At 44.9% G+C, this 52,397-nt stretch carries 51 protein-coding genes; 24 read left to right on the top strand and 27 right to left on the bottom strand.

The genetic code is table 11. The features are described from left to right. From L4D09_RS20975 to flgB, 13 genes are all read right to left on the bottom strand, one after another. On the bottom strand, positions 1-572 hold a 572-nt coding region (locus tag L4D09_RS20975), incomplete at its 3' end, for a hypothetical protein (protein WP_428459483.1). 26 nt (positions 573-598) lie between these two features. Continuing rightward, positions 599-1,654 carry a hypothetical protein gene (locus tag L4D09_RS20970; protein WP_428459482.1) on the bottom strand — a complete coding sequence of 352 codons (1,056 nt, stop codon included), beginning with the start codon at positions 1,652-1,654 and terminating at the stop codon, positions 599-601. A 50-nt stretch (positions 1,655-1,704) separates the two neighbouring features. After that, entirely contained in the window at positions 1,705-2,610 is a 906-nt protein-coding gene (gene flgL, locus L4D09_RS20965; protein ID WP_428459481.1) for a flagellar hook-associated protein FlgL, read from the bottom strand. Positions 2,611-2,620: 10 nt separating this feature from the next. Next, on the bottom strand, positions 2,621-3,997 hold the full coding sequence (flgK, locus tag L4D09_RS20960; protein ID WP_428459480.1) for a flagellar hook-associated protein FlgK: 1,377 nt from the start codon (positions 3,995-3,997) through the stop codon (positions 2,621-2,623). Next, positions 3,994-4,551 (bottom strand): rod-binding protein, encoded by a 558-nt coding sequence (locus L4D09_RS20955; RefSeq protein WP_428459479.1) that lies wholly within the window; start codon positions 4,549-4,551, stop codon positions 3,994-3,996. Before L4D09_RS20955 ends, flgK begins: the two co-directional genes overlap by 4 nt. A gap of 9 nt (positions 4,552-4,560) precedes the next feature. Beyond that, on the bottom strand, positions 4,561-5,649 hold the full coding sequence (locus L4D09_RS20950; protein WP_428459484.1) for a flagellar basal body P-ring protein FlgI: 1,089 nt from the start codon (positions 5,647-5,649) through the stop codon (positions 4,561-4,563). 45 nt (positions 5,650-5,694) lie between these two features. After that, the gene (flgH, locus tag L4D09_RS20945; protein ID WP_428459478.1) at positions 5,695-6,378 is read right to left on the bottom strand and encodes a flagellar basal body L-ring protein FlgH; all 684 of its coding nucleotides are present in this window, start codon (positions 6,376-6,378) and stop codon (positions 5,695-5,697) included. Positions 6,379-6,396: 18 nt separating this feature from the next. After that, on the bottom strand, positions 6,397-7,182 hold the full coding sequence (gene flgG, locus L4D09_RS20940; protein ID WP_428459477.1) for a flagellar basal-body rod protein FlgG: 786 nt from the start codon (positions 7,180-7,182) through the stop codon (positions 6,397-6,399). A gap of 10 nt (positions 7,183-7,192) precedes the next feature. After that, positions 7,193-7,924 (bottom strand): flagellar basal body rod protein FlgF, encoded by a 732-nt coding sequence (locus L4D09_RS20935; RefSeq protein WP_428459476.1) that lies wholly within the window; start codon positions 7,922-7,924, stop codon positions 7,193-7,195. Between the two features lie 10 nt (positions 7,925-7,934). Next, positions 7,935-9,137, bottom strand: a complete 1,203-nt coding sequence (gene flgE / locus L4D09_RS20930) for a flagellar hook protein FlgE (RefSeq protein WP_428459475.1) — start codon at positions 9,135-9,137, stop codon at positions 7,935-7,937. A gap of 37 nt (positions 9,138-9,174) precedes the next feature. Next, complete coding sequence (locus L4D09_RS20925) at positions 9,175-9,894, bottom strand: flagellar hook capping FlgD N-terminal domain-containing protein (protein WP_428459474.1); 720 nt, start codon at positions 9,892-9,894, stop codon at positions 9,175-9,177. Positions 9,895-9,904: 10 nt separating this feature from the next. Then, complete coding sequence (flgC, locus tag L4D09_RS20920) at positions 9,905-10,327, bottom strand: flagellar basal body rod protein FlgC (protein ID WP_428459473.1); 423 nt, start codon at positions 10,325-10,327, stop codon at positions 9,905-9,907. Positions 10,328-10,334: 7 nt separating this feature from the next. Next, entirely contained in the window at positions 10,335-10,709 is a 375-nt protein-coding gene (gene flgB, locus L4D09_RS20915) for a flagellar basal body rod protein FlgB (protein ID WP_428459472.1), read from the bottom strand. Between the two features lie 239 nt (positions 10,710-10,948). Here flgB and flgA point away from each other — a divergent pair, with 239 nt between their 5' ends. The 3 genes from flgA to flgN all read left to right on the top strand — a co-directional run bounded on the left by flgA (position 10,949) and on the right by flgN (position 12,589). Further along, the gene (flgA, locus tag L4D09_RS20910) at positions 10,949-11,731 is read left to right on the top strand and encodes a flagellar basal body P-ring formation chaperone FlgA (protein WP_428459471.1); all 783 of its coding nucleotides are present in this window, start codon (positions 10,949-10,951) and stop codon (positions 11,729-11,731) included. A gap of 69 nt (positions 11,732-11,800) precedes the next feature. Beyond that, on the top strand, positions 11,801-12,118 hold the full coding sequence (gene flgM, locus L4D09_RS20905) for a flagellar biosynthesis anti-sigma factor FlgM (RefSeq protein WP_428459470.1): 318 nt from the start codon (positions 11,801-11,803) through the stop codon (positions 12,116-12,118). 30 nt (positions 12,119-12,148) lie between these two features. Continuing rightward, positions 12,149-12,589, top strand: a complete 441-nt coding sequence (gene flgN, locus L4D09_RS20900; protein WP_428459469.1) for a flagellar export chaperone FlgN — start codon at positions 12,149-12,151, stop codon at positions 12,587-12,589. 81 nt (positions 12,590-12,670) lie between these two features. On the opposite strand, the gene fliJ is transcribed toward flgN, so the two are convergent. The 8 genes from fliJ to L4D09_RS20860 are packed head-to-tail and all read right to left on the bottom strand — an operon-like array spanning position 12,671 to position 20,751. Beyond that, a complete protein-coding gene (gene fliJ, locus L4D09_RS20895; RefSeq protein WP_428459468.1) occupies positions 12,671-13,108 on the bottom strand; it encodes a flagellar export protein FliJ in 438 nt (145 codons plus the stop codon). Then, complete coding sequence (fliI, locus tag L4D09_RS20890) at positions 13,101-14,441, bottom strand: flagellar protein export ATPase FliI (RefSeq protein WP_428459467.1); 1,341 nt, start codon at positions 14,439-14,441, stop codon at positions 13,101-13,103. Before fliI ends, fliJ begins: the two co-directional genes overlap by 8 nt. Further along, entirely contained in the window at positions 14,438-15,397 is a 960-nt protein-coding gene (gene fliH / locus L4D09_RS20885) for a flagellar assembly protein FliH (RefSeq protein ID WP_428459466.1), read from the bottom strand. Before fliH ends, fliI begins: the two co-directional genes overlap by 4 nt. Before the next feature lie 2 nt (positions 15,398-15,399). Then, positions 15,400-16,431: a FliG C-terminal domain-containing protein gene (locus L4D09_RS20880; protein ID WP_428459465.1), complete on the bottom strand. Its 1,032-nt coding sequence runs from the start codon at positions 16,429-16,431 to the stop codon at positions 15,400-15,402. Continuing rightward, on the bottom strand, positions 16,421-18,178 hold the full coding sequence (gene fliF, locus L4D09_RS20875; protein ID WP_428459464.1) for a flagellar basal-body MS-ring/collar protein FliF: 1,758 nt from the start codon (positions 18,176-18,178) through the stop codon (positions 16,421-16,423). The genes L4D09_RS20880 and fliF overlap by 11 nt, the downstream gene beginning before the upstream one ends. Positions 18,179-18,188: 10 nt before the next feature. Next, entirely contained in the window at positions 18,189-18,521 is a 333-nt protein-coding gene (gene fliE, locus L4D09_RS20870; protein ID WP_428459463.1) for a flagellar hook-basal body complex protein FliE, read from the bottom strand. A gap of 11 nt (positions 18,522-18,532) precedes the next feature. Continuing rightward, entirely contained in the window at positions 18,533-19,888 is a 1,356-nt protein-coding gene (locus L4D09_RS20865; RefSeq protein WP_428459462.1) for a sigma-54-dependent transcriptional regulator, read from the bottom strand. After that, the gene (locus L4D09_RS20860; protein WP_428459461.1) at positions 19,885-20,751 is read right to left on the bottom strand and encodes a MotY family protein; all 867 of its coding nucleotides are present in this window, start codon (positions 20,749-20,751) and stop codon (positions 19,885-19,887) included. The genes L4D09_RS20865 and L4D09_RS20860 overlap by 4 nt, the downstream gene beginning before the upstream one ends. 589 nt (positions 20,752-21,340) lie before the next feature. On the opposite strand from L4D09_RS20860, the gene L4D09_RS20855 reads away from it, so the two are divergent. The 8 genes from L4D09_RS20855 to L4D09_RS20820 all read left to right on the top strand — a co-directional run bounded on the left by L4D09_RS20855 (position 21,341) and on the right by L4D09_RS20820 (position 29,928). Further along, positions 21,341-22,342: a FliM/FliN family flagellar motor switch protein gene (locus L4D09_RS20855; RefSeq protein ID WP_428459460.1), complete on the top strand. Its 1,002-nt coding sequence runs from the start codon at positions 21,341-21,343 to the stop codon at positions 22,340-22,342. 3 nt (positions 22,343-22,345) lie between these two features. Continuing rightward, entirely contained in the window at positions 22,346-22,729 is a 384-nt protein-coding gene (fliN, locus tag L4D09_RS20850) for a flagellar motor switch protein FliN (protein ID WP_428459459.1), read from the top strand. Then, positions 22,713-23,486 (top strand): flagellar type III secretion system pore protein FliP, encoded by a 774-nt coding sequence (gene fliP, locus L4D09_RS20845; protein ID WP_428459458.1) that lies wholly within the window; start codon positions 22,713-22,715, stop codon positions 23,484-23,486. The genes fliN and fliP overlap by 17 nt, the downstream gene beginning before the upstream one ends. Then, positions 23,486-23,755, top strand: a complete 270-nt coding sequence (gene fliQ, locus L4D09_RS20840; RefSeq protein ID WP_428459457.1) for a flagellar biosynthesis protein FliQ — start codon at positions 23,486-23,488, stop codon at positions 23,753-23,755. The genes fliP and fliQ overlap by 1 nt, the downstream gene beginning before the upstream one ends. Beyond that, on the top strand, positions 23,742-24,533 hold the full coding sequence (gene fliR / locus L4D09_RS20835; protein WP_428459456.1) for a flagellar biosynthetic protein FliR: 792 nt from the start codon (positions 23,742-23,744) through the stop codon (positions 24,531-24,533). The genes fliQ and fliR overlap by 14 nt, the downstream gene beginning before the upstream one ends. A gap of 1 nt (position 24,534) precedes the next feature. Beyond that, positions 24,535-25,668 (top strand): flagellar biosynthesis protein FlhB, encoded by a 1,134-nt coding sequence (flhB, locus tag L4D09_RS20830; protein ID WP_428459455.1) that lies wholly within the window; start codon positions 24,535-24,537, stop codon positions 25,666-25,668. Between the two features lie 72 nt (positions 25,669-25,740). Then, positions 25,741-27,834, top strand: a complete 2,094-nt coding sequence (flhA, locus tag L4D09_RS20825) for a flagellar biosynthesis protein FlhA (RefSeq protein ID WP_428459454.1) — start codon at positions 25,741-25,743, stop codon at positions 27,832-27,834. Positions 27,835-28,173: 339 nt separating this feature from the next. Further along, the gene (locus L4D09_RS20820; RefSeq protein WP_428459453.1) at positions 28,174-29,928 is read left to right on the top strand and encodes a formate--tetrahydrofolate ligase; all 1,755 of its coding nucleotides are present in this window, start codon (positions 28,174-28,176) and stop codon (positions 29,926-29,928) included. A 67-nt stretch (positions 29,929-29,995) separates the two neighbouring features. On the opposite strand, the gene L4D09_RS20815 is transcribed toward L4D09_RS20820, so the two are convergent. Both L4D09_RS20815 and L4D09_RS20810 read right to left on the bottom strand, forming a co-directional pair. Then, positions 29,996-31,249, bottom strand: a complete 1,254-nt coding sequence (locus L4D09_RS20815) for a NupC/NupG family nucleoside CNT transporter (protein ID WP_428459452.1) — start codon at positions 31,247-31,249, stop codon at positions 29,996-29,998. A 395-nt stretch (positions 31,250-31,644) separates the two neighbouring features. Beyond that, positions 31,645-32,289 carry an energy-coupling factor ABC transporter permease gene (locus L4D09_RS20810; RefSeq protein WP_428459451.1) on the bottom strand — a complete coding sequence of 215 codons (645 nt, stop codon included), beginning with the start codon at positions 32,287-32,289 and terminating at the stop codon, positions 31,645-31,647. A gap of 272 nt (positions 32,290-32,561) precedes the next feature. Here L4D09_RS20810 and L4D09_RS20805 point away from each other — a divergent pair, with 272 nt between their 5' ends. The 4 genes from L4D09_RS20805 (at position 32,562) to L4D09_RS20790 (ending at position 38,195) form a co-directional block, all read left to right on the top strand. Beyond that, on the top strand, positions 32,562-33,062 hold the full coding sequence (locus L4D09_RS20805; protein ID WP_428459450.1) for a YfbU family protein: 501 nt from the start codon (positions 32,562-32,564) through the stop codon (positions 33,060-33,062). A 234-nt stretch (positions 33,063-33,296) separates the two neighbouring features. Beyond that, a complete protein-coding gene (locus L4D09_RS20800; protein ID WP_428459449.1) occupies positions 33,297-34,562 on the top strand; it encodes an extracellular solute-binding protein in 1,266 nt (421 codons plus the stop codon). Further along, the gene (locus tag L4D09_RS20795; RefSeq protein ID WP_428459448.1) at positions 34,559-36,937 is read left to right on the top strand and encodes an ATP-binding protein; all 2,379 of its coding nucleotides are present in this window, start codon (positions 34,559-34,561) and stop codon (positions 36,935-36,937) included. The genes L4D09_RS20800 and L4D09_RS20795 overlap by 4 nt, the downstream gene beginning before the upstream one ends. Beyond that, complete coding sequence (locus L4D09_RS20790) at positions 36,924-38,195, top strand: sigma-54-dependent transcriptional regulator (protein WP_428459447.1); 1,272 nt, start codon at positions 36,924-36,926, stop codon at positions 38,193-38,195. Before L4D09_RS20795 ends, L4D09_RS20790 begins: the two co-directional genes overlap by 14 nt. 95 nt (positions 38,196-38,290) lie before the next feature. Here L4D09_RS20790 and L4D09_RS20785 read toward each other — a convergent pair whose 3' ends face one another. The 3 genes from L4D09_RS20785 to L4D09_RS20775 all read right to left on the bottom strand — a co-directional run bounded on the left by L4D09_RS20785 (position 38,291) and on the right by L4D09_RS20775 (position 40,447). Further along, positions 38,291-39,307: a porin gene (locus L4D09_RS20785; RefSeq protein ID WP_428459446.1), complete on the bottom strand. Its 1,017-nt coding sequence runs from the start codon at positions 39,305-39,307 to the stop codon at positions 38,291-38,293. A gap of 344 nt (positions 39,308-39,651) precedes the next feature. Beyond that, the gene (locus L4D09_RS20780) at positions 39,652-40,299 is read right to left on the bottom strand and encodes an oligogalacturonate-specific porin KdgM family protein (protein ID WP_428459445.1); all 648 of its coding nucleotides are present in this window, start codon (positions 40,297-40,299) and stop codon (positions 39,652-39,654) included. Positions 40,300-40,321: 22 nt separating this feature from the next. Beyond that, entirely contained in the window at positions 40,322-40,447 is a 126-nt protein-coding gene (locus L4D09_RS20775) for a hypothetical protein (RefSeq protein ID WP_428459444.1), read from the bottom strand. A 267-nt stretch (positions 40,448-40,714) separates the two neighbouring features. Here L4D09_RS20775 and rlmA point away from each other — a divergent pair, with 267 nt between their 5' ends. The 9 genes from rlmA to L4D09_RS20730 all read left to right on the top strand — a co-directional run bounded on the left by rlmA (position 40,715) and on the right by L4D09_RS20730 (position 51,774). After that, complete coding sequence (gene rlmA / locus L4D09_RS20770; protein WP_428459443.1) at positions 40,715-41,530, top strand: 23S rRNA (guanine(745)-N(1))-methyltransferase; 816 nt, start codon at positions 40,715-40,717, stop codon at positions 41,528-41,530. A 168-nt stretch (positions 41,531-41,698) separates the two neighbouring features. Continuing rightward, on the top strand, positions 41,699-42,664 hold the full coding sequence (locus L4D09_RS20765; RefSeq protein ID WP_428459442.1) for a ChaN family lipoprotein: 966 nt from the start codon (positions 41,699-41,701) through the stop codon (positions 42,662-42,664). 525 nt (positions 42,665-43,189) lie between these two features. Next, positions 43,190-44,164, top strand: coding sequence for an ABC transporter substrate-binding protein (locus L4D09_RS20760; protein WP_428459441.1), 975 nt, complete (start codon positions 43,190-43,192; stop codon positions 44,162-44,164). 80 nt (positions 44,165-44,244) lie between these two features. Continuing rightward, positions 44,245-45,174, top strand: a complete 930-nt coding sequence (locus tag L4D09_RS20755; protein WP_428459440.1) for an ABC transporter permease — start codon at positions 44,245-44,247, stop codon at positions 45,172-45,174. Positions 45,175-45,192: 18 nt separating this feature from the next. Further along, complete coding sequence (locus L4D09_RS20750; protein ID WP_428459439.1) at positions 45,193-45,987, top strand: ABC transporter ATP-binding protein; 795 nt, start codon at positions 45,193-45,195, stop codon at positions 45,985-45,987. A gap of 160 nt (positions 45,988-46,147) precedes the next feature. After that, positions 46,148-46,450 (top strand): DUF6172 family protein, encoded by a 303-nt coding sequence (locus L4D09_RS20745; protein WP_428459438.1) that lies wholly within the window; start codon positions 46,148-46,150, stop codon positions 46,448-46,450. A gap of 213 nt (positions 46,451-46,663) precedes the next feature. Further along, positions 46,664-47,968, top strand: coding sequence for an efflux RND transporter periplasmic adaptor subunit (locus tag L4D09_RS20740; protein WP_428459437.1), 1,305 nt, complete (start codon positions 46,664-46,666; stop codon positions 47,966-47,968). Next, complete coding sequence (locus L4D09_RS20735; protein WP_428459436.1) at positions 47,965-51,120, top strand: efflux RND transporter permease subunit; 3,156 nt, start codon at positions 47,965-47,967, stop codon at positions 51,118-51,120. Before L4D09_RS20740 ends, L4D09_RS20735 begins: the two co-directional genes overlap by 4 nt. Positions 51,121-51,168: 48 nt before the next feature. Next, positions 51,169-51,774, top strand: a complete 606-nt coding sequence (locus tag L4D09_RS20730; RefSeq protein ID WP_428459435.1) for a TetR family transcriptional regulator — start codon at positions 51,169-51,171, stop codon at positions 51,772-51,774. A 32-nt stretch (positions 51,775-51,806) separates the two neighbouring features. Here the strand turns inward: L4D09_RS20730 and yfbV are convergent, their stop codons facing one another. Continuing rightward, a complete protein-coding gene (gene yfbV / locus L4D09_RS20725) occupies positions 51,807-52,259 on the bottom strand; it encodes a terminus macrodomain insulation protein YfbV (protein ID WP_428459434.1) in 453 nt (150 codons plus the stop codon). Positions 52,260-52,397 lie beyond the last annotated feature (138 nt).

Below are 52,397 nucleotides of genomic sequence, written 5' to 3'. Positions count from 1 at the left end.
CATAAAATTAATACGGTGATAAGCATTGTTCTTATCCATAGATATAATGATGTGAGCTTTAGCCCTGTAGCACGAGACCTCTCAGTGGTTGATACCGGTGACCACAATAACTGTAACGGTTCTGAATGAAGAAAGCCGTCTGCAACAATTCGCCAGCCTTGATCCAGAGTAGGGATCAACTTCAACGAATAGGCCGCAGGTAACGTTGAAACTAATAACAGGGCTTCACCTTGATTAATTTGCCAACGCATTTGGTGAGGTTGACCATCAAGGTGAAATCGCAATTGTAGCTCCCCTTGTCCGCCAGCTACTTTAAAGGATTGAGACTGTTGTAGTTGGGAAAGGTAGACCAAGTCTTGGCTTAATCCACTGCTATTAGATACAGCAGCTAATAACCTGACTACTTGCCACTGAGCCTGTGGCAAGATAATTGAAGAAGAATTACTTTGCTGGTGTTGAGGCTTTGGGAGGAGTCCTACTTGATTCGGAGGTAACTTGTTTTGTTCCGCTTTAAGTTGCTGGGGCTCTATGCGCAATAATTTATGAATCGCCGCCGAAATAGGTGACAACATCCCTTATCCTTAAGATTTAATATTAACTAACGGCTCAGCAGTGATACCACGGTATGACGATGTACATTCGCTTGCGTTTTCAAGTTTTGAAACGCGGTAGCAAAGTTATCATTATTTGGCAGCATGCGATCTAGATCGGCTTCAATACTCGTTAAAACCTGTTCGTTCAAATAGCTATTGCGTAGGTTGATAGTATCGATACGTTGCATAACATCCTGGTTATGCTGACGAAGCTCTTGAATACTAAGTTTTATTTGCTTCATCATATGCTGAGTTTCAGCTTGAGTCTGACGCAGTTGATCTTTATCTGTTTGCCACTTTAGTGGTTCAAATCTTGTTTCTGTGGCATCAAGCTTGGCACGATTTGGCTGCCCCGCAGGGAAACGGTCACCTTGACCAACCACGCGCATTTTTTGCGATAAATGCTGCCAATCGGTTTCATTGGTTGAAAAAACCAGCTGACGCTGCTTATTGAGCGACACACCAATACCATGCTCATTCAACGCCTGACGAAACTGCATTGCTTGTTGTTCTGGCGTCGCGTTGGCAGCTAGTTTAACCGGAACGGCATTCGCGCCGCCTTTACCCAAGTTAAAAATCAGGGTTTCATCGCGGCTAGAGGCTCGCTTAGTATCTAAGCCTCTAATTTGAAAAGCCGTTCTGGGTTCACCATGATAAACCGGCTTCAATTGGCGGTTCAATATCGGTTGGTCTTGGTAACTGGCCTGTTGCAGGCGTTGCTCCATACGGCTGGTTAGTTGTTCAATATCAGCCGCAATTTTAGGCGATGTAGTGCCAGCTTTAAGCGCAAATTCGACCCGCTTGTTAAGCTGTACTAAGTGCTTGCCGATATCATTTAAGCTTGATTCAGCCACACGCGATGCGGCAACTTTATGCTGCGCTCGCTGAATTAGGCTATGTTGCCTGGTATGCTCTGGTGTCAGGGTTTGTGACAAGCGTAGCGGATCAGGCTGCTTATTATCGGGTACTGCTGCAACTTTATTCGCTGGCCTTGCAATCACCTGCTGCTGGCGACTGGCACCGGTGGCAGCAGAGCGAAGATCATTTACCTGAGAAACCATCGTTTTTCCATTTATCAAAAAACCTTGCCGCTTTCACGGCAAGGTAAAAATTACATAATACTAAACAGTGATAGGCTCGCTGTTTTCGCATAGGTTGCCTGAGTTGCCTGCAAGGCCAATAAATAGTTATTGTATTGCACCATCGCATCGGCGTAATCCAAGTCTTCTAATTGACCAATCAGCTCATTGTTGAATAACTCAATTTCACTGTGGCCATCTTCCATGGTGGCCAATGCATTCTGGCGACTACCTAAACTGGTCACCGTGCCTGATACCGCTTGTAAGGTTGAATCCAGCACGTCTACACTGCGAGCAATGATATCGTTATCTTCTTGAGTGAAATCGGGGTCACGAAGCGCTGCTACCAATTCATCAAGTTGGTTGAAAATATCTGTATCACCCGAGAAAAACATCTCTTGCGCGTTTACATTCAACTTTATGGTAACGCCATCACCCACTACGACTTCACGTATACCAGTGTCACCTTGGTAAACCCAGTCACCGTCTTCGTTTTTCACCAAAGGTTCAGAGTTAATCTCGTTACCAGCAAAAATGTATTTGCCATTTTCATCTTTGGCATTAACCAAACTGACTAAACTGTCTTGTAAATGATCAAGTTCATCGGCCAATGCGGCTCGCTCATCAGGACCATTCGCATCATTACCCGCCCACAACATTAAGTCGCGGATCTGAAGCAGAACATCAGTCGCACTACTCAAATAGGTTTCTTGTTTTTTCAAAGCAACATCAGCTTGTTCAATATTGCCCATATACTGGCTTAGCGCTGCTTGCTCGCGCTTTAGGCTCATCGCGCGTGTTGATGCCATCGGATCATCCGATGGAATTAACACCCGCTTACCTGTCGCCATTTGCTGCATGATCTTGTTAATGCCTAACGAATTCTGGCTTAAACTGCCTGACATCATTTGGCTGTATTGATTAGTACTTACACGCATGATGTCACTCCTAGAATAATTGCATAACCGATGCAAACACCTGGTTTGCGGTGTTAATAATTTGCATGTTGGCTTGATAAGCTTGCTGGTACATCATTAAGCTCACCGCTTCTTCATCCAAATTCACACCACTGGTTGATGACTTTTCGATGGTGGCCTGCAGGTAAATATTGCTAGCAGCATCATGATCTGACTGTGCCTGACGACTTTTCACCGCAATATCACCCAACAAGGAGTTGAAGGCACCGCCTAGGGTTTGTGAACCCAAATGGCCAATTTCAAACTCTTGATCTTTAATATCAATAAGCTTCAGTAAATTGCCGGTATCACCCGGAGTACCATCAGCCGATAACGCTAAATCTTCCGGTTTAAAATCAGGGTTAATCGACAGTGTGGCGGCGGGATTTTCAGGGTCAAACACAAACAGCGGTTTGCCCGGCTCGCCATTTAAATCAAAACCTTCGGCCAATTGATCGTTAAATGCTTGCGCGAACTCCAACGCAATATCATTAATCGCCTCTTGGGTAGGCACTAATACATCACGCTCATACTCAGCCAATGCACCCAACTTACCGCCAATATCATCATCTAATGGGAAATTTTGTCCATTAAGCGACAACGAGAGAATATCACTGCGCGGATTATCAGGATCTGAATCGACGCTAAACTGTGCAATCTGCGAGCCCATAACCAAAGGTTGACCATTTGGCAATGCCACATTCAGTGTACCGTCACCGGCATCTGTGATCCTCACATCAACAATTTCAGATAGCTGGGAAAGTAACACATCTCGCTCATCTTCCAGTGCAGCGGTATTCGCGCCAGTGGCTGAGCCTTTACGAATTTCTTCATTCAACTTACCAATATTGGATAATAAGCTATTGGCACTGTTCGCGGCACTGCTACGTTGTTGGGATAAGTCGTCATACTGACCGTCAAGCGAACTGCTAAGTTGATTAAAGCGATTACTTAATGCTTCTGCCTCACTAACAATTTGCTGGCGATGTGCCGAGCTGTACGGCGAGACACTAGAGCCATTTAACGCTGAGAAAAAACTATCAAAGCCTTGGCTTAAATCCATCGAATCGCCAGATAACAGCGTCTCTAAACGCTTAAGTTGCTGAGCAGATGTGGATGCTTCACCGAGCATAGAACCAGCACGAAAAATTTGATTGGTTTGATACTGATCCGTTACTCGACGAATGGCACTCACCGATACACCGTTGCCAGCATCTTTCATACTCATGCTGGTTGAACCAACAGCAGCAAGCTGCACTTGCTGGCGGCTATACCCCGGTGTATTAATGTTCGCGACATTCTGAGCGGTGACACTCATACCAATTTGACTTGCCTGAATACCTGACAAGCCTATATTCATCAAACTCATGCGTTAGACCCCTTGCGGTTAAAATGCAGCAAAGACTGGCTAAATGCGCTGCCCGCTATCGGAGCTTGCTCTGCCTTACTAGATATTGAAACGACATTGTCACTTGTTTCCTTAAATGCCGTTTCCAACTGTTTCAATGAATCTGCATGACTTAGACCTGCATCAGATGTTTCTTCCCCGCCAAGCTGACGTACAATTACTTCAGCCAAACCAAGACTACTTTTTGACATCTCTATTGCCACCTGCCCATCAAAAAACTCTTGGTAGGTTTTGTGCTCACGGCTGCCAAACAGCGCATTTTCATCATCAGGGTTAAGGGCCTCGCTTGCTTTACGCATTTGCTTTAGCACCATTTGTAAAAACAGTGATTCAAATTGCTCAGCCACGGTTTGAATGGCTTGCTGCTGATCACCACTGCTCTTCAAATCAGTCAATTGACGGCTATCAAACGTGGTCACCGTTCCCATTGTCGAACCAGCTGTATTGGTCGCAATGCGGCTGGTTGCCATCGGCTGAAGGGCCATCGGGTTTACGGGTAAAACAGTTACAGTCATTCGCTGTCCTTAAATCACAACTAATTCAGCATCCAGTGCACCAGAAGAATGCAATGCCTGAAGAATGGCTATCAAGTCATCCGGAGAGGCACCTAAACTATTCACTGCTGAAACAATCGTTTCGAGCTCGACCCCTTCCGGCCAAATAAACATGGGATTACGCTCATAATCGATGTCAATTTCACTGTCTGGGGTTACTACTGTATCGCCACGGCCAAAGGCATTGGGCTGACTAACATTAAATGATTCAGAAATAGTCACGGTTAAGTTGCCATGACTGACTGCGGCACGACCAATACGTACACCGTTGCCAATAACGACGGTGCCGGTTCGGCTATTAAAGACGACTCTGGCACGCTGTCGGCCGATATCAACAGTCATGCCTTCCAGCATCGACATGAATACCACGCGTTGTTCAAAGTCTTGTGGCGCATACACCTCAACCCGTGCGTTGCTCACCGCCGATGCGGTATCAGGCCCAAACACCTCGTCAATTTCACGAGAAATGTTCCTGGCGGTGGTGAAATTTGGTCGCAATAGGTTAAGGGTGACTTTGGGCTTAGAGCTAAAGTCTGATGGAATTTCTTCTTCAACAATCGCCCCGCCTGGAATGCGGCCCGTTGTCGGTACATTCACGGTAATACTTGACCCTGAGCGCCCTTCTGCCTTGATACCTGCAACCACCAAGCTACCTTGGGCGACAGCATAAATCTGGCCATCAATCGCACGCAGCGGTGTCATAACCAAGCTACCACCACGTAAGCTTCTGGCATCACCAATTGATGAAACTGTCACATCAATGGTTTGGCCTGGCCCAGTTAATGGCGGGATAGAAGCATGAACACTTACTGCCGCGACATTTCGTAGTTTAGGGTCGATTTTTTCAGGTAGCTGCAAACCAAACTGACGTAACATATTGGTTACGGATTGGCTGGTAAACTTCACCTGATTGCGGTCACCTGTACCATCAAGACCAACCACTAAGCCGTAACCCACGAGTTGGTTTTCACGTAAGCCTTGAATATCGACCAAGTCGATTAAATGGCGTTCATTTACAGTGTCAGCATGGGATGCTTCAATAAAAAAGAAAGGCACCATCAAGACAGTCAACAAAATAATAAGTTGCTTAAACATAATGCCTCTTTAGATTGGGAACAGTGGATTCACAAAAAGCTGAGTTAGCCAACCGGCTTCATTCGCGTCGGCCAATACCCCACTTTGTGAATAAGTGATACGCGCATCACCAACACGTTGCGATGAAATTTGGTTACCGTTATCAATATCATCAACACGCACCAAGCCATTCAAACGAATAAACTCATCACCTTGGTTTAACCTAATCCACTTCTCACCCTTAATGCGTAACACCCCATTAGGTAAAACGCCGTGAACCATGACCGTAATTGAACCGCTTAATGAGTTACGTTGCGAACTGGCAGAGCTGCCACGAAAGTCTCGGTTTCCCGATAAATCACCACTGGCACTCCCGCTACTGCTGCCAGTTGCAAAGCCACCCGATAAACCACCACTGGCATTCTTACCAAAGTTGGTATTGGCCTGTTTGCTAGAGCGAGTATCTTCATCCAACGATACGGTCAACATATCACCAACGCGGTAGGCTCTGCGGTCTTGAAACAACGTCCACATGTAGCCATCACGATAGACCGAACCACTGCGTGCATCTGGTAACGAATAGTCAAGCATAGGCGGGGCATAGCCCATGTCATCCGGTGTTGGACGATCATCAATATGAGAAGGTATAGAGGAGCAGCCTGATAACAATAAGATTGCTAGGCATGCCATCCAATGGCGAATGGTTTTAGTCATAGTCAGCCCTACCATGCGTTACAGCACCTGAGAAATGTACTGCAGCATCTCATCCGATGAAGACAGTGCCTTCGCGTTCATTTCATAGCCTCGCTGAGTGGTGATCATATCCACCATTTCCTCAACAACTTGAACATTCGAACCTTCCAGCACCCCTTGCTTGATTTGACCAAACGCACCCTCACCCGCAATGCCATCAATTACTTCACCACTTGACGCAGTTTGACGGAACATATTTCCCCCAAGTGCTTCTAAGCCAGCCGGATTAATAAAATTAGCCAGCGTGATTTGCCCAATTTCCTGGGGCATATCATCGTTAGCAATTTTTGCACTTACGATGCCATCACTACCAATCGTGATGGTTTCTGCATCGTCTGGTACTTGAATCTGCTGAGCGAGCGGTAAACCCTGAGCGGTCACAATCAAACCTTCAGAGTTAAGGTGAAACTGACCATTACGGGTAAATGCCTGCTCGCCATCTGGTGTTTCTAGCTCAAAGAAACCTTGGCCATCAATCGCAATATCTAGGCTCTGGTTTGTTGTCTGGTACATACCTTCGGTAAACACTTTCTGGGTGCCGACCACGCGAACACCAGAACCTAGCTGAATACCACTTGGTAGTTCATTCACTTCATCAGCCATTGCACCAGGCTGACGTTGGATCTGATAAAACAGATCTTCAAACGCGACACGATCTCGCTTGTAGCCAACCGTATTCACGTTCGCTAGGTTGTTAGAGATGGTCGCCATTTTGGTATCTTGGGCGGCAAGGCCGGTTTTACTGATCCATAGTGCTGCGTTCATGTTCTATCCTTTACGCTCTGATCAGGCGATTGCCTGCTTCTGCTAATTTTTCTGCGGTCTGCATCATCTTTAATTGCATTTCAAAATTGCGGCTCAACTGCATTGATGCCACCATTTCTTCAACGGCAACCACATTACTTTGTTCAAGAAACCCCGATACCATCATGACGTTGTCATCATCATTCAGTGGCAGGCGATCGTTGGTCACAAACAAGCCATTTTCCAGCTTGCTTAAGTCCTGTACTGGCGGGTTAACCAGCTTTAAACGACCGACTTCAACCGTCAGTACTTCACCTTCAGGAACAATGTTAATGATCCCGTTACCGCCAAATTCAATCGCGCTGTACAAGGGAACATTTACAGGCTCACCACCATCGGCAAGTACCGGAAGCCCACCGATCATTAGATCGCCATTTTCTGCCCGTTCAATCGCACCAGAACGGGTATAGGCTTCCTCACCTTCTGGTAACTCAACCGTGAAGAAACCATCGCCACGAATAGCTAAATCAAAATCTCGGCCCGTTGTTTGCAACTCACCATGATCAAACCGCGTACCTGCAGATTGCGCCTGGGTGAGGGTTCGGCTGTCGAAACCACTCCCTTGAACTGCGTATGCTTCAGCGCGTTCCATATCAGCACGGAAACCATGAGTATTGATATTGGCAAGGTTATTAGCGCGAACTTGCTGGGCGGTAAATACGCGCCCTGCCCCACTCGCCGCGGTATAAATTAATCGATCCACAACTCAGCCCTTACATGTTAAACAGCACTTGGGTAAGCTGCTGCTGAGTTGAAAGTGATTGTGCGTTGGCTTGGTAATTACGTTGTGCTGTCATCAACCCAACCAGCTCACCAGTTAAGTCAACATTCGATTCTTCAATGTAACCCGCGTACAAACCACCCAATGTGCCTGAACCCGGAACACCAATTAAGGGTTGGCCCGATGCCTGAGTAGCGGCCCAGCCGGTATTGCCCACTTGCATTAAACCGCCATTATTAGGGAAATCGGCTAACACAACTTGGCCTTGACGCATCTGCTCGCCGTTGCTGTAGTTGGCGAAAACCATGCCGTCATCATCAATGGTGATACCCGTTAATTCACCCGAGGTATGACCGTTGCTACGGTTGGTTGATACTGCAAACTCACTACCAAACTGGGTTGAACCTGTCATCGATAACGCAATATTCATCTCCGCAGCACCTTCTGGTGCAAATGAAATGTTTACACTGCCTGTTGGGTCAACCAATTTACCGCTTTCATCAAACTCCAGAGCTTGGCCGCTTTCATCTTCAAGTACTTCACCATTCATCGCATAGTGAACTTCCCACTCGTTTTCACCCGTTTTAACGAAATACTGCGTTAAGGTGTGCTCGTTGCCCAATGAGTCATAAACACTGGTGGTATATGATGAGTTGAAGCTGTCGCTATCTTCTGGGTCGAATGGGATACGATCGCCATTTTCATCTTCAATGATGCTGGCACCTGCATCTAAATTGGCTGAGAAATCAATCGAATCACTCGCTTTGGCTGCCACAGATCCGGTTTTGACTTGAATATCACCCATAGAACCCGTTAGCAGGTTGCCATTAGCATCGGTGCCATAACCTTGTAAACGCAAACCGCCGTTGTTGACCAAAAAGTTATCTTTATCTTGGTTAAACATACCGGCACGAGAATAGGTGTAAGCCCCATCATCACCTTGAAGAACGAAAAAGCCGTTACCCCCAATAGCCAGGTCAGTCCCTCGACCTGTCATGCTAAAGCCCCCCTCATTGAAGGTTTGTGAAAGGCTTGCTAACTCAACACCACCGCCCATACCACCGTTCATCAGTGCCGAGAACTCAGCACGTGAGGATTTAAAACCGACCGTCGATACGTTAGCAATGTTGTTACTGATTGTGTTCAATTCCTGAGAGGTGGTATTTAAACCACTCATAGCAATGTTAAAGCTCATTATTATTTCTCTTATTCTGACGTTGAATTGCAAGCCGCTATCGGCGGCCCGCCAACTTAAATAGTGGAGTAGGTTCTGGCTTATTGTTGCCGGAATCCTGCTTGTCACCGTATTCGGTAACGTTAAAGAATGGGACGTAGCCAACACCCGCAATCAAAAACTCTGGTGAACCACCACCTGGTGGTATACGCATTTTTTCAATCGTGCCCGCAACCATTAGCTCTGGCTTATAGTCGCTGTCACTGGTCACAACCGTTAAATCATACTGTCCGTCTTTTAGGCCAAGCGCTTTAGGGTCAATAATAAATGGCACTTCACCTTCACCATTTACACCTAGCTCAATGGTTTCAACCAGCTCACCCGCGTCATTACGGATTTCCACTTTTAAGTCATCAACAGCGCTGCCTAGATCAACCAAGGCATCTAAAGGCTCGCCTGCCAGTTCTAACGTGTCAGTGCTCACACGTACATCTTGACCAACCATGCCTGCGGTTGTTAGTACCTGAATGTTATCGAGTAATACCATTTGATTGGTCACTGTACCGTTCATGTTCTGCATGGTTTCGACTTGAGTCATCTGCGCTAACTGGGTCATGAACTGTGTTGTATCAAGCGGATCTAACGGTGTCTGATTTTGGATTTGTGCAATCATCAATGTCAGAAACGTATTGTCTTGCTGGCCATTGGTGGCAATTTGGTCTGATCCTGATGTAGTCGTAACACCACCATTGTTACTGGTTGCAAACGGCGTACTCATATTGCTTTCCTTACTGACCTAACTTCAACAAGCCTTGCTGCATGCTGCGAGCACGCCCAAGCACATCGACACTGGTTTCAAAACTGCGGGAGGCTGACATCATGTCTGCCATTTCCGACACCACATCAACATTGGGGTAAAACACATAACCATCAGCATCTGCGATTGGGTTACCTGGTTCATAACGGCGATCCAAGTCGCCCTCAACAGGAACAACATCCAATATTTGAACTCGAGCGCCAGCATAATTACTTGCCTGCATTTGGCTGTTTTCATACACCGTAGAAAACACTGGCTTACGGCTGCGGTAAGTTCCCGCTTCGGTTGTTGCGCCTGCATCCGCATTCGCCAAGTTACTGGCAATGGTATTTAAACGCAGTGTTTGAGCTGTCATTGCCGAGCCGGCAATTTGGTAAATTTCACTAAACGACATAACTTAATTACTGTCCTTGAATGGCTGTCGACAGCCCTTGAAATTTCATGTTCAAAAATGTCAGGCTTGATTCAAAATCCATCGCATTTTGTGCGTACTGTGCCTGCTCAACCCCAAGTTCAACCGTGTTGCCATCCATTGAGCTGTTATAAGGGTTGCGGTACATCAACTGTGCTCCGTCTGATTGACCGCTTACACGTCCGTGCTGGCTTTGTATTTGTCCCTCAACGGCAGCGATTGCCGCTTTAAAATCAAAATCTCTCGATTTAAAGCCCGGTGTATCCACATTCGCGAGATTTCCCGCAAGTACCTTGGCACGCTCTGCACGAAGGTTTAAAGTGTGCGGGTGAATGCCTAAAGCCTTGTCAAAGCTGATTCCCATATGGTGTCCTTGATTGCGATAAATCGATTATTGTCGAGTTACAATCAAATAACGTGCCAACTTTTAAGTTATTGATTTTAAAGCAATTAACTCATAAAAAGATAAAACGGAACAGAAAGCGGAAGTGTTGCTTCCTGCTAAAGGAAGTAAAGCGGAAGTGAAGAGCGGAAGCGATTCCGCACATCATTACATAGAAGAATTACGATAGAACCATCATGGTGGAGCTGAGCAAAAGAAGCATGATCCAATATTACAAAATAACGAATATGACTCGCCGTCTCATTGCCCGTCTTATTACATTATGTACTGTACTGACAATGACACCCCCAGCGTTTGCAGATGTTGCGCCGAACGGGAATGATCAGACAGCCAGTCAGTACCAAATAACGCAACAAGTAAAAGCCAATATTAAGCGCCAGATCTCGACCACTGCACAGCAACAACAATGGCCTGCGGTAGAAAACACAACGATTTCCATTCGCCTCCCAAGTGGTAGCCACCGGTTAAATCACTGCACGAGTCCGCTGACGATTGAGCGCTTAGACAGGCGACGATACCCAGCAGGAAGGCTACGTTTCTCAGCAAGTTGTGAGCAACCAGACACATGGAAAGTCACGGTACAAGCCGATGTCAGTGTTATTCTTCCTGTTGCCTTTGCCAGTCAAACCCTGACAAAAGATCACATCCTAACGCAGCAAGATATCACCATGAAATCCATAGATATCGCATCACTTAATCGAGAGTTCATCGCCTCCCCGTCCAATTATTTAGGGTTACGTGTATTACGACAAATACGGGATAAGCGTTTAATACCGCTATCTCAACTAAGTCCTGCTTATCTTATTTCTCGTGGTGATAAGGTGATCATTCAGGCAAACAGAGAAGAGTTTAGCGCCAGCATGTCTGGCATCGCACTTGAAGGCGGCTACCATCAGCAGCAAATCCGAGTCAGAAACAGCAGTTCAGGGAAAATTATTCAAGCAATCGTGGCGGAGTCAGGCCAAGTAATAACACTTTTCTAAATTCACTTAATCAATACTGTGACTTGGTCGTTTAGATTTAATATCAGAGAAGAAGTAAGGAATTCCGTTATGATTGAATCGACTAAAGCGGGTTTACAATTGGCAACGCCAATTAAAACAAACCTGAATAAAGCTGGTGATACAAAAACAGCGCCAGATACAAAAACAACCGATAGCTCACCGGTACAAACAAACCATGGCAACACCACATCAGTGGTTAGCCCACAGGCACAAAGCATGGAAAGCTTACAACAAGAACTCCAGCGTATGCCCGATGTGGATATGGTTAAAGTGAATGAAATACGTACGTTGCTTGCAAGCGGTAACTATGAAATTGATCTTGATGGCCTTGCTGCCAGTATCCGCGGCGCTCATAGCCGCGATTAATATCAGCAAATAGCACGAAACGAGATAGCCATGAGCCAGAAAACCGCTTCAATCATTAAAACGTTCATTCACGATCTAAATAGTGATCTCGATGACTACAAAAAGCTGCATCAGCTTTTAAAATTACAGCATTACAATATGATCCAGCGAAGCAGTGATAAACTCACTAAAATTGCGGACAAACATCAAAATACCTTACAGCTACTACAACAACGAGCAGACCAACGATCTAACTTGCTAGAGCAGCTTGGTATGGACGGTAGCCCTGAAAGTGTTAATCGCCTTATCAATGCATTGCCCGAACAACACCGTCAAAACACGCAAGTAAAGTGGACACTACTTAAGCAATTGGTTAACGAATGTATGGTGCAAAATGAACGTAATAGCCGTTTGCTTATGATGCAGCAACAAATCCTTACTCAGGTACTTCATCAAGATAATGACTCAACTTATCAACCCGCGGGCTATTAAGTATTTCCCTCCCCTTCCTATTAATCGGCCATCGCATTCAATCAATAAAAAAGCCACAGGTATGTCACCTGTGGCTTTTTGTTAGCTCATTAACATCGAAGCTCGAATAAAACGTTGAGTTGCCATTTCATCCATCAACTTTTGCTCGCTTTTCGCCATTGCTTGAGCCTCTCGTTGATATCGCTTATCGATGACATTCTCCAAGCTTTTCACTTTGACATGCTGCTGAGTTACGTGTCGTTGCAGTGCAGCTTGCTCTGCTTGGGACAATGCCAAGGTTTGAGATTGAAGTGTTGATAAATGTTGAAGATGATCCCTAAGCGTAAAACGGTTTTTCCATGCCAACCCGTTTTCTCCCGCCACGACTTGGCAAGTATCATAAAGCTCATCTAACTGCTCAAGCCGTCGTTGATGATTGACGCAGTCTTGTTGTTTTTGCTGATATCGTTGCCCAAGATCATCTAATTCATTTTGCTTAATTCGACAAAACCTACCGAGTGCGTGCGCGTGTTTAGTCAATATTCAGCTCCTTCATGAGTTGTGACATTTGCCCTTCCACAGTATCCCAATCGGCTTGTTCATCCATTTCTTGCTGGAGAAAAGCCACTAATTTCGGGTTTGCCTGTACTGCGTGATCCATCTCAGGATCATTACCTGGCTGATACCCCCCCAACGGGATAAGTTCGCGAACATCTTGATAGCGGCTGTATAACCGCTTAAATGACATTGCTTGTTTTAGCTGCTCTTTACTGACAACTTGCGGCATAGTGCGCGAGATTGATTGAGAGATATCAATCGCAGGGTAATGACCTGCCTCTGCCAATTGACGATCTAGCACAACGTGGCCATCAAGAATAGCTCTGGCACTATCGGCGATAGGGTCTTGTTGATCATCACCTTCCGTCAGTACGGTATAGATAGCGCTCATACTGCCTTGCTCTGAAGCACTGTTGCCTGCTCGCTCGACCAATTGAGGCATCATACTAAAGACTGAAGGTGGGTAGCCTTTGGTTGCTGGTGGTTCGCCAAGCGCTAAGGCAATTTCTCGCTGCGCCATCGCAAAACGCGTAAGCGAATCCATCAATAACAATACGTCTTTACCTTGATCGCGATAATATTCAGCCACACGGTGACAGAGTTGCGAGGCGCGTAAACGCATTAATGGTGACTCATCTGCTGGCGCTGCAATAACAACGGCTCTTGCTAAGCCTTCAGCACCTAAAGAGTGCTCAATGAATTCCTTCACTTCACGGCCCCGCTCACCAATCAACCCTACCACGACAACATCCGCACTTGTTTGGCGGGTGATCATCCCGAGTAAGACACTTTTACCGACACCACTGCCTGCAAATAGGCCAATACGCTGCCCTTTACCCAGCGTCAACAAGCTATTGATAGCTCGTATACCTACATCAAGCGCACCAGCAATAGGTCGTCGCAGCATCGGGTTAATATTTTCACCATGAAGGCAAATATCATCTTGGCCAAGAACTGGACCTAAACGATCAAGGGGATCACCCAAACCATTTAGCACCCGCCCCAACCATTGTGGGCCAATTCGAATTCTACTTTCACCTTCAAGCGGCCATACTTTGGCACCAGAAAATAAACCAGAGACATTGTTAACGGGCATTAGGTAAGCCACATCACGGTTAAAACCAACCGTCTGCGCCTCAACTTTGCTGCCATTCCCGGTTTCCACTAAACACCGCTGCCCTGTCAGTAATCGACAGCCAACAGCTTCCAGCATTAACCCCGTTACTTTCACCAAACGGCCAGTGACCTTGGCAACAGGCACTGCTTCTAACGAAGCCAGTGCCTGCTCTAAGCGATAGTCAATAATCTTACTCATGACGCCTGCCTAACAACCTCATCATTTAAGACTTCAGGCTCAGCTTGGTCATCAGTTTCAATCACTATTTGCTCATCCAACAAGTGGCTTTTAACCGCCGCTATACATGTATCAAGTCGCTGTTCGCACCCCGCATCTGCTTCAGCTGTCTTTGTCGCAACCCGACATTCGCCTTGACGTAAGGTGTCGTCGCAAACAATGTTCCACTCTTGGATTTTATCGCTAGCCACTTTCTCGATATGAGCAAACTCTTCCCTTGCCATTCGCACTTTGAGCCCATCAGGTTCCCCCGGCAGGCTTTCTAGTGTTTCATCAATCAAGGTTAAAATTTGCTGTGGCTGCAAAGCAAGTTCACCCCGAATAACTTGTTGAGCAACCTTCTGTACCAGCTCGCAAACTTGCTCACGCTGACGGCGCTCATGTTCAGCAAATAGCATGGCCATTTTTTTATGCATTTGATCAAACGGTGATGCAGCTTTAACGAAATGTTCTTTACCTTCTTGAAAGCCTTGCATCAAGCCTTGTTCATGGCCATCTTTAACACCTTGCTCAAATCCCTGTTGTTGACCTTGCAAAATCCCCTGCTGCACACCTTCATCATGGCCTCGAGACATCCCTTGCTGAAAGCCTTGATTAAATTGAACCTGAAACTCTTCATTACTCACTGAATCTTGAGGCTCTTGCTCTAGTTTGCTCGAACCTTGTTCATCGGCAGCAATATCATCAAAACCCAGATCAAACTCATCCATACCAAGATCATCAAGACCATGATCATCGAGGCCGCTCTCGTCAAAACCAAAGCTACCCATACCAAATTCATCATTAAGATCGTTCGCTTCTACCGAGCGTGATGCTGCTGTAGGCTCAGACATCATGCTAGGGTCAACCAACGGTGGAAAGCGATGACTACGAAACTGATGCGACTGCAAGCGCATAATTTTATTACGTCTAAACATGTCTACTCCACCGTCGTTTCTTGATAAAGCTGCAAGCTAATCACTTTGGTATCATTCAAGTCACGCACGTAGTCCATAATTTCTAACCGCGCTTCCTGCACCTGTCGCAATGACACTTTACCCAATTGGGCGATATCACTTTCCATTGATTGCTGCATTCGGCGTGGCAAAATAGACAATAAAGATTTACGCATTACCGGATCAGCACCTTTCAGCGCCATTGCCAAGAGATCTGTCGGTATTTCTTCCAAAATACGAAGGCGTACAGCTTCCGATTGGCGAGTAAGAATAGAAAATTCGTACATCTTGTTTTTAAGACGCTCTGCCAACCCATTGTCATGCTCTTCCAGTGCAGTCATCAAACTTAGCTGATCACCGGTAAAGCGGTTGATTATGTCAGCCACTTGTTTTTCACCTTCAACCACTGCCCCTGAATTTTCGGCTAAGAACTCAATACAACGCTCAACCAACTCTTGGAGCTCTAGCGCGACATCACGGCTAACTTCAGTCAGCACTGCAATACGGCGTAATACGTCTTTTTGTAGCTCAGGCTCTAGTTCACCTAAGACTTGAGAAGCAATATCGGGTGGCAAGAATGCAATGAATACTGCTTGCATTTGCACGTGCTCATTAATCAAGAAATGCGCTAACTGCTTTGGTTCAATCCATTGTAATCGCTGCATAGTAGTGCGGATTTCATCACCATAGATTGTATCGAGCAGATTACGAGCAAGGCGTCCGCCTAGCGCTTTGTCCAATGTCCGCTGCAAAAATGGACGAGAAGCACCACTAATACCCGACTGCGCACGAAATTCATCGAAGAACCCCTGCAAGACAAAGCGAGCTTCTATGCTGCGAATAGCAGGTTGCTTGGCCATTGCATGACTCACTTTAAGCAATTCATCTCGCGACATATGTCGCATGACTTGAGAAGCCGATTCTTCCCCCATGCTTAGCAGCAATATTGCCGTCTGCTCTAGTGGATCAAGTAACACATCACCGTCGGCCAAGTGACTAAAATTATTAAGACTCATTGCTATTCACCCATTTCTTAATTACTTCGGCAACACGTTCTGGCTCGACTGCTGTCAAATTTTGCAAGTGCTGAACCTGCACTTCAAGCTCTGAGCCTGGTGGTGGTAACGTTGATAAATCAAACGCTGCCGTATTCGTTGTTTCTGTAGAAGCGCTCGCCTCAGAGGTTACCGGTTGCCCTTGGGCTATCGAATCCAGTAAAGCGTCAGCTAAGTCCTGCTCATTATCAAAATTTGCCATCGCAGCCGTCGTATTCACAGACTCAGTCGCTGCCTGCTCATTTGCTATCGACTTGCTTGGTGAAGAAACAGCTGTAGTGGCTGCCGCCAATGCAGGAGTCACAGCACTTGGTCGCTGAAGGGCTTTCACTAACGGACGCAATACAAAAATAATGAACGCTAAACCTAGCAAGGTATAAGCACCATATTTAATCAAACTTAATAATTGCTGATCATGCCACCACGGTGTTTCTACCGCGGTTGTTTCAACTGCACGAGCAAAATTAAACGCATGAAGGCTAAATTGGTCGCCTCGCTCTGCTACATATCCCACTGAATCTTTAACCATTTGAGCTATCTGCTCCAACTGTTCTTGCTGCCAACCCTGCTCAATTAAATCGTCATTAAGCAACACTGATACTGATAACAACTCTATTCCACCTTGGGCATGAAGAGTGTGGCGTACTTTACGACCAACATCGTACTGACGACTCAATTCAGCCCGTTCATTGCGCGACTCATTATTCGGTGCGTTATCATCACCTGCGGGCTGGTTGCTCAATGCGCCAGGAATACCTAAAGCCAATTGACCTTGTGTATTGTCTTGCTTGGTAAACTCGGTACGTAACACCGGATCACTGTCGACCGACTCATGTGTCTCTTCAATTTGGTCAAAATTCAGCGTTGCAGCGACCTGAACCCGAAAGTTCCCCATCCCAACCAATGGTGCAAGCATATCCGCAGCACGACGGACCATATCTCGTTCGACGCGTTGCTGCTGTTCATGGAAGCGGACGTTCATCTGAGATTGGCTACCCATAGCCAAATCAGCACTGAGCAAATTGCCGTACTGATCAACAACGGAAATTGCATCGACCGCCATTCCCGTGATGCTGCCACTGACTAAATTAACAATGGCTTCAACTTGCGATTGGTCTAGCTGCATGCCCGGTTCAAGTTCAAGCATTACGGCAGCTGACGGTTTCTCTTCATTGATCCCAACAAACAAGGTTCGGTTTGGGATAGCCAAATGAACACGTGCATGATTCACCGATCTGATTGCTAAAATAGTGCGTGCTAACTCTCCCTCAAGTCCTTGGCGATAGCGTGCATTTTCAATAAACTGACTCGTACCTAGGCCTGAGCTGCGATCAAGAATTTCGAGCCCCTCAGGTAGCTTGGCTTTTACGCCTCTCGCGGCCAATACAATTCTCGCATCCGCTAACCGGTTTCCAGGTACCAAGATTTGGCCTGATTGATTGTCGACCTGAAACTGTATTTTTTCTTGCTCAAGCACCGTAAGAATTTCACTGTTATCGTAACGTTCTTGTGTACCGTACAGCGGTTGATACGGGCTTGTTTGCGTCCACATCATTACCACAATAAATAATGACACCAACATTGCTAGCGCCGTTATTATTGCGATGTTCTTATTTTTACCGTCCAACAGCTGTTGGATTTTTTCTTTAAACTCAAGCCACTTGCTTGATGATGCCGTGGCTGGATTTTCGGCTATGGTTGTACTCATTTTATTCTCACTACAGAGGCATCTTTAACACATCGTCATAGGCAGCTAGAACTTTATTCCGTACCTGAGTCAGTGCTGAGAAGGAAATACTGGCTTTTTGGATCGCGACCATAGCGCCCACCAAATCATCAGATCGTCCGGCATCAACATCCGCCGTAATTCGAGCGGCCTGTTGCTGCTGATTATCAATACGGCGAACAGCCTGAGTCATAGCGGTATGAAAAGTCCCTTGCTTGGGGTGCGATGAATTAACGGCGATTTGTGTACCCGATTGGGCGTGCTCACGCATTACTGTCATTCGTTGCAACATCTGCTGTTGCATCACTGAAGCTTGATTAGACATGGCATTATTCCTTAAGCCGCTGTACCTGCTTGGTGAATGTATGAATCAATGTTGATCCCCTGCTCTCGCATGGCGGCTATTTTGTAACGCAACGCACGCGTCGACATACCCAACGCTTCAGCAGTATGGTTTCGTTTTCCATTATGACGAGCGAGAGTGTCGAGAATAAATTGATGCTCAGCATCTTTACGGCTTTGTTTTAATGCGTACTTTGCATCTTCCGCAATGAATGTTTTGGCTTCTTCAACAACATTGCTCAGCATCAAATCTTGAGCTGTGATCCAATAGCCATGACGCATCACCAAAGCACGCTGAATCGTATTCTCTAATTCACGGATATTGCCCGGCCAGTTATATCGAGAGAGCACTGATTGCGCCTCTTCAGATAACCCACAAGACTCAGTACACCCAGCATTATATTTACGAATAAAGTGCTCAGATAAAGGCAATATATCTTCTTTGCGCTCACGCAATGGTGGCCACTGCAATGGCAAAACATCTAAACGATAATATAAATCTTGACGGAAACGACGCTCCAAAACAGCCTGCTGCAAATCAACATTTGTTGCCGCAATAATCCTGACATCTAGCGAGATTGACCGATGACTACCAAGGCGTTCAACCTGACGCTCTTGCAATACCCGTAATAGTTTTGCCTGTAGTGCAGGAGGAATTTCACCAATTTCATCCAACAATAAGGTACCGCCATTGGCCTCTTCAAATTTACCGGCTTGGCTTTGTGTCGCCCCAGTAAACGCCCCTTTAACGTGACCAAAAAGCACGGCTTCTAACATCGCTTCAGGAATTGCGGCACAATTAATCGCAATAAATGGGCCTTCACTGCGGGGAGAGTGTTCGTGAACATAACGTGCCAGAACCTCTTTACCCGTGCCAGATTCCCCCGTAATCAATACCGTTGCATCTGTTTGGGCTGTACGGTGCGCCATTTGCAGTACTTGTAAGCTGCGACGACTGGTTGCAACAACATCCCGCAGAGGAGACTGTACAATCTGATTACGTTTCACCAAGGCTGTGATTTGCTCAGGCTGGTAAGGCTGTAACAAGTAATCATCGGCCCCCGCTTGCATTGCATCACTAGCAAGTTGGCTTTGCTGATAATCAACAATAGCAACCACAGTTGCCGCAGGCATATGCTGTTTAACTGCTTTGATTGTCGACAGCATGTTCATATCTGTCAGGGAGTCTGCAACAAACAACAAGCTATTCGGTGTTTCTCGCAACTTTGCCAACGCATCAGACGCACTTGATGAGTTACGAACCTGATAGCCCTCAGCACTCAATATTTTGATTGCACCTGCAGCTTGTATAAGACAGCTATGGGCAAAAATGACATTACCAGAGGTCATACTCCCTCCTTAACTATCCGCAACTGGACTCGACGATTCTGTTGATTCGCCTGAATCGAGCTACCAGATACCAATGGGTAACGTTGCCCATGAGCACGCAGTTGTATTTGACTTTGACTCACGCCCATAGCCACTAGCTCGTCGGCAATAGATTGTGCTCGTTGACGAGAAAGCCCAAGGTTATCCAGTGATGAACCAGTCACATCGGTATGACCATCTATCAGTACGCTCTTGATAGTGTGATCGTAACGAATATATTCAGCGATATGAGTCAGCAATAGTTGCTGATCGCCACTGAGGCTGCTTTCACTACTTGAAAAGAAAAATGTATTGTCTTTTGCATGTGCGTAATCAATAGGTAGTAACGCCGCCACACAAGACTTAAATTGTTGGTAAGAAGTAGAAAAACTGACAGCAGGTATATCCCACACCTTTTTTTCTTGGTGTTGGTTATAGCTAACCGATATCTGGCTCCATGCGCCTTTTTCCATTTTATTAAGTAAGTAATGAAGTTCTGCTGTCCCTGTAAAAGTCAGCCTATCACTCCCACGAGCTGAACCAGATAGCAAATATTTACTTCCTGATTTTTCATCCCATGGTGAAGTATTAATATCAAGCTTAGCCTCATCAATAAAATAAGGCCGCTGACTACTAGAAAACAGAACTGAATAAGGTTCAACAGATTGTGCTAAAAATGTAACACTGCCATCAAACTTTAAGCTCTTTGTTAATTTACAAGAAAAGCGATCTCCTGAGAATTGCCAATCAATTTTATCTAACGGTGCTTGTATTGACTTAGCATTCACACTTGTTGATAAAAAAATTAACAAAGAAAGCATTTTTTTTGATTTATTTGCTCTCATATAAAACTATTTGCCTAACCGATTAAGTTTAATAATTCCCATCTCAATAGAGATAAGAATAAGAATGCTTGCGTGGGTGTATATTAATTTACGTGCATATTAAATATGCAACAAAACACCTCTATGTTTATATATATCAAYAAAACAAGACATTACGCGTGGATATTAGGCAGCATTTGATTGATTTACTAGACAGTAATTTACTCCTTTTATTTTGGTTGGCTAAAGATCACAGATTCATATTTGGTTACAAATATGAAAAAGCAACAAATAACAAACAAAACACTACAACAAGCAACATAAAACACCATAAAATAAAACAAAATGGCTGAAAAAGCATGCAGCAACGCACACTTTCGAGACAAGCTATTTTTTACACTCATTCACATTATGAATGTTTTTGTGATCTTGATTCACTAAATATCCAAATTTTCATTTAATAAATTTAATTTACCCTTTATTGACACAATATTTTAAGCATTTGAATTATTTATTTAATACTGTTAGAAATAAGCACGATAAAAAATACAAGCAAATAAACACTCCTTATTTGACTGGCAATTTAACGTTTATATCTTCGGGATAATCAATGAAATCAAGCAATAAAAAAAACAAAATAAAACCGAGGAATATACATGGTTCAACAAATGTATTTCCTATCGATATTCGTTCATTAGGAAGACCATTAAATGCTGCACAGCAGTCATTATCACCCTATTTCTATCAGTCTGAGAAAGTGCTTGAGAAAGCAATAAACAATATGACCCGCCGGACTGACTGTACTGTGACTTTATTAAGCTATGGACTAGAAGTTACATACCACGACAATCAAAATAGAGAACCTATTTGCTTTAATCATTCACAATTTAGTGGCCAATGTCTTGTTAATATCTCACAGCCATTAACACACCTTATTGCTGAAGCTTTTTATGGCGGAACACCTTGTTTTTCCCATTTAAAAAATGATTTAGAGAAAGCACCTGATTTATCGAACAATGAAGAAGATGCATCACTCAGTGCAACTATTGCTCATATGCTAGATGATAATACTCAAAGCAATTCTCATCGCCCTATCGATAGTGCTAACAGTGATTTAAATGCCCAACCAATGAACGCCAGTGAAAAACGTGTTCAAGCGCGTATTGCAGCGACATTGCTTAACCAACTTAGCCATGAATGGCAGGTTTCACCCGAGCACAGTGGATTTAAAAATGGGGTTCTCAGCGCTATTTTTTCCGTCCAAATTGAAGACGCCTATGGTGAAATACACCTACAACTGGATGATGAGCTATTACTTCAGCTTACCGCTAAAGATGTCATTAAGGCACCAACACCTTCGCAGCTGAACTCACGAAGAGAAGTACAACTAAAACAAGTTCCGATCCGTTTAAACGCCGTACTTAGCCGTCAAACACTCGCCCTAGATCAAGTCATGAAACTGAAAGCTGGTGACATTATTTCCACCGACATTCAAGAAGTTGTCGATGTACATGCAGGAACTCAAGCCCTGTATCAAGCACATGTCGTCGAACGAAATGGCCACCTTGTTCTACAAGTCGTCGATACCATTACTCCACAAGAACGGAATTAATCCATGAACGAAGAAAATATCCTCCACTCACTTGATGGCGACCTGAATTTCGATTCTGACATTGCCGATATTTTTGAGACCCCAGCGGCCTCTGAAACGATGAGTAATACCTTGGAAGAAAAACAAGCACCGCGTGATCTTGGCTTTTTCCGCCAAATTCCTGTCACTGTGACACTCGAGGTGGCAAGCACAGATATCGCACTCGGTGAATTAATGACCGTCGGGCCAAACTCCGTTATTGAGTTAGACAAACTTAACGGCGAGCCACTAGATGTAAAAGTAAATGGCCGCCTATTAGGACATGCAGAAGTCGTTGTCGTGAATGACAAATATGGCCTTCGCCTTACTGACATTGCTGAAGATGCGCTACATGACGTTACCGCATAAAATTACCCTGCCTACATGGGTTAAGCTTCTTTCTCTGATCATTCTACTGACTGGTTTTTCAAGCCAAGCAGTTGCTGATCAGGGAATTGCGTTCATGTCAGTCATTGACGGTGACAGTAATCAAGAATATTCCGTCAAAGTCCAGATCTTGCTGCTGATGACAGCATTAAGCTTTTTGCCATCAATGCTATTGATGATGACGAGCTTTACCCGAATTATTGTCGTACTTGCGATTTTAAGGCAAGCGCTTGGCCTGCAACAAAGTCCGCCAAACCGGATCTTAGTTGGCATTGCGTTAAGCTTAACAATGCTGTTAATGAAACCGGTATGGGACCCAATCTACACCGATGCGTTTGTTCCTTATGATTCAGGCAGCATTACATTACAGCAGGCTGTGTCTATTGCTGAAAAACCAGTTCGTTCATTCATGCTCACTCAAACCTATGAAAATTCATTAGAGCAAATGTTACGTATTGCGGGCGATCCGCTCGATCTCGCTCCTGAAGACATCAGCTTTGCGGTACTCATGCCAGCCTTTGTGCTAAGTGAGTTAAAAACCGCATTTCAGATTGGTTTCATGCTTTTTATCCCCTTTTTAATCATTGATATTGTTGTTGCCAGCGTATTGATGGCAATGGGTATGATGATGCTATCGCCGTTAATCATCTCATTACCTTTCAAACTCATGGTGTTTGTAATGGTCGATGGCTGGACAATGACAGTCGGTAGTTTAACTGCCAGTTTTGGGGGATTGTGATGGGGATTGATGCCACAGCTAACCTCTATGCTGATGCCATTTATATGATCATTTCAATGGTGGTCATTCTTATTGCACCAAGTCTGTTAGTCGGTTTATTAGTTGCTATTTTTCAGGCGACAACCCAAATTAACGAACAAACAATGAGCTTCTTACCGCGTCTTCTTACAACGCTGCTAATGCTCATTTTTGCGGGTCCATGGTTATTGCGTAATATCAGTGACTTCTTCAATTCGCTATTTCATATCATCGCCAATGTCGTTAGCTAACAGCCTTGTCAGCCTGTCATTTGCCGAGATAACCGCATTAGCCGGCCAGCTGTGGTGGCCATTTTTCCGCGTGTCGGCAGCCTTCATGACCATGCCATTTATTGGCAATGCCCATATTAATAACCGTACTCGTATACTGCTCGCGTTGTCGATTACGGTTGTTTGCGCCCCTTTATTGCCACCGATGCCAGCAGTTGACCCAATTTCTGTTCGCGCCTTAGTTTTGGCAGGCGAACAACTTGCCATTGGTGCCTTACTGGGCATGTGCTTACAATTTCTTTTTGCTGCCATGGCGATGGTGGGACAAATTATGTCAATGCAGATGGGTCTTGGTATGGCGATGATGAATGACCCAGCCAATGGTGTGACCGTTGCATTGATCGGTAACTATTTTTTAATGTTTACCACGCTACTGTTCTTAGCATTAGATGGCCACCTCATTGCTATCGACATTGTAGTACAAAGCTTCAACCACTTCCCGATTGGGGGAGGGCTGAATGAAGCATCATTTGAACGACTCATCAATTTATTCGGCTGGATGATGACCGCCGCAGTGACTATCGCACTACCCACTATCGCTGCAATGCTAACGGTTAACCTGACGTTTGGTGTGATGAACCGTGCCGCACCATCACTTAACGTATTTGCATTAGGCTTTCCGATGTCGATGATGCTTGGCTTGTGTGCTGTGCTCCTTTCATCTTCAGGGTTACCGGGGATTTACGCTGAACTTTGCCATCAAATTCTGGCTGAAATGCGCCTAATAGGAGGCATTTAGCATGTCCCAGCAACAAAGTAGCCAAGACAAAAGTGAAAAGCCCAGTCCTCAAAAACTCCGAAAAGCACAACGGGAAGGCCAAGTGGCTCGCTCGAAAGAGTTTGTGGTCGGGGTGCTTTTTATTACTATTGCCGTCTTTCTTTGGGCTTATGGCGACTTCCTTGGTCAGCGAGCTGAACAACTGTTCACGATGAACTATGAGTTGAGTGCCGCCGAGCTGAAAGAACCCGATATCATGACAAGAAAGCTGGCTGAAAGTGTTCGCTTACTTGCAGGCCTTTTTGTGCCAATGGCCATGGTATTAATACTTGTCACCATATTAGCCTCAATGATCCCGGGCGGCTGGGTTATGTCACTAAAGCCGATTCAGCCAAAGCTAAATAAAATTAGTCCTCTTGCCGGTCTGAAGCGCCTTTTCTCGATTAAATCATTGGTTGAATTGGTGAAATCAATTCTAAAAATAACGTTGATTTCCACTGTTCTCTATATCCTTTTGAATAATAACCTTGGCTCGCTACTGGCCGCACAGCGTGCGCCGTTTGAGCAAGGCGTTGGGATCACGCTCGGCCATATCATCAAAGCGCTTATCTATTTTGGCGTTGTTGTTTTATTGATTGGTTTCATCGATATGCCCTATCAGCTTTGGAATCACACTAAAGAACTGAAGATGACGAAGCAAGAAGTCAAAGATGAACATAAAAACAGCGAAGGGCGACCTGAAGTTAAGCAGCGTATACGTCAACTGCAACAGCAAATGTCTCGGCGTCGTATCGATAATGCGGTGCCAGCCGCCGATGTCATTCTCACCAACCCCACTCATTATGCTGTCGCGCTTAAATATGATCTTAGTCGCTCTGGCGCGCCTTTCGTGGTTGCAAAAGGCGAAGATGAAATGGCGTTACGGATCAAAAACATTGCCAAAAAACATGATATTGAGGTGATGAATCTTCCACCGCTCACTCGTGCTATTTATTTCAATACCCGTATAGATCAAGAGATACCTGGCCCGTTATTCGTAGCTGTAGCTCATGTATTAACCTACGTCATGCAGCTAAAAGCTTATAAAACAGGGAATAAAGATAAGCCTCAGCCATTGCCGAGCTTGGTCATACCCAAACACCTAAGACACGATTAAACACTCGCCACAAACTATAACAACAATACCTATAACAACGACGATTAACGTCAATATTGAGCTAGAGATCTTATGAAAGCGAAGCTGCGACAATTGTTTCCCAACCTAACCACCAGCTATTTGGGTATCCCAATCATGTTGCTTGCGATATTGGCAATGGTGATCCTACCCTTGCCACCGTGGCTGCTTGATGCCCTATTCATCTTTAATATCGTCTTAGCTGTCATTGTGTTATTGGTGGCAGTGTCCAGTAAACGGCCATTAGATTTCACCGTTTTCCCAACGATATTATTGATTGCAACATTAATGCGCCTAACGCTGAATGTTGCTTCAACCCGTGTGGTACTGCTTAATGGTCACCTTGGTGGTGACTCAGCAGGTAAGGTTATCCAAGCCTTTGGTGATGTGGTTGTCGGGGGTAACTATTTCGTTGGTATCGTCGTCTTTGTCATTTTGATGATCATTAACTTTGTGGTGATCACCAAAGGTGGCGAACGTATATCTGAAGTCTCTGCGCGTTTTACACTTGATGCCTTACCCGGTAAACAAATGGCCATTGATGCCGATTTAAATGCCGGACTCATTGACCAAAACCAAGCACGAACACGTCGTGACGAAGTCGCCAGAGAGGCCGATTTTTATGGTTCAATGGATGGTGCATCGAAATTTGTCCGTGGTGATGCCATTGCTGGCTTGATGATCCTCGTCATCAATATCCTTGGCGGTATAACCATTGGTATGGTTCAGCATGACCTCGCCGCCAGCGAAGCTTTCCAACGCTTCGCCCTACTCACGATTGGTGATGGCTTAGTCGCGCAAATTCCATCATTACTGTTGGCAACGGCAGCAGCGATTATTGTTACCCGAGTTAACGATAGTGGTGATATCTCGGTTGATGTTCACCGCCAAATGTTGGCCTCGCCAACGACGTTATTTACTGCCTCGGCAATCATGCTGATCATCGGCTTAGTGCCGGGTATGCCGCATCTCGCCTTCTTTATTTTTTCAGCGGTACTCGCCTATTCGGCTTGGAAACAAAGACCCAAAAATGCAAACGTAGAGCCACTCGAACAAGCAGAAGCCGTTGCAGAAGCCATTGCCCAAGATAATACCCCAACTTTAAGCTGGCAGGATGTCCCCGCAGTTAACCTACTCGCCCTTGAACTAGGATACCGACTCGTCAATCTTGTTGATAAAAATCAAGGTGAGCCGTTAGCGCAACGTATTCGAGGGGTTCGAAAAACCATAACTGAACAAGTGGGTTTTTTAGTACCAGAAATCGCGATTCGAGATAACTTAAAATTAAAACCAACACAGTACTCGTTATTGCTCCATGGTGAGGTCATTGCACAAGGTGACATTGATCCTGAACGATTAATGGCACTCGCAGTGGGTGAAGTCTATGGACAACTCGATGGTGTATTAGGCAAAGACCCAGCGTATAACCTTGATGCAGTATGGATTGAACCTAACAATAAAACCCAGGCTCTTAATCAGGGCTATTCTGTGGTTGATGGTGCAACCGTCATCGCGACGCATTTAAGTAAAATCATCAAAGAGCATTTGGCTGAACTCTTCTGTCATGATGATGTTGAGCGTCTCATGGAACGGCTTGGCGACACGGCGCCTAAACTTGTTGAAGCCTTAACCAGCCAGCTAAACCATCAGCAACAAATGCGTGTATATCGTCAACTGTTAGTCGATCAGGTGCCCATTAAAGATATCGCAACGATCAGTTCAATAATGGTCGAAAGCAGTGAAGTGACAAAAGATCCTATTTTAATTGCCTCCGATGTTCGCTGTGGTATTAAACGGGTTTTGACTAACAATTTACTGGGTTCAGGAAAAGATTTTAATATCTATACCTTGAACGATAGCCTTGAAAAAATGCTTTTAACGTCATTAACCAAAGCGCAGCAAAGTGGGCAAACGACCTTAGATAGTTTCCCCGTAGAACCGACGTTGCTCGCTCAACTTCAGCAAAACATGCCGGCAGTCAAAGAGCAGTTAAAGCAAAATGGTTTCAAACCCATTTTGCTCGTTACGCCTCAATTACGGCCATTGCTCGCACGCTATGCCCGTACATTTGCGAAAGGCCTTGTTGTGCTGTCTTACAATGAAATACCCGAAGATCGTAATATTAATGTTTTAGGACACCTTGGATAAGCTTCCCTATTGCTCGACTGAAACCAGATATTCAGTCGAGCGAACCGCCACATTAACGGTCAAAAAAACATCAAACACATTTCCATTTTCTCATGCCCTCATTTCTGGCTACATTGCAGCAACACGAAAAGTTTCCTTATAAATCAACGAGCTTAAGTTACACCACATTCTACTAGTAACATTCCTGTAAAGAATACTAAAACAAGTGATATATATATCGGCATTTACCCCTTTACCCATGATAAAATTATGGTATAAACCCAACGCAAACGTTTGCGCAACCTGTAAAACCCTTCTGCGCAATATATCTGTAGTTACCTAAGCGAGGTTATGGCGCCCATGAAAAGTGATATTGAAATTTGCCGTGAGACCACACTCACCCCAATTGATACCATCGCCCAACAGGCAGGTCTTCTCTCAGAAGATCTGACGCCACAAGGCACCCTGAAAGCAAAAGTTAAACCTTCAGTGCTTAAACGCCTTTCAGATCATAAAGAAGGGAAACTTGTTGTCGTAACAGCAATAACACCGACTCCGCTTGGTGAAGGTAAAACCGTCACAACTATCGGTCTTGCTCAAGGCCTAGCCAAACGTAATAAAAAAACCATGGCGTGTATTCGCCAGCCTTCTATGGGACCGGTTTTTGGTGTCAAAGGCGGTGCAGCAGGTGGTGGTTTTAGCCAAGTAGCGCCAATGGAAAAGCTAAACCTGCACCTGACGGGCGACATTCATGCCGTAACGGCTGCGCACAACTTGGCAGCAGCGGCCATTGATGCACGCCTTTACCATGAAGAGCGTCACGGTTACGACACTTTTGCTGAAAAAACGGGTATGCCAGCCTTACGTATTAATATTAATCGTATCGTGTGGAAGCGCGTAATGGACCATAACGATCGCGCACTGCGTATGATCACCGTGGGCAATAACGAAGCTGGCAAAACAATTAATGGCATCGCCCGTAATGATGGCTTTGATATCTCTGCAGCTTCAGAGCTAATGGCTATTCTAGCGCTATCAAAAGATTTGGCTGATATGCGTCAGCGTATTGGCCGTGTTGTTCTCGCGTATAACCTTGATGGTCAGCCAATAACAGCAGAAGACCTACAAGTTGCTGGGGCGATGGCCGTAACCATGTGTGAAGCCATTGAGCCAACCTTAATGCAAACACTGGAAGGTGTACCAACACTGATCCACGCCGGTCCATTTGCCAATATCGCACATGGTAACTCTTCAATCATTGCAGACCGTATCGCGCTTAAGCTGAGTGAGTTCACCATTACCGAAGGTGGCTTCGGCTCAGACATGGGCTTTGAAAAAGCCTGTAACATCAAAGCTCAACAAGCTGGCCGTGGTGCAGATTGTGCGGTGGTAGTTGCCACATTACGTGGGTTAAAAGCGAACTCTGGTTTGTATGACCTTCGTCCAGGCCAAGGGCTACCAGATGCCATCTTTTCACCCGATGAAAAAGCATTGATTGCTGGTTTTGATAACCTTCAATGGCACATTAACAATGCAGCTAAATACGGCGTACCTGTGGTTGTGGCAATTAACCGATTCCCACAAGATACCGATGCGGAGCTTAACCAACTAAAAGCGATGATTGAAAACACCACATTCAATGTGCATGTTGACGTCGCAATCAGTGAAGCATTTGGTAAAGGTGGAGAAGGCGCTACTTTACTTGCAGATGCGGTCATTAAAGCCTGTGAACAACCTGCGAACTTCAGGCCGTTGTACCGCTTGGAACAAACGTTGGAAGAGAAACTAATGACCATCGCTGAAGTGGGTTACGGTGGTCGCGGGGTTGAACTATCTGATCTAGCCAAGCAGCAGCTGGCCGAGTTAAAAGCACACGGGCATGATAATTTAGCCATTTGCATGGCAAAAACCCCCTTGTCTATCACCCCAGATCCTAGCCAAAAAGGCGCACCAACCGATTTTGTTGTACCGGTTCGTGAACTGAAGCTCTGCGCTGGTGCTGGTTTTGTCTATGCGCTATGCGGCAATGTTATGACCATGCCGGGTCTACCGGAAAAGCCGGCTTACCTCGCGCTAGACATTGATGAAGATGGGAATATTACAGGTTTAAGCTAATCTTATATTTCATCGTACAAACGCCAGCATCACGCTGGCGTTTTTTTATGGTTGTTATCAACAACCGTTATAACGATAAGCTGATAAACAATCCGGCAACTGTTGCATTTAACAGGTTGGCTAACGTTGCTGCTATCAGTGATTTCATCCCTAATTGTGCAATTTCGTTATAACGACTTGGCGCCATAAGACCAATGCCACCAAGTAACACAGCAATGGATCCAAAGTTAGCAAATCCGCATAAGGCAAATGCAATAATCGCCTCAACTCGCGGCTCCAATACACCACTTTCAATCATTGGTGCCAACTGAGAAAACGCCACAAACTCATTGATGGTGGTTTTAGTACCAAAAATAACAGCCATCTGCTGCGCAGACTCAAAGTCCCAAATACCTGCGATATAAGCAAAAGGTAAAAACAGGTAACCAAAAATCATATCTAGGCTCAGAAAAGGCATTCCAAACCAACCGCCAACGCCACCGAGCATGCCGTTTAGCAATGCAATCAATCCGACAAAGGCCAGTAGCATCGCACCGATACTCAATGCTAACTGCATTCCCTGCATTGCACCTTGTGCCGCGGCATCAATGACATTTGCCGGCTTATCCTGCTCACTAACAGGCTCTTCAGCCTCATCGACAACCGTCTTTATTTCAGGGATCATCAATTTTGCCATCATCAAACCTGCGGGCGCCGCCATGAAAGAGGCTGCCAGCAAATATTCCAACGGGATTCCCATTTGGGCATAACCGACTAGCACAGAACCTGCAACCGATGCCATACCGCCGACCATAACCGCAAACAATTCAGAGCGAGTCATATTGGCGAGATAAGGACGAATTGTTAACGGGGCTTCAGAGATCCCTAAGAATATATTGGCCGTTGCCGAAATAGATTCCGGACGACTCGTACCCAATGCCTTAGATAACGCCCGACCAAGCGTGTTGACCAGCAACTGCATGATACCCAAATAGTAAAGCACAGAAACCAATGCTGAAAAGAAGACAACCACAGGCAGTACACGTAATGCCATGATAAAGCCGCCGCCACCAAATATTTCAAACATTTTATCTGAGACTAAACCGCCAAATAAAAAGCCTATACCATGGTTGCTGTAGTTGATAACTTGCTGAACGCCACCCGAAAATTCAGATAGCGCTTCACGACCAAATGTACTGTAAAGCACAATCGCAGCAAAGCTCACCTGAATAGCCAGAGCACCTAATACAGTGCGCCAGTTAATACGGCTACGTTGTTCAGAAAATAAATACGCTAAAGCAATCAGCACAATAATGCCGATCAAACCGGAAAGAATTTGCATGTAAAACTCATAAAAACAATAGGCAGACCAATCCACACCTAGAAATGGCATGTTCAGGAAAGTTAAAACAACCAGATCCAAAGTGCTTTGGGCTCTACCTCGGTACACCTCTGCTAGACAATTCAGTCACATCGTTCCTAAACTAACTAGCACCAAATGCACTCGGTTTCCCTCTGCTTTGAATCCGTGCCTCCTGGCATCGTTTGTTCGTATGAATGAAAGAAACGGGGATTCTCGCGCAATATGCGAGTGGACACGACCACGTCGTGTAATAAATCGCGCAAAGAGTAAAAAGATTACTGCAAAACTGCAAGGCTCACGCAACTGATTGTTGGCATAAGCATCAAATCGCTTGGTTTCCTATCAAATCTAACCTCTAAACCTCTTTCTTGACATTATTTGCCATCAATATAGTCACTGTCATGAAATGTCCTGACCCACTCAGGGCGATATACCACCAGCAACGTGATAGCCATACCATTCAATAACCCCTCAGGAAACAAGAGCAATGGCATTAGCACTAAATAATTTTCAACAATGTACGTCCATGAATATTCTCCTGCTCCCCATATCCAGCCACTTGTTAGCAACATATGCACTGCCATCGTCAGCGCTGAATTAATGAAGGCAGCGAGGAAAATATAAATAAATAAGTGGCGGGCACAAAAGCGGTAAATAAGTAGAAAAACACCATAGCTGAATAAGACGGGTAGCATAACCCCCGTTAAGCCATACAGCCCACCATTAGCTATCGGAAGTAACCCAAATATGATTTGCAGTAATACTGGTATCGCGCCAACTAAACACGCAATCTTCCAGCCATGGCATAACGTTAATACGGTGAGTAGCAAAAAATGCACTTGCAAGCCTGTAACTAATCCGGCTCGTAAACTCCACAAAAAGAACAGCGCTACCACCGATGCCATCACCCAGTGCTGATAGGTTTTATCTTGCTGGAGTTTTGGCCAAAATTCACGGGGAAAAGTCGCGATCATCAACCCGAACCAACCAACATATCCAGCAACTTGCCACCCTGTCATGATTGTTTTATTCCTTGTGAGTTAACCTCTTACATCTACCACTACCTTTACGTGCTGCAAACAATTAGATGATCACAACAAAAGACGCTAAGCCATGTAATAATTAAGCGCTATATTTGTTAAATATCAAATATGATAGCGGCTCTGGACAGTCTTTATACAATTAATTATTTTTAACAAAAAAAAGTTATCAAGACGTAACCAGATCAATTTTTTTTAGCATTAACCTGATAATCTCAGTGGCAGATCAATAATTATTAAGGCCTATCATCATGGACATGACTAACGCACAACGCTTAATTCTATCTAACCAGTACTATCTGATGTCTCAGATGAACCCAGAAAACGAAGCAAAGTACCGTCGACTACAAACAATTGTCGAACGTGGTTACGGGCTTCAAATGCGTGAGCTTGATAAAGATTTTGGTGATCTACCAGAGCAAGCTTGCCGCAATGTTATCGACTTCATGGAAATGTACCATGCCTTACAAGAGTCGTTCAAAATGCTTACTGATGAAAATCAACAGCAGGTTGATCAACGTCGTCTGCAATTTTTAGGCTTTGATATAGCGACAGAATCTCAACTGGTACATTACGTGCGCTTCCTAGCAGAAGAAGAGGGGCTATATCCGCAGTTCGATAAAGCTGATCACCACTTCAACAGCCAAATACCGATGCTAGATAAGTACCAACGTATGCTACAAGCATGGCGTGGCTGCCCTCGCCAGTACCACTTATGTGCAACTGAAATTCAGCAAATTCAAAACGCGTAAGTTTTATTTGTTTTAGAGCACAAAACGGAGCGGGTTTACGCTCCGTTTTTTATTCCATAAATAAAAAGTGTGACGCCAAACAATATTAGCCTCAAAAATGGGTTAAAAGCACCTCAAATCTTACTAGCCCGTTCATAAAATCGCTAAGCGCCTAATAAATTAAAGGGCGGCTATTTTTTTCCATGTCGACGCCCCTCATAATAAGAATCCTGATAATAATGAATGATTCTACCTATGATGCGAATTATACAATTTTGCTTTGCGGCACTATTAATCTTGACTCCGGGCTTTGCCGCATCAACCAACCAATTGATCATTCTGACGACTTTCACCAAAGAATCACTTCAGCCAACACTTGACCAATTTCAACAACACTACCCTGAAGTGCGTTTTACAATATTGCATCGCCGTGAAACATCGGGCTTACGTCTACTAGAAGATAGCCAGCACGATATTGATATTGTTATTTCATCCTCTTTATCGCTTTTTCTCCCCCTAAGTCAGCAAAACCGCATTTTGCCACTTAAAGCACTAAACTATGATTCTGCAGTTCAGCAGCAGCGATTACTGCCCCACACCCTCAATAATGTCGCGGTATTTGGCTATTCTGGCTACGGGATAATGTGGAATAAAGACTACCTCGCCAAGCATCAGCTTCAATTGCCAAGCTCTTGGGAAGAACTCGCGCACCCGCAATATTTTAGACATTTAGTCATGAGCAGCCCTTCCCGCTCAGGTACAACCCATATTATGGTTGAAAGTATTCTCCAACAGCATGGATGGAAAGAGGGTTGGGAGTTACTGCTTAAAATTGGTGGAAACCTCGCATCCGTTTCAGCTCGAAGCGATGGCGTTAGTGACGTTATTGCCCGAGGGTTAGCCGGTATTGGCCCTGTGGTTGATAGCTTTGCTTATGAAAGCCAGCAACAATTCCCGTTCATTGGCTTTCAATATCAGCCCTCGAGCCCATTGCTACCGAGTTATATTGCCGCCCTGCCAAACATCAACCAAGCGATACATACCTTAGCATTCGTTAAATACCTCTTATCTGATGAAGTACAAGAAACACTCTCTGTTAGCTCGATGAATAAATACGCTCTGAACCAAGAAATGGCACAGCCGTATGACGTTGTATCAATTAATCATGTACTCATGCAGCAACGAGCAAAGTTGATAAAAATACTTTTTGAACAAACGATAAACCGTCAATTGATCCGGCTGAACCAAGCGTGGCAATTAATCCATGAAGTTAAAAAGTTACCTCATTTACCCCCGGAACAACAACGTATGTTTAACCTCGCGGTTAAGCTGGCATCTACGCCACCAATCACTGAATTTCAGTCAAAATCAAATACATTGCTGCAATCAATTTCAATGTCACCTCGCCATATAGAAACAACGCAGTTAGCTCGACAGTGGCAAAGGATGATGACAGATCAACTCGAACAAGCCATTGCTATTTGTGAGAACATTATCGATGAAGCAGGTAAAAGATCGTGATATTAAAACGCAATACCATTGGCAACCGGCTTATTGGTTCTATTGCTTTGATGGCACTGTTAACCGTTAGTGTTAGCCTAATTGCGATTATAAATTGGGAGAGCCTCGACGACCGTATCCAAGGGTTAGTTGAGAAGAATATTCCAACCCTACGTGCAAGTTATCAACTTGAACGCAACACCGCAGGGTTACAAGCTGCACTCAATTTATTGAGTAATAATACTGATCCGATCATGCACGCTGATCTCAAGCAAAATATTAATGAAAAATTGGCGCAAATCAGCCTCGCCATTAACCAAGCAAACAACCTGACCTTTCATCCCGCCATAAAAAGCGAACATGAAACGCTATTAACTGATATTCAAGAATATGCCCACTTACTTTACCAGCGAAATACTCACCTCAATGTATTGGCGCAAACCGAAAATAATATTAAATGGCTTCACCAAGATTTAATTGACGAGCTTACGCCTATACGTCAAGAAGTTGAGTGGCAACTCACGCGTATGCTGCCTAATGCCATAGTTTCAAGCACTATTAATGATGTCATGACTGAGTTTTCATTGATCCAGTCAATTACCGTTAAAGAAAATGAACTTCATCAATTGGTGCAGGAAATTATTCTCCAAAGACAAGAGAGAGATATTGCTAATGCTTTTTACTTCATCGGCTACAAAACCGAAGAAGTCAGCAAAATGAGCCAAAATCTTAGCCATTATCCATCAACCACGTCTTACCGGCAGTTGCTGCAGGAGTTGATCACAATTGTTGAGCCGGGAGGTTTTCTAGAAGAACAGCTGATAATCGATAATGATTTATTTCGTGCGATTAGCCAATATCAAGAAAAAATACAAACACGGCTCAATTACCAAGAAGCGCTGATTCAAGCCATGGTTGAACAAGAAGATGCTTCACTTCATGCCCTAAATGAAAAAACTCGCCAAGCAATCACCATCAGTAATTTCATTCTTTTTGGTATGGTGATAGTGACACTCTTCCTCTCGGTCATGCTTTCAATTTACCTGGTTGGTAAGGGCATTGTTAAACGACTAAATATGCTCTCGCAAGACTTATATGCCGTCGCGAACAACCAACACAATGCCACAATTCAGGTAACCGGCGATGATGAAATAGGTTTACTGGGTGACAACCTGCGTCACTTCTGCCGTCAAATGCAAGAAATGCAGCAGAGCAATGCCCTAAACCTCATCAACAATACACAAGCGAGCATAATAACCTGTGACTTAAATGGCATTATTGAATCGGTTAACCCGAGTGCTCAGGCGCTATTTCAACATAACTCAGCCCCCGTAAATCGCGCGTTATGGGAGCTGTTTAGCCCAACGATACACCAACGGCTAACATCTCTTTTTTCGACCTCTAGCCCACTGTTCACTAAACGCGGATGTAACCTCACCATCAAGCAACACCAAGAGCATAGCGTTGGCAAACAGCAAGATTGTTTATATCTCAGGCTTGATTTTCGCTTATTCCAACAAGGAAAAAAAGACAAGGTGATCATCACGATGACGGATATCACTGAGCAAGAAAATGCCGCTCGTTGGTTAGAGAAAATGGTGCGAGAAAAGACCTATTCACTCACCAACCGTAACCGGCAACTGAAAGCAGAAGTTGAAGACCGTAAACGCGTTGAAGCGGATTTACGTGCAACCCAAGATGAATTAATTCAAGCCGCTAAAATGGTGGTGGTTGGACAAACAATGACGTCACTGGCTCACGAGCTTAACCAGCCACTCTCTGCTATTTCAACCCATGTTTTTACCGCTCGAATGGCACTGGAAAAGCAACGCTTAGATCAACTCCCTATCAGCATTGGCAAAATAGATAATTTAGCCTCACGAATGGCAAGGATCATCGCCAGCCTGAAAAGTTTCTCGAAAAAACAAACGGCAGGTAATACGTTGAAAAAAGTTGATATTGCCGACTCACTTCAGCAATCAATGATGATTGTTGAAAGCCGAGCAAAGATGCAGCAAACCACCATTTCAAATCAATTAAGTCAGCCGTTACATTGCCTTGCCGATCAAGTGCAACTCGAACAAGTGCTCGTTAACCTGTTAGTGAACAGCTGTGATGCCGTCGCTGGCTGCAAACAGCGACAGATTAGTATCGAATCCCTAGACAGTCATGGCGGTTGCCGCCTTGCTGTATGCGACAGTGGCAATGGATTTGCCACTGAAATTATAGAAAAGCTATTTGTCCCATTTACCACCACCAAAGAAGTCGGTCTAGGCCTTGGACTCAGTATCTGCCGTTCAATTATGAACCGCTTTAATGGTGAGATTTATCTTGCTTCAACCCTTCAAGGGGGGGCAATGGTCGTGTTGGAGTTAAAAGAATATGATAATGAATAATGATATTGAGGTGTTGCTCATCGATGATGACCAAGACGTCCTTGACTCATACCAGCAGTTACTTGAAATATCGGGTTATAAAGTAAAATCCCTTACCGACCCGACGCAAGTCACCTCGTTATTGCATAAAGACTGGCCCGGTGTCGTCGTAACAGACATGTATATGCCTGGTTTAAGCGGTATGGATTTACTTGAACACATTAAAACATTGGATGCTGAGTTACCTGTTATCATGATCACAGGTCACGGTGATATCCCAATGGCAGTCGATGCCGTTCGTCGTGGTGCGCTAGATTTCTTACAAAAGCCACTGCAACCTGCAGAACTGCTTTCGTTACTGGAAAAGCATCTTCCGGTACGCAAGCAAAAGATTGATCAGCGTACAACCCTAACCCAATCTGCAAGTGAAGTATTATTAGGTGATAGCCCGCTAACCATCAAAATAAGGGATAAAGTCACCCAGATAGCGCTAACCTCTAAAGATGTACTCATCGAAGGTGAAAACGGAACAGGCCGCCACACTGTCGCAAAGCTACTTCATCAAAGCAGCACCACCAGCCAAGGTCCTTTTGTAACAACACAAGGTCAAAACATAACCTGTACCGCTGATTTGCAGCGAGCGATGATCTCGGCACGGGGTGGCAGTATCAGTTTAAACAACCTGCACTTAATGCCAGTAGAAACTCAACAATGGCTATGCCGATTCTTACTGGAGCAAGAGCGCCAGAACAAAAAAGAAGTTCGTGTGCTCGCTATTACAGGTATTAACCCAGAATCATTAGTCGAACAAGACAACTTATTACCAGAGCTATTTTACTTTTTAAGCCAAGTGCGATTCCACCTGCCTACATTGAAACAACGTACTTGCGATATCACCCCTTTGTTTAAGTACTTTTTAAAGCAGAGTTGTCAGAAACTCAATAAAACCGTACCAAGCATCGACAAGGCTTATATCAATACACTCAATCGCCATGAATGGAGTGGTAATGTATTAGAGCTCAAAAACGTTGCGGAGCTCTATGCCATTGGTATTGTGAAATTAGCCGGACAAGACCGCACCAAACCACTGGATCAAATGAGTAGCCCCCTCGATGACTTAGTGGATAGTTATGAAAAACAAGTCATCGAAGATGCGCTGTATTTATTTGCAGGCCGTATTAATGACGTGTCTAATTACCTGCAAATACCACGTAAAAAGCTTTATCTACGGATGAAAAAGCACAACCTTGATAAAGCTGAATATAAAGTGGGTGGATAATACCAACACTGATTAACGTTATAATCCCACCCAAAAGCCAGCACAAGGTGCTGGCTTTTCGATAACAAAAAAGGCTTTTTTAGACATTCAGCGCATTAGTATTCGTAACGCAGGCCGAGGAACATGTAGTCATCGTCGGCATCACCCGAATAAGCACCTTCACCATCTCTAAATACATAGCTTCCAAATACCGACGAACGGGCAGTCAGACGATATTGCGCTTCGAGGGTAGCATCACTCAATTCAAGCTCATCGGCACTATTATCTAACCAACGATAACCCGCACGAAGTACCCACTCATCATTCAGATCATAAACGGCGGTCACTTCAACTACTTCATCTTTACTTTTAAGGCCGCTACCTGCATCCACTTCATCTTCTGAGTAAATCACACCGAGCACTAAATCATTGATGTAATAGCTGGCACCGACCCCCCAAACATAGTAATCCAGATCGCGGTTATCACCTTCATCAACCTGATAAACAGCCACGGGTGCCAGTTTACCGGCATTACCCAAATTGAAGGTATAACGTAAAGCAATGTTATAACCAGTGTCTAAATCAGATTCACTGTTACCAAGAATATAAGCCACCGAGACATCAAGATAATCGTAGCTGTTTTGATACTGCAAAGTGCCATCTTGACGGAACACCTGAGTCGCCGTTGAATCAACTCTACCAACCTGTCGAGCAATCGCAATATCGGATGCAGCAAAGACATCAACAATGTCGGTGAACATGATCAAGCCCGAAGCCACACGTCCACCAGTGAATCGACCATAATTATCAGCATCGATACCCGCCCAAACATAACGAGCTGTAAAGTCACTAGAATCAGGGTCGAGGCTATTAGCAAACTCAGCCGCTCCTACCTGATATTCAGCCCAGCCAATCACCGAGACTTGGTCATTCACCGTTTGCGAGCCGCCAAGCCCAACACGTGCATCGAATTTGCCTTTGACATCCTCTTCACCTTTATCGGTCACGTTGAATGCCAAGCGACCATACACATCAATGGTGGAGCCATCTTCACCTTGGTAGATCGTACCTGCTTGTGCAAAACCTGTACCCAACAATGCCGGGATTACCACTGCTAATGCTACTTTTTTCATGTTCAACTCCTGTTGTACATTTTTATTGTCGAGGCAATCATTTGCCTCGTTAGAGCACGTGCTGATAACTAAACAATCAATACTAAACAGATATATCAAGCACTTAAATGCGCCTATTTAGCATAGTACAGATATTTCAGTGGTGAATATTTATTGAACTTTTATGCAGTATTGAAAATGAAGTGGCTTAAACGCTGATATATACGGTAAGAAGCAGAAAGCAGAAAGCAGAAAGCAGAAAGCAGAAAGCAGAAAGCAGAAAGCAGAAAGCAGAAAGCAGAAAATTAGAAACAAAAAAGGAAGGCAAAGCCTTCCTTTCTCTATTCATTCAATATCAAACAAGCTTAGAAGCCGTAAGATGCACCGAATACGAATGCATTGTTATCGTTGTCACCTTGATTACGGTACTCAACGTAAGGCTGAACACCCTGACGGTTCCAAGTAGCACGAAGCTCGTGATCCATAACTTCAGCGTCAATCATGTAAACATTGTTGTATGACAGGCCAACTTCCATATCTGTTAGGTTGTAAGCAATGCGGTTATCCATACGGTAATCGGTATCGTTATCAGCATCAGTTGCATCAATGTGTGCACGTGTACGGTTGCTGATTGCAATACCGTTGTCGAAGTTGTAGCCAATTTTTACCAGTGGACGGTATTGGATAGATTCACCAGCCTGGATAAGATGTTGGTAACCCGCGGCAACCCATAGGTTATCAGTAACGTTGAACGCCTGCTCACCACCAACAGTAACATATGCAGATGATGCATCATTCTCAAGATCACCAATTTGAATACCATCAAACTCAGTGTACACCGTCAAACCACCAATGGCGTTAGTGAACGTATGGCCAGCTTCTAGCGTAGAAGTAACACTTGAACCATGAAATGCTTTGTTATCATGGAACTGCAAGTTACCTGTTACGTAAGATGACGCCATTGCGCCTTGTGTCATAAGTAGTGCTACTGCGCCTAGTGCAAAACGTTTCATTCTGGAACTCCTAAAGTATTATTCACGCGGCTTTTTGCCTGCATTTTATTTTTTTACGGCTAAAATTATCATTCACGGATTGGATAGGATCGACAATGAACACAAACCAATACTGATAATCGATAACGGCAATATAAAATATCGCCATGCCGACACCTTTAAAATTAACCACCATGAGTAATGATTAGATCAAGGGATAGAGGAAGTTAACCCGCTTCCTTTGAGGAGCAAAATAACCCAGAAAGCTGAACATGAGCTGAACGAATATTGCGCTTATCTATTTAAAATATATCTGTGATCCAGCCATAATTTCGGAGCGTGAAATATGTGATCAATCTCCTTTCATCCCTTCGCTTGCAGGCGTATATAGGGGGCGTTTACAATGGTGACATACTCATTACGCTCGGTAACACCTATGTCATATCAATGCCCGCTATGTCACTCATCGCTCAGTCAGCAAGCCAATACATGGTGCTGCAGCAACAACCATCAGTTTGATTTAGCCAAGGAGGGATATGTCAACTTAATGCCCGCACATCACAAGGGTTCTAAAAACCCCGGTGATAACAAAGAGATGATGCAATCCCGCAGAGCATTTCTTGAAGCTGGCCATTACCATGCTTTACGTAATACCGTCATCGATGTACTTGAACTGTACTTGCCAGAGCAAGCAGAAAACCTTTTGGATATTGGTTGCGGTGAAGGTTATTACACTTCTGGCTTTGCCGAAGCATTGCAGACACACCCATCATTAGAAGTACATGGGCTTGATATTTCTAAGGTCGCGGTTCGCTATGCGGCTAAACGTTATAAGCAATGTCACTTCTGTGTCGCCTCTAGCCACCGCCTACCATTTGCCGAGCAATCGCTGGATGGTATCGTACGCATTTACGCACCTTGCAAAACTGATGAATTGGTTCGTACCGTAAAACAAGGTGGAATTGTTGTTACTGTTACACCCGCAGCACGCCACCTCTATCAACTCAAAGAGCTGATTTATAATGATGTTAAGCTTCATGATATGGCAGTTGAAGCCATCGATGGTTTTGAGCTTATTGAAGACAAGCAATTACATTATGAGATGACATTGAATGGTGAAGAAGCGACGGCCTTGATGCAGATGACACCTTTCGCTTGGAAAACCAGCGACGCTATTTGGCATCAGCTAGCGGCAAGCAAGCAGTTCAGTTGCGAAGCTGATTTCTCAATTCGGGTTTACCGCAAACGCTAACTGGTTTAGCCCCACCACTCAATAGGTGATATTGATTATCGATAGCATTTGATAATCAATATCAACTCCTTTATTATCGCGCCACTGTCTATAATTTCCTTTTGCATAACCACATAATTTAAATCTGTGGCTTCTAATGCGTATTCTGAATAACAGGTGTTGCGATAAATGAATAAATGGCTTTCTCTTGGGTTGATCAGTCTATTAACAGGGTGTGCTGCCCAGCCTTCTTTAACTCAATCAACCACTCCCCCTCCATCAACATTTTATGATTACACCATACACTCACCGCAGGGTGATACTTTGCCCTTAGAGGCGCTCGCGGCTGAGTTAAAAGAGGCTGACATTGTCCTGGTGGGTGAGTGGCACGGTCACCCTGCCGCCCACCTGTTACAAGCTCAGTTATTTGCAGCCTTATACGCACAGAATACTGATCTCACACTATCGATGGAGCAATTCACTCGTGATAAACAACATGTTATTAATCAATATTTGGAGGGTGAAATTGGTGAAAAAACATTGATAAAAGAAGGCAACGCATGGCCAAATTATATAAGTGACTATCGTCCATTAGTTGAGTTTGCTAAACAAAATCAGCTAGATGTAATTGCAGCCAATGCACCTAAATCGATTGTACGTTGCATCGGTCAGCAAGGTGCGGATTACCTAGAACAACTGCCAGCCGTTGAACGAAAGTGGGTGGCCAATGACCTGACATTAGAAAATGATGCTTACCGAGCAAAGTTTAATGCCTCAATGCACCATGGCGACGAAGAAAAAACCAAGCGTCAGTTTGCGGCCCAAACAGCATGGGATGACACCATGGCTGAAAGCATGGTGAATTACCTGGCACTCAACCCCAACAAACAAATTATCCATACTGCAGGGCTATTTCATGTCGCGGAAGGCCTTGGCACGGCATCAAGAATAAAAGCGCGGAACCCTGAACTAAAAGTCATGATGGTAACCCCGGTTACAGAGAAAGCAAACGTGGCTGAGGGAGCACCAGATTACACCGTTAATGTCATGCCAATCCCGACTAGCTACGTTAACGAAGATAAAATGAAAGCTGCAATGAAAGAAATATATGGCCGCAATAACGATTTGAAGTGTTATCAACCAAAAGAAAAGTAGTTTGATTAACTGACCTTCCATAGAAAGAATTGAACCCCACCGGCGGCCAAGCTTGTGGGGTTCATGGGAGGAGATAAGCTAGTATCTCTAGCACCTTGCGGCACATAAACAGTATCGGGCTTAAGACCTTGCTAGAAACTGAATATGAGTCGCGAACACAACGACATCCGCCACAATTTAAGAACAACTCCCTCAAAATACCCAGTTCAAACACCTCTTTTATTGGCTCCTTCCTCAAATAAGCATATTCCGCCGCGTTTAAAAAATACTAAAGGTAGATATCCATGCTTATTGAAATAAGAGCTCATATTATCTGGATTACTGTTCCCTATTCAGCAATAAAAATTACATCAATGTTTAATTTTTGTTAAAATTTATATGTTCTTTTTATCCTCTTTACGATAAAACATTATTCCAAGAGGTCATAGTTTCAAGCAGCTACAAGTTGCCGAACTCAGCAACTTGAAATGACTTCTTGAAATGACTTGGTATGAACTAAATAATCACAGCAGGGAGCGAACGAGAATGGAATTCAAAAAAAAGAAATTACTGACTGCCGTTTGTATTGCAGCCTCATTGGCACTTACATCAACATCAGTTTTAGCTGATGTTGCCAAAGTGGCAGTATCACAAATTGTTGAACACCCAGCACTTGACGCGACCCGAGATGGATTACTCGCAGGGCTAAAAGAAAAAGGCTATGTTGAAGGTGAAAACCTTGAGTTCAGCTATCAAACGGCACAAGGTAACCCAGCCATTGCGGTTCAAATCGCAAAACAATTTGTCGGTGAACGTCCAGACGTATTGGTCGGCATTGCAACGCCAACCGCACAAGCATTGGCCGCATCCACCCGCTCCATTCCTGTCGTCTTCACCGCAGTCACCGATCCTGTCGGGGCTAAGCTGGTAAAAAACATGGATAAACCAGCAGGTAATGTCACAGGGCTTTCCGATTTATCCCCAGTCGCCCAGCACGTTGAACTCATGCAAGAACTGCTTCCTGAAATGAAAAGCATTGGTGTGGTATTCAACCCAGGTGAATCAAATGCCGTTGCACTCGTTCAACTGTTACGTGCAGCAGCAGAAGAAAAAGGGTTAACCGTTGTTGAAGGCACAGCACTCAAAAGTGCAGATGTTCAATCTGCCGCACAAATTGTGGCTTCGAAAGTCGATGTTATCTACGCGCCAACCGACAACACTGTCGCCAGTGCGATTGAAGGCTTAGTGAACGCCGGAAATCAAGCGAAGACCCCTATTGTAGGCGCTTCAACCACCTACATTGAAAGTGGTGCACTTGCCGCACTTGGCTTTGATTACTATCAAGTCGGTGTACAAACCGCAGATTATGTTGCCGCCTTACTAGAAGGGAAAAAAGTCGCTGAATTACCTGTGACCGTTGCCAAAGGGTCTGACTTGGCACTCAACCAACAAGCCGCGAATAAGCTTGGGATCACATTCCCATCGTCAATGATTGAACGTGCGACATCTATCGCTAAATAAATCACCAAATGTTAGCTTCCGGCGTTCACGCCGGAAGCACAACATCATCACTCTGTATTAAAAAGACAAGGGGAATAAGGATGTCTTTCTTTGCCTTTATCGGAACCTTAGAGATCGGCCTCGTTTATGGCTTGGTCGCATTGGGGGTCTACCTCACCTTCCGCGTACTAGATTTTCCAGATCTCAGTGTTGACGGTAGCTTCCCGATGGGTGCTGCCGTTGCCGCTACCGCAATTGTCTCGGGGGTTAACCCTTGGGTGGCAACGCTGCTCGCCATTTTCGCTGGTGGACTCTGTGGCCTTGTCACTGCCTTTCTTGCCGTTCGCTGTGGCATTCTTCATTTGCTCGCCAGTATTCTGACCATGATCGCAGCATTTTCCATCAACATTCGCATCATGGGTCGCCCCAATCTCGCCCTGTTAGGCGAAGACACTATTTTTACCCCGTTTGAGATCATGGCCTTTGACATGGGCTTGGATGAAGGTTTGCTTCGTCTTGCTATCGTACTACTGCTTGTATTAGCCAGCGCATGGTTTATTACCCGTTTGCTAGCCAGTGACTTTGGACTTGGACTACGTGCAACAGGTGTAAATAGCCGTATGGTCAATGCCCAAGGTGGTAATACCGCACTCTATACCTATTTGGGTTTGGCGCTGTCTAACGGCTTGGTGGGCTTTTCTGGCGCATTGTTTGCCCAAACCAACAGCTTTGCTGATGTCACCTCTGGTGTGGGTACCATTGTTGTTGGCTTGGCCGCGGTGATCTTGGGTCAAACCTTGCTTCCTGGGCGTAAAATTTGGGTTGCCGTGGTCGCGGTAATACTAGGATCAATACTCTATCGCCTTGCCGTCGCCTTTTCACTCAGTAGCGGAATGTTTGGCTTACAGGCGTCTGATCTAAACTTAATCACCGCCTTGCTGGTTGCCGCCGCACTCATTGCCCCACGTATGAAGAGCCGCTTTCAACGCAAAACGAAAAAAAAAGCACTGAGTACTAAAAAGTTAGCCTGAGTCGGATAAGGGAATAACATGATTGAGCTAAACGATATTCGCGTTACCTTCAACGAAGGCACTATTTTAGAAAACCAAGCCCTAAAAGGGATTTCACTGACCGTACCTGAAAAACAATTTGTCACGGTGATTGGCTCTAATGGCGCCGGTAAATCAACCCTACTCGGCGCCGTAAGCGGTGAAACACCCATGGTCGGTGGGCAAGTGCTCATTGATCATGTTGATGTCACCGACAAATCAGTGCATCAACGCGCCCAATATGCCGCAAGGGTTTTCCAAGACCCACTCGCAGGCACTTGTGGTTCATTGACCATCGAAGAAAATATGGCACTGGCTTACAAACGAGGCAGCAACCGAAGCTGGAAGCTAGCGTTGTCATCAAGCCGGCGCAAACTGTTTCAAGAGCGTATAAGCATACTTGGCCTTGGCCTAGAAGACAGACTTAGTGATAGCATCGGTTTACTCTCTGGTGGACAACGCCAAGCCGTCAGTTTGGTGATGGCAACGTTAGCCGACAGTAAGCTACTCCTGCTTGATGAGCACACTGCCGCACTCGACCCTCGCATGGCTTCATTTGTATTGGCCTTAACCAATAAGGTGGTTCAGGAATTCGATCTAACCGTGATGATGGTCACTCACTCGATGAAAGATGCCTTAGCTTATGGTGAACGCACGGTTATGTTACATCAAGGCCAAATTGTTCTTGATGTTGATGGTCCAGAACGTGCTCAAATGGATGTAAAACAACTACTGGAAATGTTCAGTAAAGTACGTGGTGAAGAGTTAGCCGACGACAGTTTATTACTAAGTTAACAATAGATATCACTTCTTCATCGCTACAAGAGCAGATTTAAAGTAAAATATCTGAAGTGCCTTTGGTCTGTTGTCCTTTCGCGTGTAATCCTTGAAAAAGGGTAAACGTAAAAGGCCTACAGACCTTTGTTTATCAGGCCTTTTTAACTTTAGGAAACTCATGAAAAAAACATTTGCTTTAACTCACCCAAAAAAAGCTGTACCACGCGTTGTAGAAGCAGTGAAACACGAAGTAAAAAAATACCTACGCCGCGAGCGTAACAAAACGCTACCCGCTGGTGCCGATTACTGGGATTTTGATTGTAAGTTTGGTCATACCGAGCAGGAAGCAAAGGTTATCCACGTTAAAGAAATCAACAAATTCGTTGATGAAGCTGAAGCACTAGCACTGACTTCATTCTATCTTGAGATCTTGGCTAAGCCAGCCGTTCGCACAAGACGAGAAGAAGAAGACGAAGAGTAATCGCCCGTTTTCTTGACAGAGCCACGCATGAGCGTGGTTTTGTCATACCTTCTTCCCTACCGATACCTATAGCAATACCCTCCCGCTTTTAATGCCAATATAACCTTCAACGTAATATTCTCCGCAACAGCGGCAAAGCATTTTTCCGCCCCTTTACATACATACATGTATGTATATATCATATGAGAAATCACTCTTAACCAGAGCAACACAATGAATCGTCGTACCATTACTGCCAAAGCATGGCTGTTGTTACCTCTCGGGCTGTTATTACTCACTGGCTATCGCTTTTCACAATTGGAAGATAGCACTCAATTACAGCCACAAGCTCCCCATGCTGTGAAGGTACAAACAGAACAGCTCACCCCTGAACGATTAACAGGCTGGGCTTTCTCAGAAGGGACGGTTCAGGCCTATCGTAAGGCATTTCTCGATTTTGAAATGCCAGGCAAAGTTGTTGCGATTAGTAAACTGGAAAATGGCACACAGCTACGCGAAGGCGTTAGGGTCTTTGGCCCCGATGAGACCGTTCAACGTGGACAACTTTTAGCACAAATCGATAGCCGCCAAAATTCCGCATCCGTGACAGCACTTGAGGCACGGCTGCAAGCAGTACGAGCGCAAAAGCAAGAAGCACAAGCTCGATTACAACAAGCAGAAAATGACTTAGCACTCTCCCGTCAAAACTTTGCCCGTATGGAAGAAGTCTATGAACGTGGTGTGATCTCACAAGATGAATTCGAGCGCAATAAAACCGCATTACTCAATGCTCAGTCTATCGTAAAGATGAGCCACAGTGCTCTCGATGCTATTGAATCAGACATTCTGAGTGTCTCTGCCGACATTAACCGCGAAACCGTCAGCTTAGAAAAAACCAGCCTTTTTGCCCCTTTCAACGGCTATATTGCCGCCATGAATATCCGAGAAGAAAACCACTACTACCCACCAGCTGGCATTACTTCAAACCGTGATCGCGAAGCGAGCAGTGCCATTGTCGTTGTTGATGATAGCCTACTTGAAATCCAGCTAGAGTTACCGGTTGAAGACACCCGTCAACTAGAAGAAGGTCAAACGGTCTACCTCGCCAGTGACGATTCAACCCTCTACCAAGCAGAAGAAGCGCAGTTTCTGGGCAGCGATATCGTCACCGGTACGATTTGGTCGGTCAGCCCAACGATTAACCTTCAACGCCGCTCTCAAACCGTAAAAGTAAGAGTCGACAATGACCAGCAACAGCTCATCGATGGGGAGTTCGTTCGCGCTTGGATAGCCACAACAGTCGTTGATAACGCCATCTCATTGCCTATTTATGCTATCTCGTTCCGAAGCGGTAACGCTTTTGCTTTTATCGTGAATGACAATGGCCTAGTTGAAGAGCGCCAGTTAACGTTGGGCCTACAAGGTCTGCGCCGCATTCAAATTATTGACGGACTCAATGATGGCGAGCAAGTCGTTACCCGAGGCCAACACCTGCTAATAAATGGTAGCCCTGTGGAAGTCGTAGGAGCGATCCAATGAGGCCGATAGCACGTAAACTATTTGTCCAGACACTCGTCGCCAGGCTCTTACTTGGCATGGTTGTGCTTGCAGGTCTGCTGTCATACAACAGCATGGTACGCGAGAATTATCCAGACCTTGAGATCCCGCAAGCGATCGTTATGACCTTCTGGCCGGGCGCTGCCCCTGAGCAGATCGAAAAAGAGATCACCAAGCACCTTGAAGATGAAATCCGCAGCTTAAAAGGACTAAAATCCTTTTCTAGCGGTTCGTATAACTCATACTCAATTGTCGCCGTGGAATTTGATGCCGACATGCCTATGAGTGAAGCAATGCAATTATTGCGGGCAAGTGTCGATAAAGCGGAAGCTGAATTCCCCTCTGACAGTAGTATTGAAAAACCTGACATCGAAGAAATGTCAGTCTCAAATATGCCAGTGATCAGCTGGGTCCTCAGTGGTGATGTCGATGACATTCTACTTTCAGATACCGCAAAACAACTCGAAACACAATTTGAAAACTTACCGCTGGTTAAAAAAGTTAACCTCAACGGTATGCGAGAAAAAAGCCTACACATTCGTCTGCGCATGGACAGGCTACGCGATCTTGGGATTTCACCTCTGCTGATCCGTGAGCGCCTACAAGCGGCAAACCATGATATGGCATGGGGCGAATTTGAATCAGATGAAAATACATTCAACCTATATCTATCTGGCCGCTTTGTTACCGTTGAACAGGTTCGCCAACTACCGATCACACGCTTAGGTGATAACCGCCCTGTTCGATTAGGTGAATTAGCCGAAGTCAGCCACCGCTTGGATCGTGAAGTCAGCCGTACCTTCTTCAGCCTCAATAACATGCCGTTCGAACCCGGCATCACACTGGATGTATTAAAACAGCCAGGTGCTGATACCTTTGCGGTTATTGATTCTACCCAGAAAAAAGTCGACCAACTCATGAGTCGTTCAAGTTGGCCACAAGGTTTGTCGCTATCCCGCGTTAGCGATGATGGTGAGCTTATTGAGCTGGCATTTAATGATATCTCGGGGTCAATGAAACAGGCGGTCGTGATCGTCTTTCTTGTCTTGATGTTGCTGCTTAGCTGGCGTGAGGCATTAATTGCAGGCATTGCCTTACCCGTGACTTTACTGGCAACGCTGGCGGTGATGGCAAGCTTTGGCTACTCCTTCAATTCGATGATCATGATTGGCATGGTGCTCGCGCTTGGCTTGATGGTCGATGTCTATATCCTGGTGATGGAAGGCATGCATGAAGGGTTGTATGTTAAAAAACTATCATTTGCTGACGCAGCAATGGAAACCGTTCGCCAATTTATTCTGCCAGCAACCGCAGGACAACTCACCACCATATTAGCCATGGTACCAATGATGATGGTGGGTGGCATTGATGGTAAGTTCATTCGTATTTTGCCGATTACTATCACGGTTACTCTATTGATCAGCCTGTTTATTGCTTTCCTGATCTGTATTCCGCTGTCGCGCTACATGTTAGAAAAGGCTGTTGATAACGATAAAGAGTTGCTGATTGATAAACTTTCTCGACGCTACCGTCATCAGTTACGTCAGTGGCTCAACGCTTATGTACTAAAGAGTAAACGTCATGCCGGCGCATGGGTTGGTGGCACATTGATGTTGTTTGTCGCCAGTATCGTGCTGGTCGGCATGATGCCATCAGAAATGTACCCAGAATCAGACGACCGTAAAATTGGGGTATCGCTGGTGTTGGCACCAGATTCAACACTGGAGCAATCACAGCGCGCAGCAGATAAGGCAGGAGAATTTCTGCGCCAACAGCCGTGGATTGAAAAAGTCATTACTTATGTCGGGGCAAAAAGCCCAATGACAACCGCCTCGTTGAATGACGCCCTATTACCGTCACAGGAGTGGAATCAGGTTGGCTTCAGTCTCACTCTTTACCCTAAAGATCAACGCGATAAACTGTCGTTTGAGTACTTGGAAGAAATTCGTTCGGGTATCTTAGAGGCGCTGCACGATGAACCTGGGATTGAAATTTCACTGGTACATATTGGTGGCAACCCTGATACATCGGCTCCGATCCAAATTGACTTAATCGGGCCTGACTATAATCAGCTGATTGCCATTTCAACAGAAGTTAAAAATGCCCTCGCACAGGTACCTGGTAGCAGTGACATTAATGACAACCTTGGACCCGCTCGCTATGAGGTACGCTTTAGCTTTAAACATGAAATGCTCAGCTTCCATCAACTTTCTGAGTCGGAGGTCTCTCAGCAAATTCGTATTGCGATGGAGCAAGATGAGATAGGCCACTACAAAATTGAAGGTATTGATGACGATGCTAAAATTCGCCTCAGCGTACTATGGCCAAGCCGTGGTGAATCATTAGGCGGGCCTCGCCACCTTTCTGAAATGCGCTTATTACATATTATTACTCAAGATGGGCGTTCGGTACCGTTAACCGACTTGGTTGATCACCAAATCGTCGAAACCCCACGTGTCTTTGTTCACAAAGAAGGGCAACGAGCTGTCACCGTATCATCACGCACCGAAGGACGAACAGCCAGTGAAGTGACCACGATTTTGATACCGCAGCTTGAGCAATTACAAGCACAGTGGCCAGACGGTTATCACTATCAACTGGGTGGCGAAATGGCCAAAGCCGATGAAAGCTATAGTGCAATGGGCTCCGCCTTCACCTTAGCAATGTTCTCGATCTTTGTATTACTGGCGTTAATGTTTAATTCCTTTGCTCAGCCTGCAATCATTTTACTGATCGTCCCGCTAGCACTGATGGGCACCTTCTTCGGCTACTTCCTATCCGGTACAGCCATGTCGTTTTCAGGCTTGATTGGTATCGTGTCATTGGCTGGTATCGCAGTAAACAACGGCATTGTCTTGGTCGACACCATGAACAGACACTTAAAACAAGGTGAAACAGTCGCCCAAGCCGCTGCTTATGGGGCAGCAGAACGTTTAAGGCCCATACTGAGTACTAGCCTAACGACGATCCTTAGCCTTCTGCCACTGGCATACAGTGATCCTCAGTGGTATCCATTATGTATGGCCATTATCTACGGCTTAGTCGCCTCAACCATCATTGCTATTGTTATCATACCGGCATTGTATATTCTGTTGACCAAACCACTAGACAGCCCTTTGGCACAAACGGCCTAACTCTAACTGGAGGTGTGTTACCACACCTCCAGCTACCGGAACATAAATATGGCAAGAAAAAGTAAAGAAGAAGCAGAACAAACTCGACTCTTATTGCTTGATACCGCAATGAAAGTCTTCTGTGAAAAAGGGTTGGTCAAAACCACACTCGCCAGTATCGCGACAGAGGCAGGACTCACTCGCGGTGCTATCTACTGGCATTTTAAAGATAAGGCCGATTTATTCGAGGCGTTATGGCAACAACAATCAACCACACTTCAAGATGCAGCAAAAAAACTTGAAGGCGCATCCGGCCAAACATTACGTGAAGGCGTACTTAATATCGCGAAAATCCTACTGACGGAAATGCGCGACAACCCAAAGATGGTGATGATCATGCAGCTTTCCTTACAAGGTTTTGCTGATGAAAGCCTACGGTTACGTTGCGTTGAAAAAGGGCAAGAAGATAAAGCAAAGGTTGAAGCCGCTATGCAGCAACTACAACAAGACAACATACTGCTGCCTCACCTAACGCCACAGGTTGCTGCGGTGATCTATGAGAGCATGTTGAGCGGTATTTGTGAGCAATGGATCATGTATAATTTCGGCTATCAAACCGACGAGCAACTCGATAAATATATCAAGTCGTTATCGCTCGCCTTATTTGTTAGATAGCCTTTTAGCCCGTTGGTTTTTATCAAAAAAGGCTAGAACCATCGTTCCAATGCACCTTTATCTAATTGTTTAAATGCACGATTAAGTACCTGCGCTAATTCAACGTAACGAGGATGAGATTTAACCGGTTGAAGAGCATGACCTTCACTGGTGATTTTCTCGTGAATTTCCCAATACCAAGTCGCCAGTGATGGGGGTAGATCCGTTCTGCTACGTTTACCAAGCCACCATAACCCTTGTAAAGGCATCGTTAGGGCAAAAAATGCCACTGCGATCGACTGTGGCAAAGCACCATAATTATCAAATGCCATCTGGCTAAGTACGCTCATCACGGCTACCGCAGGCATCACTCGAATAGCAAACTTTGTTGCCTTGATATAACGCTGCTCTGGAAATATTGCGGCTAACTCTTTTCGCATCGGCCAGGTTCTCATGTAGTCCTGTCCGTTACGGAAAGAATGCCAAATCGAATTTTGTTGAGTCATAAACCACCAAACATCAAAAAAAAAAGTAAGATTTAAAAAATAGCGATAACAAACTTGATTCAAATTAAATTATTCTAAAAATCTTTTTGTTATCTTGCTTAACAATCGCTATCCTAAGCGCGCCTTATCTAATTGTTG

It is taken from the genome of Photobacterium makurazakiensis (assembly GCF_050336715.1).
In the GTDB taxonomy this organism is placed as follows: domain Bacteria; phylum Pseudomonadota; class Gammaproteobacteria; order Enterobacterales; family Vibrionaceae; genus Photobacterium; species Photobacterium makurazakiensis.
The sequence above is the reverse complement of the archived record's forward strand: the minus strand, read 5'-3'. Positions and strand labels throughout refer to the sequence as shown.

What these genes read in the sequence shown, in the direction of transcription:
- L4D09_RS20970 (WP_428459482.1), bottom strand. Translation starts at nt 1,654, where the DNA reads ATGGTTTCTCAGGTAAATGATCTTCGCTCTGCTGCCACCGGTGCCAGT.
- flgL (WP_428459481.1), bottom strand. Translation starts at nt 2,610, where the DNA reads ATGCGTGTAAGTACTAATCAATACAGCCAAATGATGTCAGGCAGTTTA.
- flgK (WP_428459480.1), bottom strand. Translation starts at nt 3,997, where the DNA reads ATGAGTTTGATGAATATAGGCTTGTCAGGTATTCAGGCAAGTCAAATT.
- L4D09_RS20955 (WP_428459479.1), bottom strand. Translation starts at nt 4,551, where the DNA reads ATGACTGTAACTGTTTTACCCGTAAACCCGATGGCCCTTCAGCCGATG.
- L4D09_RS20950 (WP_428459484.1), bottom strand. Translation starts at nt 5,649, where the DNA reads ATGGTGCCTTTCTTTTTTATTGAAGCATCCCATGCTGACACTGTAAAT.
- flgH (WP_428459478.1), bottom strand. Translation starts at nt 6,378, where the DNA reads ATGACTAAAACCATTCGCCATTGGATGGCATGCCTAGCAATCTTATTG.
- flgG (WP_428459477.1), bottom strand. Translation starts at nt 7,182, where the DNA reads ATGAACGCAGCACTATGGATCAGTAAAACCGGCCTTGCCGCCCAAGAT.
- flgE (WP_428459475.1), bottom strand. Translation starts at nt 9,137, where the DNA reads ATGAGCTTTAACATTGCTATGAGTGGTTTAAATACCACCTCTCAGGAA.
- L4D09_RS20925 (WP_428459474.1), bottom strand. Translation starts at nt 9,894, where the DNA reads ATGAGTACGCCGTTTGCAACCAGTAACAATGGTGGTGTTACGACTACA.
- flgC (WP_428459473.1), bottom strand. Translation starts at nt 10,327, where the DNA reads ATGTCGTTTAGTGAAATTTACCAAATTGCCGGCTCGGCAATGACAGCT.
- flgB (WP_428459472.1), bottom strand. Translation starts at nt 10,709, where the DNA reads ATGGGAATCAGCTTTGACAAGGCTTTAGGCATTCACCCGCACACTTTA.
- flgA (WP_428459471.1), top strand. Translation starts at nt 10,949, where the DNA reads ATGATCCAATATTACAAAATAACGAATATGACTCGCCGTCTCATTGCC.
- flgM (WP_428459470.1), top strand. Translation starts at nt 11,801, where the DNA reads ATGATTGAATCGACTAAAGCGGGTTTACAATTGGCAACGCCAATTAAA.
- flgN (WP_428459469.1), top strand. Translation starts at nt 12,149, where the DNA reads ATGAGCCAGAAAACCGCTTCAATCATTAAAACGTTCATTCACGATCTA.
- fliI (WP_428459467.1), bottom strand. Translation starts at nt 14,441, where the DNA reads ATGAGTAAGATTATTGACTATCGCTTAGAGCAGGCACTGGCTTCGTTA.
- fliH (WP_428459466.1), bottom strand. Translation starts at nt 15,397, where the DNA reads ATGTTTAGACGTAATAAAATTATGCGCTTGCAGTCGCATCAGTTTCGT.
- L4D09_RS20880 (WP_428459465.1), bottom strand. Translation starts at nt 16,431, where the DNA reads ATGAGTCTTAATAATTTTAGTCACTTGGCCGACGGTGATGTGTTACTT.
- fliF (WP_428459464.1), bottom strand. Translation starts at nt 18,178, where the DNA reads ATGAGTACAACCATAGCCGAAAATCCAGCCACGGCATCATCAAGCAAG.
- fliE (WP_428459463.1), bottom strand. Translation starts at nt 18,521, where the DNA reads ATGTCTAATCAAGCTTCAGTGATGCAACAGCAGATGTTGCAACGAATG.
- L4D09_RS20865 (WP_428459462.1), bottom strand. Translation starts at nt 19,888, where the DNA reads ATGACCTCTGGTAATGTCATTTTTGCCCATAGCTGTCTTATACAAGCT.
- L4D09_RS20860 (WP_428459461.1), bottom strand. Translation starts at nt 20,751, where the DNA reads ATGAGAGCAAATAAATCAAAAAAAATGCTTTCTTTGTTAATTTTTTTA.
- L4D09_RS20855 (WP_428459460.1), top strand. Translation starts at nt 21,341, where the DNA reads ATGAAATCAAGCAATAAAAAAAACAAAATAAAACCGAGGAATATACAT.
- fliN (WP_428459459.1), top strand. Translation starts at nt 22,346, where the DNA reads ATGAACGAAGAAAATATCCTCCACTCACTTGATGGCGACCTGAATTTC.
- fliP (WP_428459458.1), top strand. Translation starts at nt 22,713, where the DNA reads ATGACGTTACCGCATAAAATTACCCTGCCTACATGGGTTAAGCTTCTT.
- fliQ (WP_428459457.1), top strand. Translation starts at nt 23,486, where the DNA reads ATGGGGATTGATGCCACAGCTAACCTCTATGCTGATGCCATTTATATG.
- fliR (WP_428459456.1), top strand. Translation starts at nt 23,742, where the DNA reads ATGTCGTTAGCTAACAGCCTTGTCAGCCTGTCATTTGCCGAGATAACC.
- flhB (WP_428459455.1), top strand. Translation starts at nt 24,535, where the DNA reads ATGTCCCAGCAACAAAGTAGCCAAGACAAAAGTGAAAAGCCCAGTCCT.
- flhA (WP_428459454.1), top strand. Translation starts at nt 25,741, where the DNA reads ATGAAAGCGAAGCTGCGACAATTGTTTCCCAACCTAACCACCAGCTAT.
- L4D09_RS20820 (WP_428459453.1), top strand. Translation starts at nt 28,174, where the DNA reads ATGAAAAGTGATATTGAAATTTGCCGTGAGACCACACTCACCCCAATT.
- L4D09_RS20815 (WP_428459452.1), bottom strand. Translation starts at nt 31,249, where the DNA reads ATGCAAATTCTTTCCGGTTTGATCGGCATTATTGTGCTGATTGCTTTA.
- L4D09_RS20810 (WP_428459451.1), bottom strand. Translation starts at nt 32,289, where the DNA reads ATGACAGGGTGGCAAGTTGCTGGATATGTTGGTTGGTTCGGGTTGATG.
- L4D09_RS20805 (WP_428459450.1), top strand. Translation starts at nt 32,562, where the DNA reads ATGGACATGACTAACGCACAACGCTTAATTCTATCTAACCAGTACTAT.
- L4D09_RS20800 (WP_428459449.1), top strand. Translation starts at nt 33,297, where the DNA reads ATGATGCGAATTATACAATTTTGCTTTGCGGCACTATTAATCTTGACT.
- L4D09_RS20790 (WP_428459447.1), top strand. Translation starts at nt 36,924, where the DNA reads ATGATAATGAATAATGATATTGAGGTGTTGCTCATCGATGATGACCAA.
- L4D09_RS20785 (WP_428459446.1), bottom strand. Translation starts at nt 39,307, where the DNA reads ATGAAAAAAGTAGCATTAGCAGTGGTAATCCCGGCATTGTTGGGTACA.
- L4D09_RS20780 (WP_428459445.1), bottom strand. Translation starts at nt 40,299, where the DNA reads ATGAAACGTTTTGCACTAGGCGCAGTAGCACTACTTATGACACAAGGC.
- L4D09_RS20775 (WP_428459444.1), bottom strand. Translation starts at nt 40,447, where the DNA reads ATGGCGATATTTTATATTGCCGTTATCGATTATCAGTATTGGTTTGTG.
- rlmA (WP_428459443.1), top strand. Translation starts at nt 40,715, where the DNA reads ATGTCATATCAATGCCCGCTATGTCACTCATCGCTCAGTCAGCAAGCC.
- L4D09_RS20765 (WP_428459442.1), top strand. Translation starts at nt 41,699, where the DNA reads ATGAATAAATGGCTTTCTCTTGGGTTGATCAGTCTATTAACAGGGTGT.
- L4D09_RS20760 (WP_428459441.1), top strand. Translation starts at nt 43,190, where the DNA reads ATGGAATTCAAAAAAAAGAAATTACTGACTGCCGTTTGTATTGCAGCC.
- L4D09_RS20755 (WP_428459440.1), top strand. Translation starts at nt 44,245, where the DNA reads ATGTCTTTCTTTGCCTTTATCGGAACCTTAGAGATCGGCCTCGTTTAT.
- L4D09_RS20750 (WP_428459439.1), top strand. Translation starts at nt 45,193, where the DNA reads ATGATTGAGCTAAACGATATTCGCGTTACCTTCAACGAAGGCACTATT.
- L4D09_RS20745 (WP_428459438.1), top strand. Translation starts at nt 46,148, where the DNA reads ATGAAAAAAACATTTGCTTTAACTCACCCAAAAAAAGCTGTACCACGC.
- L4D09_RS20740 (WP_428459437.1), top strand. Translation starts at nt 46,664, where the DNA reads ATGAATCGTCGTACCATTACTGCCAAAGCATGGCTGTTGTTACCTCTC.
- L4D09_RS20735 (WP_428459436.1), top strand. Translation starts at nt 47,965, where the DNA reads ATGAGGCCGATAGCACGTAAACTATTTGTCCAGACACTCGTCGCCAGG.
- L4D09_RS20730 (WP_428459435.1), top strand. Translation starts at nt 51,169, where the DNA reads ATGGCAAGAAAAAGTAAAGAAGAAGCAGAACAAACTCGACTCTTATTG.
- yfbV (WP_428459434.1), bottom strand. Translation starts at nt 52,259, where the DNA reads ATGACTCAACAAAATTCGATTTGGCATTCTTTCCGTAACGGACAGGAC.